A 57,671-nucleotide genomic window follows, 5' to 3' on the forward strand; every position below is an offset into this window, starting at 1 on the left:
AATACTCCATAAAACACACTGAATATTACATCATCATTTTCAATAAAACTTAGCTCATCAGTTTCAATTTCAAATATAGTAATATTTTCCCTTCTCATTTTTCCCCCATTTTTATAGTATTTGCGCTCAATCAACTATTGAGCATCATTTAATGGAACATTAATAGACTGTCCGATTACCAAATCTTCAGAAGAAAGATGATTTAAAGCCATTAAACGCTCTACATTATCTGATATATCACCGTTTTTAGGAGTAATAGTAGCAGCATAATTCCATAACGTATCTCCAGGACGAACTGTATATGTAACAACTCTTTCAGGTATTGCAGAAACAGCAGTCTTTGGCATAAATAATGTACAGAATATGATTGCTGTCATCAAAAGTACAGCTACACGAAAAACTCTAATTTTGCGTGCATGCTTATTAGAAACGCAGCGTTTACGAATCAAATAAGTATTTTCTTGCATACCTACTCTAACTTCCCTGCCACTTCTAATTAATGATGTACTCATAACTGTCCTTTCTCCTTCCTTAATCGACTGAACATTTGTTCTATCGAACAGGTGTATTAATAATGACACATTTGTTCGATAGTTGCAACGGCGTGTCGAACAGATGTTTGATTTTTTTAAGAAAGTGCGTTAAAATAGTAAAAGCGAAAGGAGCACCATGAATAACGATGGCACAAATAACGATAACAATGGCATTAATGCTAGCGATATTAGCGCAATGTCACTTACTGACCGCCAACGCAATATTATCAATGCCATCCAAAACAATATAAAAATTCATGGATTCCCTCCTTCTTTCCGCGAAATTGGAGAAGCGGTTGGACTTAGAAGCCCATCTTCTGTGAAACATCAATTGCGAACACTTGAGGATAAAGGGATTTTGCGAATTAATGCAAATAAAGGTCGCGCTATTGAAATTCTTGATAATTCAATTGTTGAAAGCAATTCAAATAACAAAATTAATGAAAATTCTTCGAGAGTTGCCAATATTAGCGCATACGAATCTGATTCTGTTATAAATTCTAGAGATGTTCCTCTAGTTGGAAGAATTGCAGCAGGAGCTCCAATAACAGCAGAACAGCATATTGAAGATGTGATGCGATTGCCAGAACGTCTTACAGGTACAGGAAATCTTTTTATGCTTGAAGTACACGGCGATTCTATGATTGACGCCGCTATTTGCGATGGCGATTATGTAGTAGTTAGAGAGCAGCATGAGGCTGTAAATGGAGACATTGTTGCAGCACTGCTAGATAACGAAGCGACTGTTAAAACTTTCAGAAATGACCACGGTCACGTATGGCTTATTCCACATAATCCGGCTTACTCTCCTATTGACGGATCACACGCAACTATTATGGGAAAAGTTGTTACAGTTTTGCGAAAAATATAAAACTTATCCACCAACCCCTCAAAAAAATATTCTCCCCACTTATTTCAAAATATGGACTAAGTGGGGAGAATAATATTTATAAAATCAACTTATGCAGATTATGAAAATCATGTAACTTACGCAACTTACGCAAGTTACACAACTTACTCAACTTACGCAAGTGGATGCGAATCCTTAATTGTCACTGAAATTTCACGTCCATTTGGAGCCGCATAGCTAACAGTATCACCAGTATGAGCACCCATAATAGCTGCTCCAATTGGAGATTCCGGGCTAATAACGTCATAATCTGTAGCTACAGCAATATCGCGAGAACCAAGAACATAAGTCATTTCTCGACCTGCAAGCTCAAGAGTAACCAAAGAACCATTGCCAACAGTGCCATCCTTTGGAGCTTCGAGAATCTTCGCATTACGAAGCTTTACAATAAGCTCATTAATGCGACCTTCATTCTTTCCTTGCTCCTCGCGAGCAGCCTGATAACCGCCATTTTCAGACAAATCGCCTTCAGCACGAGCTGCAGCAATACGCTCAGTGATTTCTTCTCGATACTCACCTTCACGATGCGCTAACTCTTCTTTTAGTTTGTCATACGCTTCCTGCGTAAGTAAAATAGTTTTTTCTTCAGCCATTGCTACCTCCTTATACAACAATCTCTAAAAATAAAAACTATGCGCGCGTAAATAAAATTCACGCTCTTCTATCAACGAGTTGAAATAATATCAACAACAAATACCAACGTGTCTCCGCCGCCAATACCGGCTTGCGGTATGCCACGAGAGCCATAACCATACTCTGGAGGAATAGAAATCAACAAACGAGATCCAACATTATGACCTGGAACAGTACGATCCCAGCCCTGAATCACTTGACCGACACCAATACCAAAACTAGCTGGAGTATGACGAGCAAAGCTTGAATCAAATGGCTTTTCGCTACCCCAAACCACACCATGATAATTCACAGTTACAGTGTCACCTGCACGAACTACAGGACCATTACCTTCAACTAATTCAACAACTTTAAGACCTGCTGGCGGTTCAGATTCAGGGAACGTCACCGTTGGCGTAGTGCCAAATTCTGCAATCACTTCTGGCATATCTTGTGCCATATTTCCTCCTTTACAAACTCCAAACAGTATAATCTGAACAGTATAACATCTACACAGACAGCTTTTAACCATCCTGCATTACTAAAGCAGCGCATTTTAAATAGTACATTTAAATAAATGCACATTTGAATAAATGCAGTTTAGACTAACACTTCCTAGATTAACCTGTCCTAGATTAGCACTGAAACGTTACGTATGTACATGAAATATACGCATTGTGTATAACTTAGCAAAAATTAATCTCAAAACATCAACAAATTAATGCCGCAATATTAGCAAATTAGCACTCAACAACGTTTACAGCTAGTCCTCCTTTTGAGGTTTCGCGATATTTAGACATCATGTCATGACCAGTTTCTTTCATAGTCTTAATCGCTTTGTCAAGGCTTACCATGTGCGAGCCATCTCCAAGCATTGCCATTCGAACAGCATTAATTGCAGTATTTGCAGCCATAGCATTGCGCTCAATACAAGGAATTTGTACCAAACCGCCTACAGGATCGCAAGTTAATCCCAAATGGTGTTCTATACCGATTTCTGCAGCATTTTCAACCTGCTCCGGGGTTCCTCCCAATACTTCGCACAATCCTGCAGCAGCCATCGAACAAGCAGAACCAACCTCTCCTTGGCAACCAACTTCAGCTCCAGAAATTGAAGCATTTCGCTTAAATAAGTAGCCAACAGCACCTGCAGCAAGCAAGAATCGCACAACCCCATCTTCATTAGCAGAATCAACAAATCGCCAATAATATTGCAATACTGCAGGAATAATTCCTGCAGAACCATTCGTTGGAGCAGTAACAATACGCCCACCACCAGCATTTTCTTCACTAACAGCGAGCGCAAAAAGATTAACCCACGCAGAGTCTGAACTTTCTAAAGCAGCATCCGAACGACGACGATTATTGCGAAGCATGTCTGAATTTGCAGCTAAGCGCTCATACATGTGAGGAGCTCTGCGAGGCACATCAAGACCTCCTGGCAAAATCGGTTGCTTTGAGTTGCATCCGTTTTCTACACATTTACTCATAACTTTCCAAACATGCAGCAAATAGTTACGCACGTAGTCAGCATCGCCTTCATGCAATGCAAGCTCGTTTTGCCACACAACATCGCTTATTGACATATGCTTTTCTCGGCAAATATTTATAAGCTCGTCGCATGAAGTAAAAGGATAAGGTACAGTGGAATCTTTTGTTTGATTTGAAGAGTTTGCAGTATTATCGCTACTATTTCCGTTATTACTTTCGTTATTACTTATACTTTCGTTATTACTTTCGCTATTATTCTCGCTTACACCATTCTTACTAGCATTATTTTCATCTTGCTCAGTAACACGCTCATGCAAGCCAACCATTGCATCATCTGCACACCCTTGACGAATAAATCCGCCGCCAATTGAATACCAAACTTGCTCATCGATTTTATTTCCGTCAGAATCAGTTGCAACAAAACGCATTCCATTAGGATGAACAACCATTCGCATCCATTTTTCAAAAATTACATCCTTATCGTAATCAAAAGCAATGGTATGCTCACCTGCGAGCGTTAAAGTGCCAGTTTTTTTGCATTCCTGACGAATAGTAAGCATATGATCAGTGTCTACATTATCTGGAAGATTTCCTTCAAGACCTGCAACGCAAGCGCGATCAGTACCATGACCAAGACCTGTTAAAGACAGTGATCCGTAAAGAGTCACACTTACATGCGCAACGTTCGCAAGAGTACCACTTTTTTTAAGCGATAAAACAAACGAACACGCAGCTCGCATAGGACCTACTGTATGTGAAGAACTAGGACCAACCCCAACTGAAAACATCTCTAAAATACTAAACACATATCTATTGTAAGCATCATTAAGCTCACGTCGACACACTAATTACATTAGAAATATGTTAGATTGTTCACTTCTTACTTTGTTTAGATAACAAGTTTGCTAAACTCACGCACACAAACCAGAGGATTGCAGCTAAAACAACAGCTATAAGCATTACAGTAAACGCGCTTCCTGCAGTTGGCACGTGAATTTCGAAGAACTTTGCAGTAAACGGTATAAAAGCTCCAGCAACTCCAGCTGCAGCAAATAGCGCAACCATAATTCCTCTCCACGAGCACAACGGCTTGGCAACGCTTGCAAGCACGAGTATGCCAAGAACAAATACGATTACGGAACAAATACTGCGAGTAGTTGCCAAAGCTTGCACGTTTGAAACAATAAAACGAGATGCTATCAAATTATTTGCAACAACATCGTCAAGATTTAATCCCAAAACTCGCGGAGCTATAACAGCAGTAGCGAGCACAGAAGCAGCTATAGCAAATCCGCTAGGAACAGCAAAACGAACAACTCGTTTCAAGAAACCTGGAATGTATCTACGAGTATTAGGCGCTAAAGCGAGCAAAAATGCTGGAATACCAATAGTTAAAGAACCAATATAAGTAATGTGACGAGGCAAATACGGGAAGCGCAACGCTAGAAGCACAACTCCTGCAGAAATAAGCGCAGAATAAACAGTTTTTACAAGGAACAATCCAGCCACACGTTCCATATTTGCCATCACTTGCCTACCGCGAGCTACAACATCCGGCAAATGCGAGAAGCGCGAATCGACAAGAACCACTTGAGCTACAGCTTTTGCAGCAGGAGCCGCATTGCCCATAGCAACGCCCAAATCTGCTTCTTTAAGAGCCAAAGTATCGTTCACGCCGTCACCAGTCATAGCAACCACATGACCTTGAGTGTGAAGTGCTTGAACAATCGCTTTCTTTTGATGAGGAAGCACGCGCCCAAGCACATCCACATTTTCAAGCACTTTAGCCAATTCGTTAATATCTTCTGGCAATTTTCTAGCGTCCATTGCAACAGGCTTGCGATCTCCTGTTAAGCCAACTTTTGCAGCAACAGCAGCAACAGTTGTAGGATTATCTCCCGAAATTACACGGCAGCGCACACCCTGCTCACGGAACCATTTGAGCGTTTTGCGAGCATCGTTACGAATACGCTCAGAGCAGCGAACTAAAGCAACAGGCTGAGCGTTTGCGCAAATAGCTGGAGAATCGCCAAAAGTTTTATCTGTTTCTGTTACGCTACTTACGCTGCTACTTTCGCTACTTACAGCACTACTTTCACTACTTACTTTTGCAAGCAGCAGCACGCGCTCGCCTTGCTCGGCATAAGAATTAACTTTCTCTAAAAGTTCATTAGTATTTGCATAATTAATCGCGCTTAGCAACACTTCCGGAGCACCCATATACCAAGTTGCACGCTCTCCACTGCTTTGTACATATTGCACAGCACTCCACTTTCTAGCAGAAGAGAATGGAAGACGGTTAGATACATGCGCGCTAGCTGCAACTCCTTGAGCACCAAGCCCTTCCATAATCGCAACACCTGTTGCGTTCGGATTTTCTTCATTAGATAAGTCAAATAAAGCTTGGTTGGTTTGCAAGTTTGTTTGCAAGTTTGTCTGCAAAGATATTTCGGCACTACTATTATCTAGATTTTCTACACCAACGAATGCAATACCACCGTCGGTTATAGTGCCAGTTTTGTCCAAGTTCAAGCAGTCTACACGCGCTAAAGTTTCTACAGATTCCAACTCCTGAACTAACGTTTGCTTACGCGCAAGTCGCATAGCAGCCACAGCAAAATTAAGCGAAGTAAGAAGAACCAAGCCCTCTGGAATCATGCCAACAACGCCTGCAACAGCAGAAACAACAGCTCCTCTCCAAGCACCAGTTTGCCAAGCTTCAACGAATCCGCCAACCTTGTGCATTTGCGACCACACAAGCAGCACGCACAAAGGCACTACAACCATCGTCATATACTTCAAAATCGTGTTAATTCCACGGCTTAAGTCGGAAATTGTTTTAGTATAAACCTTCGCTTGCGCTGCCAATTTTGCAGCATAACTGTGCTCTCCTACGGCAGTAACACGCGTTAAAGCCATTCCAGAAACTGCAGTAGATCCGGAATAAACGTCGTCACCTTTTGCTTTTCGAACTGTAGCAGACTCGCCCGTAAGCATGGACTCATCCATTTCCAAACCCCACGATTCCAGCACTTCTACGTCCGCTGGAACCTGCTCGCCAGCTCTAAGCCACAAAACATCCCCAAGAACAATATCTTTGTGCGCAATCTCAATATTTTCTCCACCTCTACGCACCATTGCGCGAGCAGCAACCAATATAGAAAGCCTATCCAAAGTGCGCTTTGCTTTTAATTCAGTCACAATGCCAATTCCAGTATTTACCAGAATTACTACACCAAAAACAGCATCCTTCCACGAACCAGTTGCAAGCACGACAACCATTGCTGTGAAAATAATCGCGTTAAACAATGTAAACACGTTCGCGCGCACAATATCCATTAAAGAACGAGAAGTCTGCTTAGAAGTAATATTCACGTCTCCGCGAGAAACTGCTGCTGTAACCTCTTCGTCACTCAAACCAAAAACTTCTACTTTAGGAAGCGCCGCAATAGCGTTATTTTTGCTGCTTTCTGTAGACGCTATCGCATTTTGTTTATTACTTGTCATTTATAATCACTTCCCTACCGTGTGGCGTATTGTCAATTATTGCGCGAACAATGCTTAGCAAAGATGAACGCTCAAATTTGGATTTCTTTTTTTTATTATTTAAAGATTCGCTATTTTTTGATAAATCAGATTCATGAATATTTTTGCCGATTCCACTTCCATCGCCATCAAAATACAAAGTAGCAGCGTATAAGGTTGCGTCTTTTGGTGCTTTTACAGGATTTATTAACGCAACTGGCACTCCAGCATAACGCGCGTATTGCAGCGCAGAAATCCATGCTTTGCTTTCGTTTTGTTTATTGCGAGCGCTGTTATTAAGCTTGTTATTCTCTTTTATATTTGATTGATTATTATCATTATGCGGATCGTCAACGCCTGTTACGTCGAGCGCGTCTATAAGTATTAATGAAACAGGCTGCTCGCTTGCAGCGCGAATAGCTTGCTGAGCAGCTTCGTTAGGATTAGCAACATTTGATATCGGCACATAAGAGGCACTCAATTTTGACGTTTTACAATGCTTCATAACTTCGTCATCAAGCGCAGCTAATTTTGAACCAATTACAAGTAGATGAATATCGTCAATATCCACACCATCGTGAATTATGTCTCCAACGCGACCAGTATTCCCCACAGCTTTACCCTGCGGCTCACAAGCACTAAACGCGCCCAGCGCTAAAGCAGTTACGATAGCAGCCGCAAAAATGGTAATAGCGCGTTTAGAAAACATAAGACTTTTATACCACACCTTCAACATAAGTGGCTGTTTTGAGTTATTTTATGCAATTTGACAAATTGTAATACAATAACCCATTGACACCATATATAACACCACTTATACTTTTATAAACACATCAAATACGCTATTTTACTGGGGAGCTAAATGTCACAATGGGACAAATTACTTAGGAAAATACTTAGCCTATCCAAAGATATGCGATTTGATGAATTGAGAAAAGTATTGGAATCCTACGGATATGAGATGTGCAATCCACGAAGCGGAAGTAGCCATTATACTTTTCGCAAAGAACACGCAAACCCAATAACAATTCCAAAACATGAACCAATAAAAAAGATATACGTAGAAATGGTGAAAGCTGTAGTAGAAGCAGCAGAAGAAGAAAAACAGTAAAAAGTAGGAAATTGGATATGGTAAAAACATTAACAAATAAAACACTCAGCTACTACATGTCACTACCGTATAAGTTGGAAATTGTAAAGGATCCAGACGAAGGCGGATTTGTGTCCTACTACCCTGATTTGCCAGGATGCATAAGTTCGGGAGACTCCGAACAGGAAGCAGCAGCAAATGCACAGGACGCTAAACACGCTTGGATTGAAGCAGCTCTTGAAAGCAAAATCAACATAAAAGAGCCGTCTTACCATGAGCTGAATGACTATTCTGGTCAATTCAAACTGCGTCTCCCTAAAGAATTACACAGGCAATTGGCTGAGCAATCTCAAGCCGAAGGCATAAGCATGAACCAGTATTGCGTGTATCTTCTTTCGCAAAATAACGCTATTGAACGCGTGCTTGAGCGAGCGTAGAGAATAAACAATCAAGAAACGAACTGCAAATACATAATTCATATACGAGCACATTCAATAGCACACACCACACAACTCCCCCACAACACGCACAAAATCAAAATTGGTAAGACTCGCATTCGTGTAATAGTATTGTGCATTGGATGTGCATTCGCGCCGCAGCGTGAATTAAACAAAGCAGTTGAAGCACATACAATAATTTCAACAGAATTTAGCGGAATTAAATTAAACTAAATTAAATTAATTTCAGCAGAATTCAACAGAAATAAACAAAATTAAAACTAGATTCAACGACGAAAAGAGATTACCGATGACGAAGATCATTCAGATTGGCGCAAATCACGCCGGCACTGCCTGCGCTAACACCATTTTGAGCTACCCAGGAAACGAGCTTACAATTTACGATCAGAATAGTAATATTTCCTTCCTTGGTTGCGGCATGGCTTTGTGGATTGGCAAGCAAATTCAAAGCAGCGACGGACTGTTCTATCAGAAGCCAGAAGATTTCGTTAAAAAAGGCGCTAAGGTAAATCTTGAAAGTAAAGTTTTAGACATTGATTACGCAAAGAAAGAAGTAACAGTCGAACTTAAAGACGGCACTGTTATTCACGATTCTTACGACAAGCTGGTTCTTGCTACCGGCAGCCTTCCAAACAAGCCTCGCATTAAGGGCATTGACTTGGAAAACGTACAAATGGTAAAGCTTTTCCAGAATGCTCAAACTGTTATCGCTAAGCTACAAGAGCGCGATTTCCGTAACGTCGTGGTTCTCGGCGGAGGCTACATTGGTGTGGAACTTGCGGAAGCTTTTAAGCGCCTTGGCAAGAACGTAACTCTTATTGACATGGAAGACCATATTCTTAACGGCTACTTTGACCCAGAGTTTTCCGATAATTTGAAGCAAATTATGGAAGATAAAGGCATTAAGTTTGAACTTGGTCAAACTGTTGAAGAAATTGTTGGCGAAACTGAAGTAAAAGCTGTTAAAACAAGCAAAGGCACTTACGATGCAGACATGGTGATTTGCGCTATCGGCTTCCATCCAAACGTTGCGCTTGGCAAAGATCACTTAAAGCAGTATGCTAACGGCGCTTTCCTCGTTGACAAGAAGCAGCAAACTTCCGACCCAGACGTGTACGCAATTGGCGACTGCGCTACAATCTACGACAACGCTCGAGACCGCGTGAACTACATTGCGCTCGCTACTAACGCCGTTCGAAGCGGCTTGATTGCAGGTCACAACGTTTGCGGAACTCCTGTAGAAACCGAGGGCGTGCAAGGTTCTAGCGCAATGATGATCTACGATTACAAGCTTGTTTGCACAGGCTTGAGCTTGACTGCCGCTCAAAAAGAAGGCATGGACGTTGATTACGTTGATTTTGAGGATACTCAAAAGCCTGCGTTTATGGAAGTTGAGAATCCAAAGGTGAAGATTCGCATCGTTTACAAGAAGGATACGAAGGTTATTGTTGGTTGCCAGTTGGCTTCTAACTACGATATGTCTGCCGCAATTCACCTGTTCTCGCTGGCTATTCAAAAGAAAGTAACGATTAAGGAACTTGCTTTGTGCGACATCTTCTTCATGCCTCACTTCAACCAGCCATACAACTACATTACGATGGCTGCTTACACGGCTTTGTTGAAGGGATGATTAGTATCTGTAATTTTTGATGATTAATCTGTGCAATTAGCTTCTGCTATTAGCTTAAATCGCATTTATTAAACCAAGCAATCTGTTCTATAATGGAGCAGTTGCTTGGTTTTTTAATCATCCACGCACAAAAGCGCGCACACGACGCGCATATTAGCGTAAGACATGCAGATTAAAACAAAGGAGTCTAGGATGAAGCAGCTTTCTATTAAACCAACTATTCATAAGTTCGAGCAAGCACGCGACTTTGCGCAAGAATTCAAGCTTGGTAAGGGTGATTTGGTTATTACAAACCAGTACATTTGGGAGCCTTATTTTGGCGATTTGAATCTTGATTGCGACGTGATTTTCCAAGAGAAATACGGCAAGGGCGAGCCGAGCGACGCAATGGTTGATGCAATCGTTAGTGACATTCACACCACTCCAAAGCGCGTGATTGGCATTGGTGGCGGCACTGTTTTGGATATTTCGAAGGTTTGTGCGTTGAAGCAAACAAGCCCGCTTGAAGACTTAGTTGACGGCAAGATTCCTGCACAAAAAGGCGCGGATCTTATTCTTGTTCCAACTACTTGCGGCACTGGCTCCGAAGTTACGAACGTTGCCGTGTTCTCGCTTACTAAGCGCAATACCAAGAAGGGTTTGGCGAACGATGCTTGCTACGCTACGGATGCAGTTCTTATTCCGGAATTGTTAAAGAGCCTACCGGATTACGTTTTTGCAACCAGCTCTATTGATGCTCTTACGCACTCGATTGAGTCCGCACTTTCTCCTATCGCAACCGAGCTTACAAAAATGTTTAGCTACAAGGCTTGCGGACTTATTTTGCAAAGTTATATGCGAGTTATGAAGGAAGGCAGCAGCGCAAAAAGCCAAGTTGTAAGCGATTTGGTTTCGGCAAGCCTTTACGCTGGCATTGCGTTTGGTAACGCTGGTTGCGGTTGCGTTCACGCGATGGCTTATCCGCTTGGTGGCACTTTCCACGTGGCTCACGGCGAAACGAATGCTGCGCTTCTTACAAGCGTTTTGCGATACTATGCTAAGCACGACGCAGCAAACAGCACCAGCGCCAAAAACACTGAACTTTCTAAGCTTTTCGACTTCATGACAAATATTCTTGAATGCCAAAAAGCGGACGTATTAGACAAGCTTGACGAAGTTCTTAACACGATTCTTCCTAAGCACAAGCTTCACGAGTATGGCATGACCGAGGATATGATTCAAAGCTGGGCTTCGAGCGTTGTTAAAGAGCAGCAGCGACTTTTGAAGAATTCATACATGCACATGGACGAATCTGCAATTGCCGAAGTCTACGCGTCTACTTTCTAAAGTCAGATAACGTATTTATAAAGTAACTAAATTAAACTAGATTCACTAAAAAATCCCCGCAACCAACAAAAGCTGCGGGGATTTTAATTATCGCGCCTACATGAACACTTATGCCTCAAGCGTTATCACAGGATGCAAATCAAACATCGTTACAGTACGCTTCATGCGGCAGGCAATGCTTGTTATAGCAATCGCAATAACGCCGAAAAGAACAAGCATTTCAATGCCGAAAACTATTTCACCACTGTTCTTTCCAGCCATTGCTTGACGCAACCCCATAATCGAGTACGTCATTGGCAAGTATGGGTGAACAGCTCTAAAGAATGCCGGCGTCATTTGTACTGGGAACGTTCCTGCAGAGCTTGTGATTTGCAACATAAGAAGCACAATTGCAACTATTCGCCCTGGTATGTGGAAAATCACCATAATCATTTGCATTATTGCCATAAACATTATGGATGCAATAATTCCAAGACCGTAGAACGCAAGAACGTTGTCAATTTGCAGCTTTAACACAACGTGCACTACGCCCATAAGAATTACAGCTTGCACAACGCCCATAAGCACAAACGGCGTCAAGCTAATAAGCGCGCTTTTAAGCGGATTCATGCCGTTTAGTATCGCTCGCCTATCCATAACTCTCAAAACAAAGGTTGCCATAAGAGCGCCGACCCAAAGGCCTATGGAAATAAAGTAAGGAGCGAAACCTGTTCCGTAATTTTCAACGTGAGAATACTCGTGTTCTTCCAAAGAAACAGGCGCACTCATCATCTTACTTTTTTGCACAATATTGTTGATTTTTCCAGACTTTTGAGAATTCTTAAGCCCGTCATGCAACTTTTTTGCGCCTTCAACCAGCTTTGGAGTATTATCCGATAGCTTCTTAGCTCCGGAATTAAGCTGATCAGAACCGTTCACTATTTTCGCTGAACCTTGAGACGCTGCATTCACACCATTATTTAGTTTCTCGCTACCGTTACTTACTTGAGCCAAACCTTCAGCAAGACTATTCGCTCCAGCAGCAAGCTTATTTGAACCAGTATTAACAGCTTCAATACCTTGAGATATTGCGTCAGCTCCGCCCTTTATTTGCAAACTTCCAGCAGAAAGCTTGTCTGCTCCAGCGCTTAAAGCAGAAAGATTTGTTTCTAGAAGATCAGAATTTTCACTTAATCCTCCAGCTAAACCTTGCAAGCTAGCAAGCACGTCTTCCTTAGTGACCCTAGGATCTTGCGCTTTCATAAGAAGACCAGTAATTTGTGCTTTTGTTTCAGCGTTTCCAGCTTTAACGTGTTCTTCTAATTCGCTGCTAGAGGCAGCAAGCTTTTGCGCACCATTGTAGAATTCGCTTGTTGCTGCAGATAGTTTTTGAGTTCCTTCGCTTAATTGTTGAGCTCCGTTTGCTAAATCTTGCGTTTTTTGTGCAAGATATTGCGCGCCTGCTTTACTTCTAGCGTTTGCTTTAGAAAGAGTATTTGCTCCTTTTTGGAGCTCACTTAATCCGCCTTGAAGTTTTCGCAAAGATTGTGAAAGTTGATTAGATCCATTTGCAAGCTTATTTATTCCAGTTTGCAAAGATTGTGAGCCTTCATGCAAAGCACCAGCACCATTTACTGCAGCACCAAGAGAATCAGAAGCAGAATTAACTTTCGCAAACATATTCTCCCAATACTCTTGAGCAATCGCCTCGCTAATTTCGCTACGCATAGTATGGAAAGCAGTTTTGCCAATTTGCGAAGCAAGCATATTACTTGCTTGATCGTATTTCACATGGAGTTTTGCTTTAGTAGGAGTATCGTATTGCGCAGAAGCAATGCATTTACTGAATGAAGCTGGAATGGTTGCTACCATAAAATAGTTGCCATTTTTAAGACCTTTGTTTGCTTCATCACTATTAACAAAATTCCATTGGAATCCTTCGCTGCCGTCTTTTTGATTCTTTAAGCGAGTTTTAATTTCGTTTCCAATGTTTCGCATTTTGCCGTTAATCATAGCGCCATTGTCTTCAACAACAACAGCTACAGGCACAGTATTTAAAGTCTTATAAGGATTAGTAAACGCCCACAAATAAAGCGATCCGTATAAAAGTGGAATCAAAGCTACGGTTCCAATAACAAGCTTTCGAGCTTTTCCTTTCAATGTATTGTTAAGCTCACGAAATGCAAGAGCAAGAGTATTAACGCGCATTGTTTTCACCACCATTTGTTTCACTTGTACCAAGCTGCGAATCAATATGAGAATTTTCTACTCCACCATGATTTGGGCTTAGTCTTAAGACTTGATCCGCTTGCTTTTCTAACTCACTTTGCAAAACTCCAACAAGGCAAGAGCAGTAATTTTTACTAACGTACGCGCGAATATCAGAAAGTAAGCATTCACTTTGTTCGCTAGTAAGCTCCGTTTCAATTCCATCAACAAATAGCAACCACGGCTTTTTTAACAAAGCAAGCGCAATTGCCAAACGCATGCGCTCACATGGAGTTAACTCTCCTATTGCTGTTTCGTGAGGAGAAAATACTTTCCATTGAGCTAGCACGTTGTAAGCGTACTGCTGTAACGCTTCGCGATTTTTTACATCATTTTTGTATTGCTTCAAAAATAGAGGCGAGCGCGATGCGAGTTTCAACTCGCTCATAAGAACTTCTTCTATTGTTTGCGTTTTGTAGAATTCGTTAATTCCGTTGAATAATCCCAATCCCACGTATTGCCGAGATTCGTGGAAATCGTTAGGAAGAGTTGCGTCCGCAATAGTAAGAGTTCCGTTCGTAAATTTCATATAACCAGACAGTGCAAGTAGCAAAGCTGATTTTCCAGAGCCGTGTTCGCCTGATATTGCAACGATTTGATGAGGTGCAACTTTTAGCGACACATCCCAAAATGGTGTTCTTCTAAATCTTTGTAAACCTAATTCTTTAGCTTCTAAAAGCATTTGTTCCTCTTGCATAATTTGTATGTTTGACGCTTATTGCTTAGACACAACGCAGTATCTAAATTCCGCTTAGAGCGCCAGGCATTCCTCCTTACTCTAAATAACTATTTTCAATTTTCAATTTTCAATTTTTTAGTTTTTTGTTGTTTTTGTTTGTTGTTTATTGTTTATTTTTGGATTTTCACAATTAGCAAAACAATTTTTAATTTTCACATTGCTTTATCGCCATTTTTAAGCGGTAAACTCACGTTGCAATGTTGCATAAAACGGTGCAAAACCGGACATTTGGTGATTATTATTAATTCTTCACCACTAATGTTTTAGAGTACTCTTTTGGGTAAACAATTGTTAAGTTAATCTAATTTTTTTATTTAATTGTTTATATTTTATATTTAATTAAGAAACATGTTGTAAACACTTCCATGCTATATTGTCCTTAATTACTAAATGTAAGAAATACATATGTAGGAATACATATGCAAAAATACAAGCATAAGCAATACGAAATAAAACGTATTGCTTCAAACAATATATTAAAATTCAAGCATTTAAAGGGGTGAACGGCATGCTAGGTTTGCAAATTTTAAATATTATATTTAATCCGGTTATTGTGTCGGTTGTAGTGCTATGCGCGCTTAGTCTTGCAAAACTTAATGTTTTGCTATCAATGATAGTAGCTTGCATTGCAGGCGGCATTGCCGGTCATCTTCCTCTTTTCGGTGACGGAAATCACACAATTATGGCTTTGCTTTGCGACGGTTTCTCCACCAACGCACAAACTGCACTCGCCTACATTTTGCTTGGTACTTTTGCGGAAGCAATTACTGCAACAGGCTTAGCTCAAATTATTTCTAAAAAAATTAGCTCAATCATTGGCATGAAAAAGTACGCTCTACTTGCGGTACTAACTATTATTGCATGCATGTCTCAAAATATTGTGCCGGTTCATATTGCTTACATTCCTATTCTTATTCCGCCGATTTTGCAAGTTATGAACAAACTTAAGATTGACCGCCGAGCAGCTGCCTGCTGCACTGCTTTTGGTCTTGAAGTTCCGTATATTGCTATTCCGTTTGGCTTTGGTCTTATTTTCCAAACTGTTATCGCTACGAATCTTTCTAAAAACGGCATGAAGGTTAGTGTTGCAGACGTTAGTGCTGTGAACTGGTATTTAGGTCTTGCAATGTTTGCATCACTACTTTTTGCAGTTTTTGTACTTTACAGAAAACCTCGCGAATACAAAACTACTGAAACTGACACTCGTGCCGCCGACGCCGTTGTCGGGCCTCTTAATTTACGCCATTATGTGACTATTCTCGCAATTATTGTTGTTGTAGTAGTGCAAGTTATTAGTAAGGATCTTTCGCTTTCGTCTATTGCAGGTCTTGCAACCATGATTATTTTGGGAGCAATAAAGTGGAATGACATTGACAATCAGCTTACTGGCGGCGTAAAACTCATGGGTCTTATTGCGTTTGTGATGCTCATTGCGGGCGGATATGCTAACGTGATCCAAGCGACAGGCGGAGTTGAGGAGCTTGTAAACTTTGGCGTAGCTTCTATGGGACAGAACAAACTTGTTGCCGCATTTGTTATTACGCTTATTGGCTTGCTTGTGACTATGGGAATTGGCACTTCGTTTGGCACGGTTCCTATTCTTGCGGTTTTGTTCGTGCCACTTTGCCAGAGCATTGGTTTCAGCACTCCTGCAACGATTCTTCTTATGTCTTCCGCTGCAGCTCTCGGAGACGCAGGCTCCCCTGCTTCCGATACTACGCTTGGACCTACTTCCGGCTTAAACGCAGACGGTCAGCACAGTCACATTTGGGATACTTGCGTTCCAACATTCCTTATTTTCAATATTCCGCTTATGGCTGCCGGCATTGTTATTTCGCAGTTTATTTAGCAAATTATTTCTGATATTAGCTACTAAATATCTCGTATTATTTAGCTAAATATTTAGTTGAATATTTAATAGAGATTAAGCATTTCGAGACATAAAAGTGTTTATTGATAAAATTATCGATAAACACTTTTATTCTTTATCAAAAACATTATAATGTAATATGCAAATTTCGAATTTATTATACATTTATTGTATATTTCGAAACAAAATAAAATAAATTTATTTAGGTATCTAGTTAGATAGTTGATTAGGTAGTTGATTAGAGAGTTGGGTGTTTTATGAATAAGGCAGCGAAAATTATTCTAACTTCGACAATGATGGGTATTGCCACGGCAGCTTGCGCAGTGTGCATGAGCCAAACCGCTTATGCTGCTGGCACTGATGCAAATAACATAAAAACAACTACCCCCCCCCCTGCAAATCTCACTAATCAAAATGATTTAGAGAATAACGCCAAAACTGGCAATAATAAAGCTAACGAAAATAAAACTAGCAACGATAAAACAGAAGATAATAAATCTCTCAGAAATAAAACCAGCAGTGCAGAATACCGCAGTGTAACTCCATCTACTACAACTACTAAGACTACGGAAACAGAAGCTACAACAGAAAAAGCAGACTCTCAGGAAGAAACTGTTTCATATCCACAAATGACAGAGGTAGAGCCAGGTGTAGCAGTTACCATTAAGCCAAAGTTCATACGCGGCGGTAAAGAAATCACATTAGAACAATCGACAAAGTACGGCAATTGTAAGGACTACATGGAAGCCATACACGTCGAGTATAAAAACGGCGATAAATATGAACTTGCGTATGATTCTTGGGTAACGCGCTCAGCAGATTATAGCTACACGTTCAAATGGCGCACGAGTGCAGCGCGCGAACATCCTAACGCTACTATTCGCGTTACGGGACTTCGTATGTATAGCAAGAATGGACAGCAACTCCAAGAAGAGATTGTTCCAACATTTAAGACCACAGGCGCGGAGAATCATAAGATTGAGCCAAAGACATTTACGTTTGATAGGAATGAACTATCTGCAGCACTAGCGACCGATGCAAGCGGTAATTATGTTCGCTGGCGAGCAATAAACAACTCCACCAACTCTAGTTCAGAACAAATGACGGCATATGCTGATTATCTTAACTACAATCCTGATACGAAAAAGCTAACTACAACTGTAAGCACGGAGCCGTTTAAGAATGAGAATTCACGTGTTGTTGCAAGGAAATATACCAATATCACACTCAAAACACTAAAGGCTGGCGAAACGGAATCTACGGTAGTAGAGGGTATTAAAGAAACCCCGTGGTTCTTCAAGTATCAGCAGTATGCGGATATCTGGGACGAAATTAATCAAACGACAATCGGTTCGTATAATTTTAACAACGTTGAACAAAGAATCGGCGGCAAGGGTCTAACTGGTCTGAAATACGACTTTGGAAAACAAGGCATCACTGGCACTCCTACCATCACAGATTGGAATGATGGCGAAACAACTCGTACACTTACTATCTATATGGCAACAATCCATAAGGGCAATGATGGCTCAGACACTATGAGCTTAAGTATGTTTAAATGGACAGTGAGTAAGCCACAACAAACTCCAGTTCTAGACCCTACGAAGAAGCAACCGCCGCAATTTACCGATAGCACTAAAAAATTGGCTGAAGGACTTGCAACTGATAAGGATGAAGAATATATACGCTGGCAAGTAACCAGTGCTGATATGTATAAAGCAGCAGCATATAGCAACTATCTCAAATATGATCCTATTAATAACGTGCTAATCGCAGAACCGTGTACTATCCCATTTAATGAGGAAAATACAGAGGTTGTTGCAAGGAAATATACCAGTATCACGCTCAAAACTATAAAGGCTAACGAAACAACACCTACGGTTGTAGATGGTATTAAAGAAACACCGTGGTTCTTCAAAGACAAACAATATCAAGAAATTTTTAATGCGGTTACCGCAACCACAATCGGCTCGAGAACGTATAACGATACACGTGGGAACCTTCATACGGTAACGATTGGTGGAGATGGTCTCAGCGGCTTAACGTTCGATTTTGTTACGAATAGTATTAGCGGCATTCCTAACATTACAGACTGGAAGGAAGGCGAAACAAGTCGCACAATTCCTGTTTATAGGATAGAGACTTGTCATGTACCCGGTACGTTTACGGAAACTATGGGAATAAGTAAGACGGAATTAACAGTGACGAGACCTAAACCACAGCCACAGCCACAACCACAACCGGAACCACAGCCACAGCCACAACCACAGCCACAACCACAACCGGAACCACAGCCACAGCCACAGCCAGCACCGAAACCCGAACCGCCTAAGCCGGAACCAAAGCCAGAACCGAAACCAACTCCTGTTCCAACTCCTGTTCCGACTCCAGAGCCGGAGCCTGAGCCTATTCCAGTGCCTATAATTCCTGCACCAGAGCCGGAAGAAGTGACAGAGCCGGAGCCAGAACAAGAACCAAAGCCAGTGCAAGAAGAGACTGCTGAAGAAGCACCAGCTCCGCAAACGCATGAACCGCTTGCTAGCACAGGCTCTGAAACATCAAACATTGCAGGTGCTGGATTAGCGTTCTTGCTGTCCGCTTTCGGCGCGCTTTCGCTTAAACGCACGCGCATTGGCAAACACAGCAAGTAAAAACGCAACTAGCGAATAACGCAAATAAAACTAATAAACGCATCTAACTAATAAACGCCAGTCGAGTTGAAATAAACTCACTGGCGTTTATTTTTAAATACCAATCAACAAATCACAAATCAACCAATCAACCCAAAGTGGCCAATCGCAAAGTAGCCAATCGATGCAAATCTGCACTTAATGGCCACTTGCGCCAAACAGAATTCGCACCAACGCAGAAACCATACTGCACCAGTGTCTTAAAACGAGCAAAATCAGACACGCGTGCAGAAACCATACTGCGTGAGTGCCCGAAAACAGCCAAAATCAGCACTGCCTTCGTCTTTACTGACTCAGGCAGACCTCGCTTGCGTTGAAAGTCCACTGGACTTTCAACCCTGAGCAAGCTCGGCGCTCCGAGTTGCCTTCGCGCGCTATATCACAGCGCTCAGGCAGGTCGTCGCGCACGTCTCCCAATGATTTAAAAAAGCCAGCAATCACTTCAAGTATTTTAATGCAAAATTCTATTCAAGCATTTTCAATAATGCATCCAAACTTAGTAACACACTGCTAAAATCAATGTCTTTAGCATAAGAATATTTACGCTGATATGACAACCACAATAAAGAAAGTCTTTCATCACAAGCAATACTTTCATAAATAGATTTAAGATTATCTATAATATTTTCAGTTTTACGATTTTCACAAGTTGCATGAAAAGCACGCTTAAGAATTTCTCTATCAATTCCTCTTTTATGTGAAACAAGCAGCACGTGAACATCATAAAAATCTCTCATACGCGTATTAAGAATTCCGCGCGATAAAATGGTTTGTAGCTTTTCCGCAAGCACTGTTTCAATATTGTAAGAAAGAATAGAAATAGAACGGTCTTCCAACATCAGCTTATAGTCATATTCAATTGCACGTGGTGTAATAGTCGCTCCAGTAGAAACATCAATCTTTATTGGCGTTATCATTCTTCCAATACGTGAATCAAGCGCAAAACGAATACCTGGATATTCCATATCATCCATAATCTTCATAGCGCTTTTAATAGTAAAATCAACTCCATCGTCTATGTCTATACGAGATATATCCTTAATCATTTTTTTCGTATTCTCAAGAGACAAATCATAATTTTGAATAGTCGTATCTATATCCATAGTGGATCGCATAGAAATACCAAGCAAAGATGTTACTAGAACACCGCCTTTTACAATAAAATTGTTACGATATTTTGAAACTGACACACGCTCTAAGTAGCGTTCCATCATGTAAAGACGCATCAGCACACGAGGATCTGCGCTATTTTGTTCGGCGAGGTTTTTGATTCTACCTCTTATTTGTGCATCCGTTAAACCCACTTATAGTAACACCTCAAAATACTTGCGAACAACATTGTTTACTCTAAAAAGTTTCGCATATTCCATCAACAAATTGAGATCTTTGTCTGGTCTAGCAATATAAGATTTTAAGATTGTATTAAATTCCTGAATCTCAATTAAATTTCTGCTTCTAAACGCGTCACAGACAGTTCTTTCAAGATTATACATTGGCACTTTATTACCGAGATTATCCGTAACTAAAATCTTTCCAACTTCAAGCAATTCCTTTTTTACACTATAAACTTTCACATTGCACGACGCTTTCAGCCGATGAGCATTAAAACCACTGTAAACAGTAATAGTGTGAGTAATTGGCTCCATATCAACCAATCCATGATAAAAGAAAGCTTCGTCGTGAGAAAAAACAGCAGATGGTGAACGCTTATGAATAAGAAGCAACTCATCTACCCAGGAGTCTTTAGACGCGTATATTCCACCGCTTAACTGTTCTAGTTCATTATCTTTAACAAATTTATAAAACTTATATTTTGACAGTCCGCAAGATTTTGCTTCTTTTAAAGTAAGCATATTGCTGCTATTAGCATTTAATAATGTAGCGATAATAGCCACCGTCCTTTCGTGCATATATTGTAACTTATATTAGCACGATTGGATGAATTATATTAAATTTCACTACCCTACTACTATCACGATTACTATCACGATTTACGCTAATAGAATTCTGTGATTACCGCACAGCAATACTTTATGACATGTTTACGCTGATTCCATATGTAACATCAGCATAAACGTATCAGATGCGCAACACCGCTTCAATACAAAGCTCAAGCGCATACGCTTTAGAGTCTCCGCCCCAATTACGCTCATCATAATTTTCAACATCGTGCAAAGTATCTGCAGTGTAAAGAATTTCACCCCAAACAATCTCACGCATTTGCGCACAAGCCGCTAAAGCAGAACATTCCATTTCAACAACCGCACACCCCTCCTGCTTACGGCTAGCAACTTTCGTCTTAGTTTCACGGAAAAACCCATCCGTAGTCCACGTCTTAACCTCATAATAAGGCAGATTGTGCGCTTGCAAAGTTTGTAAAATAGCACGCCTCGAGCGCTCTGAAACATCAACATAACGACTTGGAGGCAAATAATGATAAGAAGTTCCCTCATCCCTTAAAGCTTTATACGGAACCAGAAAAACATTTTCTGCATAATCAACTAACGATCCGCAAGAACCAGCACTAACAACTTCCCTAACGCCGTAAGAAATCAACCAATCTAAGATCTGAACAGCAGCAGGAGCGCCAACTGGAGCCTGCACTAAGCAGATTTTTTGCGTTTCTTCTTCTACTTCGCTGTTTGTATTTTCTCTTACTTTTTTCTTTACTTTTTCTTCCAAAACATATATCGGGTATACTTTAGTTGCAGATTCAAAATTTGCTACAATCGTAGCTTTTCTACTTAAAGCATACTGATCGATTTCATCGCCTAAGAAAGCAAAAACCGCTTTAGATGGCAGCTGAACAGAAATATTATCGTGATTTGGCATAATAACCGCGCTTTTATCGGAATCATACTCTAAAATCGGCAAATCATATTCTGTCATATAATCAACTCCTTCATACGATCAGCTCCATCCTACAAGCAACTCAATCCTATATACAAATACACGCATTAGTACGCAAAAACACAAAGTAGCCAATCGCAAAGTAGCCAATCGCTGCAAATTTACAACGATTGGCCACTTGAGATATGCTATCTAGCTAAACATTTTCACTAACCCAATATGTTATCGATATTCTTCTTATTGCTTAAATCGTCCTCACTAATAAAATCCATCTGCTTTATTCCGCTTAGGCTTGCAATAAGCGAGACTGGGAAGGTAACGATATTTTGATTAAGAGTACTGATATTACTATTAACAATTCTTTTTGCCGCCGCCAGCTGCTCATTTTCGTCATTTATTTCTTCCTGCAAGTTCAAAAATTGTTCAGAAGACTTTAATTCCGGATAAGCTTCCGCCAAAGCATAAATCTTCCCTATTGCATGATTCTGGTTTTTTATTGCCGAACTAGAATCCGCTGAACCCAATCCCTCTCTTAAACTAACCAAATCCACTAATGTCGTTTTTTCATACTTTGCAAACGACTGCGCAACTTTAAGCATTTGGCAAATCGTGTCGTATCTTTTGGCAATCGCAATGTCAACGTTTTTCTGCGACTCTTCTATAATCACCCTATATTTTCTTAATCTATTTAAATTGCCAATAAACCAACCAATAATCATCACAAGCACTATTGCAATAACTATTAAAATGGTGTCCCTATCCATAATGCCATCCATAATGTCACTCATAATGTCTCCTTTAGTTCTAGTCTTTCTCTAGTCTTAGTTTTCTCTAGTCTTAGTTTTTCTACTTTTGCAATTCGCTAGTATTGCAATTTGCTAGCTTCTAATTTTGCAATTTTTCTCTAATTAAGCTGATTACCTCGTAATACTCAGCCAAAACATCTCTAAATTTTGCATATTCTCTTATTAAAGATAAGTTTTCTACTCCAGATTTTCCTGGAGTACCAAATAAATACCGACCAGAATCAAAGGCTGCAACAATACTCTCGCTATCCAGGTATAAGCAAACTCGCATTCTTTTTTGCAAATTATTCATTAGTTCTATAAAACTTGGATCTAATACCAGTTTTGTATAAAAATCGTCTGTAGAGAAGATTGAATACGAGTTGTTAAATTCAATGGATTCTGTTTGGACTTCGCTCTCTTCTTTTGTTTTTTTACCATAGTATCCATTTAGTTTTTGCCCCATAAAGTTCTTTCCAGTAACGGGGACGATTCTAATGTGACCATTTATGTTGGTTTTTGAGTTTATTAATAAGACTTGCCCAATAAAATCCGTTTTTTTAACAGTTTTTCCACTTTCGCTTCTAGAAAAGTGGATTGCTTGCATATTTGAAAATTCAGTTTTAAATTCATCGCCAAAAATTATGTGACTATTCGAATAATACCTACTAGATATTGGCAGAAGATTATTAAAAATGCTGCTGTCAATTCCTTCGGAATTGTTTAATACTGTTCCAGGCAGAATCGCATTCAAAATCGGCGTTAAAACATTATCGTCGTATAGCGCGTCTACATCAACCTTATTATTTACAAAAAACTTACCTGCAAAGCAAACAACAAAAACACCTACTATTAGCAAATAATATTTGTAACGAGAGTAATCAATATTTGGGAAATAGTTATACAAAGTGCCTAAAACCATTACTACCGGTATTAATGGAATTAAACGAACTGGATCAAAAGAGTTATTTTTTACGCCTTCTTTTAAAGCACTTAATTTTCCTTGTATTTGGGGAGATTGTTCTATTTGCGCGAGTTTGTTTAAAACTTCTGGATTTGTAAATACGCTACCATATTTTACATTCATGTCATCTCCCTTTTATAAAATCACTCGGAATACTTTGACATATTTTGCGAATCGCTATGCACAACGTTGTAGGCATTTGAATTTACAGTATCATTGTTTGGGATTGGCTGATTCTGATCATTATATTCATAGTCATCTCGATTATTCGAGTCATGCTGATTAAACTGTTCCATATATGCCTTTTCTCTAACTCTATACAATCTAAATTACACAAAATCATTAAATAAAAACAGATTTTTACTAAGATTTATTTTGCAAAATTTTAAAGCAAAGAAAGCACTGCAAGTAACAGCGTAATTCCTTAAAATGTAGCGCAAAAGCAGGTCGTATCACTGCAAAGTAGCCAATCACTGCAATTTTGCAACGATTGGCTACTAAAATCATGAAAATCAAAACTATAAAGGCAATAATCTAAAGAAATAATCATATAATATCTTTAGATTGCATTAAACTAGTTTGATAATTTATTTGTGTACATAAAGTAAAACTAGATCAACCAATTCAAAAAATAATAAAAAAAAAACAGAATAACAAAATAACAATCATCTCAAAGGACTCACACGATGCCAACTATTAAATCAAGCACAGATTTACGCAATAACTACAACGAGATATCAACATTCTGCCACGAAACAAAAGAGCCAGTTTTCATTACAAAAAATGGTCGCGGAGACTTAGCAGTAATGAGCATCGACTTATTCAACAAGTTCATGAGCAAATATGAACTATACAGGTCACTATCTCAAAGTGAGTCTGATTTTAACAACAATCGCACATTATCTTTTGAAGAATCAATGCGAAGCTTAAGAGAAGAACTCAACAATGGCGAAAAATAACCAAAAATACGCAATAATCGTTTCGCAAAGTTACCACAAAGATTTGCAAGACATAGTTCATTACATTGCGCACAATCTAGACTCCCCAATTACAGCATCCGAATTCCTCGATAACGTAGAAGCCACTGTTTCAAGCCTATCCACAATGCCATATCGATACCGATTGGTGAACGATGATTACCTAAGTAGCAAAAACTTTAGAAGATGTTTCGTTAAAAAATATGTAATCTTCTATAAAATTTGCGAAGAGAATAAAACAGTTATGGTGCATAGAATACTTCATGCTAAACAAAACTGGGTTGACATATTGTAAGTTAAAGTTATTGAGATACGCACATGTCAGTGAGATATACAAAATCGGTAGTAAATAAAAAACGGCCTTAACTATCAACTAGTCAAGGCCGCCTTGCGTTTACTTTATAAGACTTTACGAAGTCTTATAAAAGCGCGTAAACTTCAACTTTCACAAGTAAACGCTAGTTATCTTCCGGATTTTGCTTCAAACATTCTCCTCATTCTCACAACCACAAAACCAGCAATCGCAAAGACTAAAGCCGAAATAAATGCAACAACCGAAGCTGACTCACCAGACTTAGGCATATCTGGAACATGCTTTTCAGCCTTATGCTCAACAACAGGCGATTTCACAGATTCATGTTCTATCTTATTCACAGATTCAGGAGTTTGAGATTCAGGAACTGTAACCGGACTCTCCGAGCCTGATTCAGACTCAAAAGATGCTGACGGAATTGGATTTGAAGTAGGATGTTGCGTTGGCTCAGACACAGGATTCTTCGTAAAAATGGCATATACAGTCGTATCACTATTTACTGTGGTTTTACCAGTAAACGCAGTACCTTTACCATCCGCCTTAGTATTCCACTCTTTAAACGTGTAGCCATCTTTAGTTGGATTCTTAGGCATTGACTGATCAGTTAACGCATCAGAATCAATAGCCTTACCAGTTTCCACCTTTACCGTTTGAGTCTTATCGCCATCCTTGAATGTAACAATGCTTCGAATCTGCTTCCACTGAGCAGTAAACGCAGTATTAGCATTCAACGCATACATATCATCAGGCTTGTAGGCTTTACCAGCAGCATCCACCCAGTTTAAGAACTGATAATCTTCGCGCGTAGGAGCATTTAATAGTTTAACCTTCAAACCTTGCCGTCTTAAAGCACTTATTTTTTGTTTTCCATTGCGAAACGCTCCGCCGTTTGCATCAAACGAAACTTTTGCATTCCACTGTGCGCGAAGTAAAAATTGATAGTCACCCAAAGGATCTAAGGTCTTATCATTCCACTGCGGCAAGTCACAGCTGGTATCCGAAAATAGGGACTTATTGGTCCAATAGCGACGCGTGCCTACCATGTTATGATCCCGATAATACTCAATATCAGGAAACTCGGTATACCATCCACCAAACACTAGATTCTCTTTTGTTGGGTTAGCTGGGAAATCAACCGTATTATCTGTTTTTACTGTATTTGTGATTGCATCTGTTTTACCGCCAATATTTCCGCCCTGAAGATCGAATTTCACGTTCAATTTGCCAAACGAAATCCGCAGAGGTATAGGCTTACCATTGTCGAGTTCATATTTAACGGTGAATTTAAAGTAGCCATTTTCTGGAGAAATATAGCCGTTTTCCGAATGAATATATGTACGATCCCTATCATAAGAAATATGATAGCCCTTGGGAATTTTACCAGTATCAATAGTGATTGTTAGTTTTTGCCCTTCTGCAAAATTGCCAACAAAACGCTGAAAGTTAGATTCTAGCTTGTTGGGTACTGTGGTTTTATTTCCCTTTTCATCCTCGACGGTTATCGGAAGATTTTTCCACATGCTTTCAATATTTGATTCGAGTTGCCCTGTAGCACCTGGATGAATGTGACCAAACCTAGGATCTTGGGCAATGTCCATATCAAGTAAAAACGGATATTTCTTTACGCCTGCAGTTACTGTATCAGCAGCCTGTGCGGTCGCTGCCCCCGCAAAAAGTCCAATCGTAGCTACAAAAGCGACTACTAGACTAATAACTTTTTTTATTCTTTTATTATTCATTTTCATTTCAAACCAAACTAACAATTATCGCAATAATAATTTTTATTAATTTCGAAAATTTATATAGAGTAAATCACGCTAAAATGCATATAAATATGCAGAACCACTCACCTATTTCAATGCAAAATAAATAAGGCATAAAGTAGTGAAAATTATAAAAAATTATGTCACAAAAAAGATAGCATCACGCTGTCTGTCTGTCTGTCTGTCTGTCTGTCTGTCTGTCTGTCTGTCTGTCTGTCTGTCTGTCTGTCTGTCTGTCGAGGATTATATTTTTCATAATCTCAGTTTGTCAACCTCCGTTACCGAATTAACATGCGGAATTATAACAAACAAACTTGGCAAATTCCAGTGCTATGTACTGCATCAATAAACTCAAAACACACTACCAAATCCTAAAGTACCCAATCGCCGCAAATTCGCGCTTAATGACTACTTACGCCAAACAGAGACACTCGCACATAACACCAACTGCACCAGTGTCCCAAAACAAGCAAAATCAGACACTCGCACATAACACCAACTGCACCAGTGTCCCAAAACAAGCAAAATCAGACACTCGCGCATAACACCAACTGCACCAGTGTCCAGAAAAAGGTATACATATCACAGAAAAGGAATACATATCAAGAACTAGCAAACACAGACTAGGTTTGACAAACACAAATCCATTCGCTATAGTCTTCACTTATCACCATTTCGACGAGTAAAGGAGTGCACATGTATCATACAAATATGATGACAAATTGTTGTTGTTATAACGTATGTTGTTGCGCATTTCTTAATCGAAATGATGTTTGCAAGCATTAAATATGCATAACATCTAGCCTGTGTTAAAAGCATTTACGTTAAAACACAGCAAATTACGATTCAAGAAACAGCGCGCTGTTTCTTTTTTTTATGCCAAAATTCGAATATAAAATCTTAAAAAGATAACAATTTAATACGGATTAGATATTAAACGAATAAATGACATCTTTAGAAACAACTAATAAGCAGAAGTCGCTTTATTAATAAAATTATTTTTTAAAAATTAAAAATAAACAAAATTAAACAAATTAAACAAAACAAAAAACAAACAAGTAAGACAACAAACAAGTAAGGGGAAATATTATGTCTAACATCTACAAGTCCGTGCAAGAACTCGTAGGCCACACTCCACTTCTGGAACTTACTCACATTGAAAAAGAGTACAATCTAACAGCAAAAATCCTAGTAAAACTCGAATACTTCAACCCAGCAGGTTCCGTAAAAGACCGCATCGCAAAGCAGATGATTGAAGAAGCAGAAACCGCAGGAACTCTCAAGCCAGGCTCAGTAATTGTTGAGCCAACTTCCGGAAACACTGGCATTGGCCTTGCAATGATTGCACAAACAAAAGGATACAAAAGCATTATTGTGATGCCAGAAAGCATGTCTATTGAACGCCGAAAACTTATGAAAGCATACGGAGCAGAACTCGTACTCACTCCTGCTGCAGAAGGAATGAAAGGCGCTATTGCAAAAGCGAAAGAAATCGTTGAAAACACGCCAAACGCGTGGACTCCGGGACAGTTTACCAATCAAGCAAACGTGCACGCACACTACAACACAACCGGTCCAGAAATTTGGCAAGACACTGACGGAAACGTGGATATTCTGATTGCAGGCGTTGGAACTGGCGGCACAATCACCGGTACTGGCACATATTTAAAGGAACAAAATCCGCATCTTGAAGTAATTGCAGTTGAGCCAGCCGACTCTCCTGTGCTTGCAGGCGGCAAACCAGGAGCACACAAGATTCAAGGAATCGGCGCAGGATTCGTGCCAGATGTTCTCAACCAAAACATTTACGATCGCATTGCTCATGTAACAAATGAAGACGCAATTGAAAGCGGCAAGCTTATAAGCAAAAAAGAAGGCGTGCTAGTAGGCATTTCTTCTGGAGCTGCGGTTTGGACAGCAATTCAAGAAGCAAAAAGAGAAGAAAATGCGGGCAAAACCATTGTTGCAATACTTCCAGATTCAGGCGACCGATACTTGTCAACGCCTTTGTTTGCAGAATAATGCTATGCAATAATGATAATAATAAATGATGTTTTGAAAGTGCGCGTTTAGTAGATTTATAAGCGCACTTTCTAACACTCTAATAAAACAAGCAAGAGAATAATAGGAGAAATGTATGAATGATCGCCTTGACCTTATAAACAAACTCAACTCAATTCATGATTCTGATATAAGGCAAGCTACATTCATACCTAATTACCGAAATATTATTGCGCTCATACATGCGACTCAGGTATTACTTTTGCCTGAGTTGCATGCGCACAATGTAAGCAACGATACTACGCAACTCAATGCTACTTTAAATACTGTTACCTCAAATGCGTTAGACACTATAGAACGCATTATATTCCACGAACTTCAATGCTACACAAACGACACAGTTAAAATTCGAGAAACTTGCAATCAATTTATAAGCACGCTTCCTGCAATTAAAAAGTTACTTTTAACAGATATTCAAGCAATATACGAAGGCGATCCTGCTTGCAAAAGCAAAGTAGAAGTTACGCTCGCATATCCCGGGTTTTATGCAATGCTTATTCACCGCACAGCTCACGCACTCTACGAGCTTAACGTGCCGCTAATTCCTAGACTTATGAGCGAATATGCTCACAGAAAAACCGGAATTGACATTCATCCAGGAGCAAAAATTGGTGCATATTTTTGCATTGATCACGGAACTGGCATTGTAATCGGCGAAACAACTGTAATCGGTGAACACGTTAAGCTTTACCAAGGAGTAACGCTTGGTGCAAAAAGCTTTGCGCTAGACGAGGACGGAAATCCTATAAAAGGCGGAAAGCGGCACCCAAATATTGGCGACAACGTAGTAATTTACGCAAATGCTACTATTCTTGGCGGCGAAACAACAATCGGAAGCGGAAGTATAATCGCAGCAAATGCGTGGATCAACCGCAGCATTCCTGCAAACACAACCTACCACTTCCCTAAAGCCTAATGCACGCTAAAAATACTGATTTCACTTCTACTATTTTATTTGCACGTCTGTTAGATTCATTTACAATAAGCATCCAAATATAATAAGCATCCAAATATAATAAAAGTGCGCGCTCATAAAAACGTAAGAACGTCAGAACGCGCACTAACAAGAATACTTAGCAAAAACTAGCAAAAGCTAGCAACACTAGCAACAGCTACTTTTTAAGCTGCACTGGCTCATGATCCTTGCCCATCGTAAACTTAAGACCTGCACGCTGCCACATGCGATATTCGCCAACCGCAGTAAAGAGAACATCCGTGGAAGAGTTAAGTGCAGTTTCGCAAGAATCCTGAATAACGCCAATAATAAGACCAATAGCAACTACTTGCATAGCGATATCGTTTGAAATACCAAACGACGAGCATGCAAGAGGTATAAGCAAAAGCGAACCACCAGCTACACCGGATGCGCCTGCAGCAGAAACTGCAGAAAGCACAGAAAGAATCACAGCAGTTGGAATATCAACGCTAATACCAAGCGTGTGAGCAGCACACAAAGACATGATAGAAATAGTTATAGCAGCTCCACTCATATTAATAGTTGAACCAAGCGGTATTGAAACAGAATAATTGTCTTTGTTAAATCCAAGCTTTTCGCACAAATTCATATTCACAGGAATATTCGCAGCAGAAGAACGCATGAAGAACGCTGTAACACCCGAATCACGCAAAGTTCTAAAAACAAGAGGATACGGATTCTTGCCAGTAAGCACGAAAACCAAAATAGGATTAAGAATCAAAGCAACAACAGCCATAGTGCCTACTAACAAAGCAATAACGAAACCATACTCGCTAAAAATACGAAGACCGTTACTTGCAACTGTTGTATAAACAAGACCCATAATGCCAAAAGGGGCTGCGTTAATAATCCAGTGGACAATTTTTCCAATAGCAGATGAAACGTTATCGAAAAATGCTTTGGTAGAAGGCTCAGCTAAACGTAACGCAACACCGAAAGCAATTGCCCAGAAGAGGATACCAATAAAGTTACCTTTAACGAGAGCGTCTACAGGATTAACAACAATATTTAGCACAAGTGAATTAAGCACCTCACCAATTCCTTGAGGAGACGGAGAAGACGCTGCTGCAACATGAGCAAAAGTAAAATCAACAGGGAAAATCATAGCCGCACATACAGCTACAAGGCTTGCAGTAAACGTAGATAGCGCATACAGCCCTATTACCAATTTCATGTTACCAACACTTTTTGCTTGCGCAAGCGCACCAATAACTAGGCAAAATACCAAAATTGGCGCAACAGATTTAAGCGCACTGACGAAAAGTTTTCCCATAAGATCTAGCACATAGACTTGAGCTGGCACAAAAATACCAAGCGCAGCACCGAGAAAAAGACCAATTACAATGCGTAAAATAAGGTCAATGTTATTCCATTTTTGAATAATCTTGTGCATGAGAGTCTCCTGTATAGTAATTTGTGCAGAATGTTTTATACTCTTTTACGTGTATTAGCACTTGCAAGATTTTTATTTTTTAAAGATTATACATAAGGATGCATATATATGCAAATCGTTAAGTTTTAGCATTTTAGCAATGCTTTTTGCTTAAAAATAGTCCTTATTAATCGTCATTAATCGTCTAATCTGCATAGCTAGTGTTTGGCAACTATTTTGTAAAATAAGGTCAGAACGTACGTGGTAACAATACCAACAACAATTAACGAGGAGAACGTTAAAGACACACCTCTAGAAGTGTCTGTTTTACCTGCGCTCGCATGCTGTAATGCAATCATGTTGCTTACCTCTCGCGCTTTACGCGTTCTTCTTCAAGCATTTGAACGCCAAGCTCAACAGCTTTCTGTGAAGCTTCCTGTAATTGCGCATCCGTCATACCTGGCTTCCAAGGCTTTTCAAAAACAAACAGCAACACACTAGTAATCGCTGCACCAATAATAATGCTTAGCAGTGTAGTATTTGAAACAAGCAATAAAGCAATACCAGAAGTCACCAGCAGCCTGAGCACAAAATCGATGATTCCAATAAGCAAATCACCAGACCCGTCATCCGGTCTACGATGCCTATCCCACTGCAGATACGCTGTACTTAGCAGCGAAAACACCACAACACTCAACGCGAGTATGACCACAGTTTCCCAACCTTGTACGCGGTGCCCTATGAACTGTTGTACGAGCAGCGCAATAATCAGCGTGCAAATGCTAGCAACAGTTTCTGTAATCACATGACCCCAAAAAGCATGCTTGAAAAGCACTGGCCTTACATTCGTCTCACTCATCATCTCTCCTCTATATATTAATCCAATACCTTCTTGTTGTAACGTTTCCTCTTGATAAGCTATTTTTCACTTTGTTTTCTAAAATTCCACCATTATTTTCTATAACTTTTATTGATCCGATATTGTCATCATCGCATGTAATCAAAATTTTATGTAGACTCAAAGTCTCTTTACAATATGTAAGTGCCATAGAAAGCATTTTTGTTCCATAGCCCTTCATACATTCAGATTGCCTAACTTCGTACCCTATGTGACCACCATAGTTAATTAAAAAAGAATTTAATTCATGCCTAATATTAATTTCACCAATAAATTTTTCATTATCTATCAGCCAAAATGTAGTAGCTTTAACATAATTTTCAGGCAAATTTATGCCATGTTCATAGTTATAAGAACTCTCTACAATTGTCTCAGGGTTTATAAAACGTCTTTCAGCATTCGGCCTAAAAATTTCATCTTCTTCATTTGCTTCTATATAACCTTGGATATATTTACTATCTGGTCTAATTAGTCGCATACGTGCTCCTTATTTTTAATATGCAATTCTAATAAGAATGCAATTCTATTAAAATTAGAATCCATAATAGTCTGTTTAGCTTTAATAGTATTACTATTAAAAAAAAACCATACATACAAGCTTTCTTAAAGAAAAATTTTTTAATTTTTTCAATTAGTATAGGGTTTTCGCATCCATAAAATTTTTCTTTTCCATAAATCACAGCTTTTACTAGAAAAATAGGGTTATTCCCCAATAATCAAATAATGTAGGGAACTTTTTTATTATTTTTACACCGTTTTGTTCCCCAAAATATAAGCAACTAAATCGCACAACTACTCGACAGCAAAATAGCAAAATTGCATCTAAAAAACGCGAGAAGCGAACCTAAAGCAGCTTACTTCACTACAGCTTTTCCATTCAAGCAGTGCACAGCATAGTGAGCATATCCATCTGTTTTGCGCCCAAGATTATTACAACCAAGATTAGCTTTATTCTTATCAGAAACCTCGCTAATACCATCCTCACAAACTACTTCAAGACATGCATCCTTAGGTACTTCTCCTTCTAAAACACTCGTACCATTTAACGTATCCACCATGCAAGAAGCAACAGCCTTAACATTATTCGCCACAAAATCGACGCTGAAAGTCACTTATTTCTTTCCTAGCCTCCACGCTTTGAGCACTACTTCTATTACTCCGTAAGTCAATGCAGCCAACGGCCAAACAATCCAACTTTTTCCCCAATCGGACGTGATGAAACTGTAGGCTAAATAAATGCAGACAATTATAAGCCAGTAAGCTTGGAGGAATAAGCTAATCTTTGCAGGATAGACAATCTTTTTCTTCGGTTGCAGCAAACGGCAATAGGACGAGCGGACAATATTCGCCTGTACGAATAAATAAACAGCTGCTGCAACTAAGGCAATAGCAATAACTACAAAAAAGCCGGATGAAAGTTGATAAAATTTCGGTGCTATATCCGAAATTATAAGAAAAATAAAGGCAACCATACATAAAACGACACCGCTGACCGTCCGTAGCACATACGACGGCATGAAACGTTCCAAGCGTTCTTTGAGCACACTGTCAACGCCGTAAGCCGTTTCAAAGTCCTCTTTTTCCAAATATTGATAACGCTTTCCATGGAAACTCTGAATAATAAAAATAGCTACAGCTACGGTAATAATCGCAACACTGAATGCTAAGCCCATAGTTTTACCGACTTGCGCATTTACTGTGTGAGAAAGCAAAAGATCACTGCCAACCAACGGGATTGCCGCCAGAATACAAAGAAGAACGCCTAGAGCAACATAGGCGGCAAATGATATTCTGTGGGCAATATAAGCGGAAGCTTCTTCCAAATCAATTATCCGCATGCGAACGCCGGCTTCTTCCTGGCAGGCATTTTCATCTGCGTTGACGTTCTTCCCCATAACATCAATTTCATCTTTTACAAGAAGATCTGTACTAACACCAAACAAACGGCTCAATGCAATTATCCGTTCCATATCTGGGATACTTTGTGCGCCTTCCCATTTGGAAACAGCTTGGCGACTGACGCCCAATTTGTCCGCCAATTCTTCCTGCGACCAACCGTTTTGTTTACGCAGTTCCAATATTTTATCTGCTAAAATCATAAAAACATCTCCATTTCAAACTCGAATTCATCATGATCATGGTGAAATTATAGCTGAAACAGCAGTTGCGTAGTAGCAAGTGCAGTTGGCAATTGCCTTTAAAAGCGCAATTTCTGCCGACAAATGAGCGCAACCGACCACCAATTCGTTTTCTCTCATGTTTGCACCGCGCTTTCTAATCATCTTCACTGATGCCGCCAATCGTCGGAACGAAAGTTCGCCAATCGTCGGAACGAAAGTTCGCCATCGGCTTTCTATTCGAGACACTTTGCGTCAGAGATTTGCGCATTTTTGCAAATTCTCTAGGCGGCGAAGTTTGCCACCCAAAAGGGCTAATTCCAAAAAGGAGCTCTAATGAACACATACCGCAAACTGTTTGCCTATATCCCACAGTTTTAAGGGTTTGGCTAGCGAAAAACAACGCTGTTACGGCTTATAAATGGTTTAATTCCGCTCTTCTATCAAGGAAATGTAAAAGGCAATATATTAATTAAACGGTCGTTCATGCATGTTGCACAAGATTGATTCATATGTAAGTCTGCGGTATCGTTAGAGAGACCTTAAGCCCACCATGTTTGCTTTTACTTATATCAACCGTTCCGTTATGAGAGTTAATAATCTGCTGAACAATTAGCAGACCCAAACCATGCCGCTGTTCTGCAGTACTTGTATCGCAAATCATATAGTGCGGTGCATGATTAAGCTTTTCGATTTTTTCATCTGAAGCACCTATACCATTATCCTCAACGCAAATAATACAATTGTTATTATTTGCAGCAACGGATACATAAATCGTACACCCATTTTCATTATGAGATATGCTGTTCTGAATAAGATTAGATATTGCTCGTTTTAATAAATCTTTGTCTACACTAATATTGCAAACAGTCAATTTAGCATCTGTTTCCCACTTAATCGAAAACTCATCTTGCATACCCATATTCATAAAATCCACAACAACTTGCCTAACAACAGCAACAATATTTTCTTCTTTTTTCATAATTGGTTGCATATTATATTCAAGTTTTGAAGCCAAATTAAGGTCATTAATCAAATTCTTCATTCTTGCACTTTGCTTAATAATCATCGTCGCTTTTTTACGATCTTCTTGCGAAATATGGAGAGAATTTTCTAACTGTCCTGCATACCCCATAACCATAGATAACGGCGTACGAATATCATGTGAAACTCCAGCTATCCAATTCGCTCTTGCAGTCTCCTTTTTTCTCAATTGTTCTTTTTGTATTTGCAAAATATCGGAAGCAGAATTTATGTTAGATGAAATTTCTGAAAGTGCTCCTGTTTCTGGAATATGCACGCTTTCTCCACTAGATAAACGTTGTATCCCTTTTGTAATCGGATTAATTGATTTTAGTAGTTTTATATTAGCTATTAAATAAATTCCAAGAATAAGCAAAATGTTGATGAAGAATACGCTTAAAACAATCTGCGGAAAATTTGAGATTAAACTGTAGTTCCAACTCGGTCGCGTATGTTTCCAAAAGCTGTTATGTGGAAATCCGACTACAACAACTCCATTCTTATTTTTGCCAGTGTAAGTTGGATAACCATCAATATAACCGACGCTCAAATTAGCTATATCAGACAAAGTATAATCGTTTGGAATAGTTGCAGGAACGTCTTTTGTTTTCCATACGACTCTTAACGTATTATTATCAATCAAAATTGCCCATGCGTCAGAATTTGTCAATTTGGAAGACATATTTTTTGATAATACATAATCCCCACTTGCGGATAATTGTAATGCTTCACCTGTCTCTTTTGCTATGCTATAAGGAGATATCTCTTTATCGGGTGCGTAATTCCCTATAAGTACAACAAACGCAATAATATTCATTAATACTATGAGCACAGAGCTTAGTAGAAAAATACTTATAAAACGTTGTATTAGTTTTGGTATGCTTTTCATTCTGCTTTACTCCACAATCAGCTTGTATCCTAAGCCTTTTACTGTTACCAATGAAACAGGCTGCGATGGATTGAGTTCTATTTTTTCTCTGATACGACGTATATGTGCCATTAAAGAATTTTCATATCCAAAAGGATTAGCTCCCCATGCAGCTTCACATAACGCGTCAATTGTTACGATACGTCCCGCATTTCTATATAAAGCGGAAAGCAAATCGTGTTCTTTGGCTGTAAGTGGAATATGTTCGTTATTTTTTATTACTTGGGCAGAAGAAAAATCAATCTGACTATTTTTCAGTTTAACAATGGGACTTTCACTCTTATAGCTTCGTCTTAAAATTGCCATAATGCGAAAAGTTAGCTCTTTTGGAAGAAAAGGCTTTACAATATAATCGTCTGCACCTAAGTCAAATCCCTTAAACTTATCTTCATCCTCACCGCAAGCAGTAAGAAACAAAACAGGACAATCACTATATTGTTTTATCTTCTCCATTAACTCAAATCCATTACCGTCAGGGAGCATAACATCAAGTATTGCTAATTCTGGACGTAATGTTTGTGTTGCTTCTACAGCATCTTTTATGCTTTTTGCAGTAGTTATATTATGAAAACCATATTCGCTTAACATGGATACAACCATATCTAAAAGTTCCTGCTCATCATCAACAAGCAGAATATGCTTGTTCAACAAATAATCATCCTGATTCATGGAGCGCCCCCTAACATATATTATGCCATGTGAATATTCATTTTTTGACATCGTATAAAAATGTAAGGTAGATGTAAGGTGAAGAGAATGTTGTAGAAAGGTTGACGCAATATCATAAATCCTGAAAGGAGATATTGCCATGAACAATATTGTTACAACAGAACATTTAACAAAAAAATATAAATCATTTATTGCTGTTAACGATGTCTCACTCCATATTCGCAAAGGTAGCATTTATGGCTTTCTTGGACCGAATGGAGCTGGAAAATCTACAACAATGAAAATGCTCCTAGGACTTACAGCTCCAACAAAAGGCGTATTTACAATCGACGGAAAGCGGTTTCCTGCTGACCGCATACCTATTTTGAAAGAAATAGGCTCGTTTATTGAATCACCATCTTTCTATGCAAATCTAACTGGTAGAGAAAATCTTGACATTATACGTCGCATTTTAGGACTACCTAAGAGTGCAGTTGATGACGCATTAGAATTAGTAGGTCTTTCCGAGTTTGGAGACCGTCTTGCAAAAAAATATTCGCTTGGCATGAAACAAAGGCTTGGTCTTGCTGGAGCATTGCTTGGCAGACCACCTATTTTGATTTTAGATGAGCCAACAAATGGACTCGATCCATCTGGTATACACGAAATCCGAAATCTGATTAAGTCGCTGCCAGATCTTTACGATTGCACGATTCTTATTTCTTCTCATATGCTATCCGAAATTGAGCTTATTGCAGATGATATTGGAATACTTAATCACGGACACTTGTTATTTGAAGGTAGTTTAGATGAACTACGACATCATGCATTACAATCTGGTTTTGCTTCCGACAATTTGGAAGATATGTTCCTATCCATGATTGATGAAGACAATAAGATCAGGAAGCAGAGTGCAAGACTATGAAAACGCTTGTAATCGAACTCAAAAAATGCAAGAGGACTGGCTTTATAGCTCTTATGATTGCTATTGGTGTTATGGGAGCAGCGTACGCTTTTGTAAATTTCATTGTGCGAAAAAATACATTATTAAACCTGCCTTTAGCTCCTATGGATATTCTTCTTACACAGCTTTACGGCATGATTATGGTGTTAAACATGTTCGGCATAATAGTCGCCGCATGCATTATCTACAACATGGAATTTAAGGGAAATGCAGTAAAAAAGATGCATATGCTTCCTATGAGTGTTCCAACTATGTACCTATGCAAATTTATGTTGCTGACCGTTCTGTTACTAATCGCTATTTGCATACAAAATTTAGCACTTGCAAAAATCGGTGTAACAGATTTGCCACAAGGCACGTTTAATGTAAGTACTCTTATATCTTTTGCCGCATATTCATTTATTACGTCAATGCCTGTATTGTCCTTTATGATTTTTGTATCATCACGATTTGAAAACATGTGGGTAACGCTTGGAATTGGTGTAGCAGGATTTTTAAGCGGCATGGCATTGGCTTCTTCAGACATTGTGCTTTTTATGGCATCACCTTTTATAGTTATGCTAAAACCAGCAGTTGCCATGAGCGCGCAACCTAATACTACGGTCGTAATCGTATCCATAGTTGAAACAATTCTGTTTTTATGTTCTGGATTGTGGGCAGCTAAGAACCTGCACTACGAATAAGGAGATTATGAAAATGAGATTTTTTGAACTTCTTAGAATCGAATTTAAGAAAGTAAAGCGTAGTAAAATTATTCCTTTGATTTTTATTTCACCGCTACTTGTGGTTGGCTCTGGTGTAGCAAGTCTTCATAGCTACTTCACTCCAGAATATACACACCCATGGGCTGCTATGTTTATTCAAAGCGCATTAGTCTACTCATATTATCTGCTTCCGCTTAGTATGATTGTTATTTGCGTGATGATTGCAGGACGAGAAACAAGCAATAACGGCATATTAAAAATGTTGGCTCTGCCTGTTAGCAGATACGCGATTTCTGCTGCAAAATTTTGTGTACTGTTATTTTATTTGCTTATGGAAATGGTTGTATTTTTTGCCGTATTCATTATAGCAGGATTGTTTGCAACTAGTAGCACAGGAGTTACAGAAACGCTACCAATTATGTATCTACTAAAATGGTGTTTAACTCTGTTTTTGACTATGATTCCAAGCGTAATAGTCATGTGGGCGATTACTGTGCTTTTTGAAAAGTCAATGTTATCCGTTGGATTAAATATACTTCTTGTAATTCCTGGCGTATTAATAGCAAATACTCCACTTTGGATAGTTTATCCTTATTGTTACAGCGGATATATGGTTTCTCGCTCTCTACATGCCGTTACTTCAACAGGACTAGGGAACAGATTTAATCTTATGCCATTTTTGCCATGTGCAATTGCAATATCTGTGTTCGTATTTTTGATTGCAATAACACAATTTGGTAAAAAAGAGATGAGATAACAATGGATACTAAATAACAATGCAGCGAAATAACAAATGCAGATGTGATTAGCAAAAGCGCACCCAGCTAATCTGCGCTTGACATCATTTACAGTGCTCTCAATGTAGATTGAGAGCACTCGTAGTATTTATACACTTTTTTGAGTGCACACTATGGATAGTGGGTGCACTTTTTAACGTTAGGAAAAGCTATCGTTAAAAGGTTTAAGATTGGCTTGATAGCGCGTTACATTACAATTCTTCCAGTTGTTTAGTCTGGTCTCTTCTCACGTAGATAACCGCGAGTATTTGAACTTCTTTTCTACTATCATCAACACAAAAATAAACGTAATAATTTTTGACGCGTATTCTTCTAAAACCAAGTTCACACCACGGCTGCTCACTAATTAACTTCACACGATAAGGCATCGTCTGCAAAGACATCATTTCCGACTTCAACAGCTCGAGCATTCTTTTAGCCACTATCGGTGCTTGTAACTCCGTGGCGATATATTCTCGAATAAGTTCAAGATGCTCTTTCGCCTGACGAGTGACTTTTATCTTATACTCATCCATTAAAGACCTCGTTCAAGCTCTTCAAAAACATCATCTATCGGATAACTATCACCACGAACCGCCTGATCATAACCTTTAGCCATCAACGCGTTAAACGTTTTCTCATCCATATCATCTTGTGCTGGAAGCGACTTCGGAATAGTAAGCGAAAACGGAATACCCTTATTAAGAATGATTTGACGATAAAACATGTCAATAGCAGTAGCCCTAGAAATTCCAATAGTTTCCAAAATCTGCTCCGCCTGCTGCTTAATATTTTCTTGTATTCTCACATTCACATTCGCTGTTTTAGTAACTGCCATATCAACCAACCTCCATACACACATCATAAAATACTGTGTCGCATATTGCAATACAATTGCACGAATGGGATTTTTTGACTGATATATACACTTATAGAAAATATGGCGAAGAAAAGAAATGGTATGGAGCCTCTGTTGACTGCGCTTAGAATAAGAAAATCCACTTTATACAATGGATTCTTGTAAGACCAGTAGTCTCATATGTGTGAACATAAAAACATTAAGGTCTTAGAGCAGCAATAGGTATTACGCAAACACCATCATTTCTTTTGTAAGCAAAAGGCGCTTTGGCACATAAAACTGCCATAAATGAAGGTTTAGGCATGTTTTCAGTGTCTATTTTAGATGCTAAATCCTTTAAAGTTTTTGCACCTTCCTCAATCAACTTATCTCCACCGAGCTTAATCTCAACTAGACCATAAGACCCATTTCTTAAATGAATTACCGCATCACATTCTAAACCATTCCTATCTCTATAATGATAAACTGTTCCATCTAAATAATCCGTATAAATTCTTAAGTCACGAACACATAAATTTTCAAATAAAAATCCCATAGTTTTTAAATCATCTAATAAATCTTTTGGCCCAATTCCTAAAGCAGCAGTTGCAATGGATGGGTCTGAAAAATATCTAGTATCCGTTGTGCGTATGGACGCTTTAGATCTTAAATTTGGATTCCATGCAGGCGAGTCTTCTATCACGAACATTTTTCTTAGTGCATCAAGATAAGAATAAAGAGTCACTTGATCAAATGTATCCTCTTGATTGACCAACATATCTTGCCTTATCGTTTCTAGCGAGCTTTGCGAGCCCACATGCCTTGCGTAAGATTTAAGTAGTCTTTTTGCTTTTTCTTTATCTCTTTTTATCGAATCGACTCTACTAATATCTGTAGAAACAACGGATTCATAATAATCTATCGCTTGAAATAAAGACGGTTTTTCGTCTGAACCAATTGCTTTCGGCCATCCGCCTCTACATATTAAAAAGGCTATTTTTTCAAGACTGGTTTCATTAATAGCCGAAATATTTTTATCTTCAAATAAATCTCTAAGAGAAACTTCACCGCTTGAGTCTTTTGATTCATACAAACTCATAGGTCGCATCAAAAGCCTAGAGATTCTACCTATGCCTGTATGCATAGAGTCATCAAATTCATTAGGCACCGCAGAACCCGTTAATATAAATTGGCCAAACTCATCCCTGTTGTCAACCTCATATCGCACTGCATTCCATATATTAGGCGCTATTTGCCATTCATCTATCAGCCTTGGAGCTTCTCCTTCAAGTAGAGTACTAGGAGAAAGTTCTGCCATTTGTTGATATTGTTTCGTCATATCAGGAAGATCCATAGATATAAAACTCTTAGCCTTTTGTTTTGCCGTTGTAGTCTTTCCGCACCATTTAGGCCCTTCAATTAAAACTGCTCCCTTTGCGTCTAATCGTTCTTCTAACAATTTATCTGCAATTCTGGGTAAATACTCCTTCATAATCTCCTCCGATGCCTATTCGTTAGGTAAACTTTATCAGCCATTCAAGTATTTGTCCAATTTTCATTCAAGTATTTGGCGAACTTTCATTCAAGTATTTGGCGAACTTTCATTCAAGTATTTGGCGAACTTTCATTCAAGTATTTGGCGAACTTTCATTCATACATTTGGACAATCACTATTCTATAGTTTGCATATTCGGTATAATCCCAAACAAGCAGCTTCTTAAACTCAGGAACCTTATTTTCTGGAATAACCAACAAGCCCCTACCATGAGAAATCAAATGATGTAGGGAAACTTTTTTATGATTATTGTGACGGTTTGTTCCCCAAAACATAAGCAACTAGAGCACACATAGGCTATACGTCATTTATAAAATAACTCTAAAATACTTAGGATTTATTTATCCTAAAATATATGCTATAATTCTCACAAAAATGGAGGTTCTTGATATGAATGTAAATACAGACACGCTTGTTTCTATTTCCGAAGCAAATCAAAACTTTTCTAAAGTTGCGCGACTTGTTGACACATACGGATCAGCTGTTATTTTGAAAAACAACGCTCCTCGCTACGTAATTTTAGAATTCCCAAAAGCCAAAACTGAAAAAGTTACTGTTCCAGCAGACGATGAAGTTATGGCTTTATCCAACATGTTCATCAAAAAGAACAAAAAAGTCTATGAGGAACTTGCCAAATGAAGAACTGATCGATATTGTTCTCAAAGTTGCATCAGGCAAAGCAAATGAAAATAACCTTTACACTTGGATTAAAAACCACCAAGCCTAATACTCCAACATTCCGAAGAATTTTTAGAATATGCCAAACACTATTTCGTGCGATTGATCAAAGTAGCGGACATAAAACACCACAACAGTATTACTTAACTACAGCTTTTCCATTCAAACAATGCACAACGTAGTGAGCACATCCATCTGTTTTGCGCCCAAGATTATCACAACCAAGATTGACCTTATTCTTATCAGAAACCTCAATACTACCATTCTCACAAACCACTTCAAGACATGCGTCCTTAGTAATTTCTCCTTCTAAAACACTCGTACCATTTAACGTATCCACCATGCAAGAAGCAACAACCTTAACATTATTCGCCACAGCAGAACCATTAAGACACTTTAGAAAAACATCATTCGCCTGAACATTCCTTGCTTCCACCCTGCCGTTATGAACCTCCGCATAAATCTTGTCAGCTTTAATATCCGTTACTAATACTCGATTAGACTCAGCTTCAATCTCACAAAAATCAACACTCTCCGGCAACGAAATAATTACCTCAGGACTGCCTTTAGCAAGCCAATGCAACCAGTAAAAAGCCGACACTTTTTCTGTTTGAACAAGTTTTATACCATCTTGATTTTCATCAATCCCAAACACGTCTTTTTCACAATTAACACAACTAATACTAAAAGAATCAGCCCTTCTAACCGTTAAGCTAACATCTTTCGTTTTTGCTACAAACTTCCTACTATTCACCACTTGAACAACTCCCTTGTTAGCGAATTATCTATCTTAATTATACTTACGAATAAAAGTTTTAACAGTCAACAAGCGCGTTTAATACACCATCTTTTATTTCATTATTTTGCTTGTAACGCTCCCTGAGTTCTTTTATTGCTCCGATATAGTTTCACTGCAAATGCCGTGTAGAGAAACGCTCTATATTTAGAATATAATCGCAGGTGATATTAAGAAATTCCACATCATGCGAAACAATAAAAATAATGCGTTTTTGGTTTTTAAGCGATTGAATGCAGTGCGATATGGCAAGCATGTTTTTATAATCCATGCCACTGGTTGGTTCATCAAAATACATGAGCGCCGCTCCATCAACCATGCTAGTAGCAATAGCAACACGCTGTTTTTGACCCCCAGATAAACTCATGGGATGCACATCTTTGAATTCACGGATGTTAAGTTGCTCTAATATAGAGTCTAGGGAAACTTCCGATATGTTTTTTTGTGTAAGTGTGAGCTCATGTTCAACTGATTCGCTAAAAAGCTGGCTGTTTACATCTTGCATTACTAGTGATGATAGCGAAATCCTCTTTCGTTTATTACACTGTTTATCCTGGTAAAACACTGTTTCTTTTGATTGTTTCATAACACCAATAAGGCTTTTAATAAAGCTTGATTTACCACAACCATTTTTTCCAACAATGCCATAAATATAGTTCGTTTGAAAGGCAAGATTGCCTACATGAAGATTGCATTGGTTGGCAAAGCTTAATTTGAGATTGTCTATACGTAGTGTTGGACAATTTTCTATTGTGTATGGTGGCAATTCAGGCAACGAGAGTGCCTCGTCAATATTGCTTCGCAGCCCAAGCGCATGCAACTCATCTGTACTTAAGCGAATAAATTCACGTTGTGTATAACAGTGTTTTATTTCTCCCTTTTCAATATGAATAAGCCTATCAAGTATTTCGCGTAGGTAATACAAGCGATGCTCAGCAATAAGCAACGTAATACCCTGTTCTTTTAAACGCCGAAGCATATTAGCAAGTATTTCAATATAAGTATGGTCTAAATTTGATGTAGGCTCATCAAGCAGTATAAGCTTGCAACCTGCAATATAGGAGCTTGCCAGGCATAAAATTTGTTTTTCGCCACCTGAAAGTTCAAAAATATTTCTATTTAATAAATGTGCAATCGGAAAAAGAGAAAGTAACTCTTGTAACCGCTTCTGCATATCCTTTTTAGACACTCCAGTGTTTTCCAGGAAAAACAGCAGCTCTTGCGTTGTATCGACGTTGAAAAAATGCGTTTTAGGATTTTGAAATACTGATGATACAAGCATTGCAATTTCGTAGATTTGCTTTTGAGTAAGCTCGTCGCCATCAAGGGTGATGGTGCCTTCGATGCGCGCATTATCGTAGCGCATGCCTAATCCGTTTATGGCATTTATGATGCTCGATTTGCCGCTTCCGCTTTCGCCCGTCAAAACAACGCATTCACCTGGCGATACGTTAAGGTTGATAGAATGAATCACCTGGTTTTCATCGTAAAACACGCTTAGATCGCGCAGTGTAAGCATGCAATTCCTCCTGCAATTAGTGCCGCAACAATGCCCATATACAAAAAATCAACAACGCGAAAGCGAATGGTGGTGTAGCGCGTTTTGGTGCCGGGGTTGGATATGGCTTTGCACTCTGCGGCTTTGGTAATGTCGTCGGCAAGGTTGCACGACACAATCATCAGCGGCACGAATACGTACTCTAAATAGCGTGCTGGGTGGCGTTTAGAAATGTTGCGAATGCGCATAGCGGTGGTAATGGCGGCGCTTTCTTCTTTGAACGCTGGGAAAAAGCGAAACATCACCGCAAGGGGAATTGAGACGCATTGCGGTACTTTCAGCAGGTAAAGCGAGGACAGAATAGCGCTTACGCTTGAACCTTTCACCAGGAGCTTTCCTGCTAAATACGGCAGCATGAACAGTTTTATCACCAAGCCGAAACACAAGAACATCTTCAGCACATCAGGCAGACTCGAAAGCGCGTCAAAATTCGGCACAAAACTAAGCAGCGTGTAAACAATCAACGCTTTTAGCACGGTTGCGCGGTAGCCGTTCAGATACAGAAATACCAGCAGCGTAATAAACAGCGGAATTTCGGTAGGGAGGTGCTTAAAGACGCACAGCCCTGCCAGCACCAGCACCACGCATTTGCTGATGGGGTTTGGATTGAACGGGTGCGCGTGCGAGTCACAAAATGAATTGACGATTTCTGCCGCTGCTTGCGCGTTCTTCTGCGCGTTCGCTTCGCACGACGTGGCGCTGGTACTTTCGTTCTTGGTTGATATATGCATGTGAACAGCCATTGTTACGCAACAATTCCGGCTTTTACAAAGTGCTTCTTTAAGAGCTTTTTACCGATAAGCGCCCCGATAATCGCTCCCACGATTGTCCCGATAGTTACTAAAATCATGCTTTGCCATGTAAGAATTTGAACAAGCTGCGCTATATAAGCATCTCCCATCGGCTTACACAGTTCAAGAAAACGCTCGCGCACGAAAATCATCTGGCTTAATACGCCAGGTATCCATAGCGAATACACTGCATATGCCAGCGTGTTCCAGGTGAAGCTGGAGTAGTTGCCAATTTTGCGCAGCACTTCGGCAAGAAGGGTCGTGATAATGACAATCACCAAAACAACGTACGTGTTGCCCAGCAAGAACGTGAGAGCGGGCGGTATAATGCCAAAAATTGCAAACGCAAACATCTTTTGTTCTTTCGCCATAAATAGCAGCACCAATGGCCCAGCAATAATGGCGGCAATGGTAGGGTAGATCAAATACATTATCGGCACAATCCCCATACAGTCGCATGCCATGATAATGACAAGGTAAATCACAGCGAAAATGCCAATAAGAACTAAATCTTTCAGCATAAGCGATTTACGCTGTTGTTTTGTTGTACTATTGTTCTGTTGTTTCATAACAATCTCCTTACTATACGAATCGCACGAACCCATCTGCCGCGCGTGGCGCTGTGGTGCGCGCCGCCTCAATATACGAACTCATCTGCTGCCTGTGTTTTCTCGAGCAGCTTTTGGTAGCTTGAACTGGAACGAAGCAGCTCGCTATGCGTGCCGCACGCTTCAACGTGGCCCTCTTTCAGCACCACAATGCGCGCTGCGTTCTGAATCGACTTCATGCGGTGCGAAATGATGATGACGGTCTTGTTCTTCATGAGCTCATTGAGGGATTCTTGAATTTTTCGCTCGTTGTCAACATCTAAGCTCGACGCAATTTCGTCCAAAATCAGAATTGGTGCATTTTTCAAAAACGCGCGTGCAATGGAGATGCGCTGGCGTTCACCACCCGAAAGCTGCTGGCCATTTTCCCCGATGAGCGTATCAAAACCATCGGGCAACTTGTCAATAAAGTCGCACTGCGCAAGCTGCGCGGCACGCTTTACTTCCTCATCGCTTGCACCTTCACGCCCAATGCGAATGTTTTCAAGAACGCTTGTGTTGAACAGCACGACATCTTGAAACACAATCGATATATTGCGATACAAACTTTCAGCCGACGCGTCTTTAATGTTTACGCCGCCAATGGAAATGCTGCCCGAATCGAAGTCGTACAGGCGCGCTATCAGGTGCAACAGCGTCGTTTTGCCGCAGCCCGACTCACCCACCAACGCGCACACGCTGCCTTGCGGCACCGTAAAGCTAACGTCTTTGAGCACCGGTTTGTTGGTATCGTAGGAAAAATTCAGGTGCTCGATACTCATGTCGAAGGACGAAAAGCTTACATCGCGCCCACCGAGCGCCTTTGCGTTGCGGATTTCGTTGATGCGTTCTACTGCCGAATTGATGTAGAAAATTTCCATGAAAAACATCATGTTCGCATCGACCGCTTCTTTGATTTTCATGGCAGCAAGCATGTAGCCTATCAGGTACAATATCGAAATTTCTCCCGTTTGCATAAGGAAAATGCCGCCCACAATCGTAAATGCAAGCGAGAAGTGGCCAAAAATTCCCGAGCCCATTATCAGGAACGCCGCATTGCGTTCGGTTTTCCAATGCACTCGCTGCGTATCTTCAAGTCGCGCGTATAAACTGCTTTTGACGTGCTCTGTTAAGTTGAACGCGGTAATTTCTTTCGACATCTCGATGCGCTCTTGAAACACTTGCGAATTTTCGCGCAGGCGCACGTAATGTTTATTGAACTGCGCGCGTGCGTAGTTTTTCCCCAGCACAATCAGCCCAAACGACACCAAGGTTGGCACAATAGCAAGCAGCGCCATTTTCCAGTTGCCGATAAGCATCAGTATCGTAATAAGGGGCAAGAACAGGCAAAACCCAAGTGCTGTGGGAATGGCGTGACTGCCTGCGTGCTCGATTGCCGCTACATCGGCCATAATGCTTTGCGCAAGATCGGCAAGGTCGTGCTTCGAGAAATACGACATCTCAAGCTGCGAGAGCTTCTGCGCAATTTCGATGCGCAAGTTCGCCGCTTCCTTGTAGGTTTCGTTGTATTGCGCTTCATATTCAAAGCTTAGCAACACTGCCATTACAATAAGCGTGATCAGCGAAAACAGCACGTAAATAAGCGTGTCGTGCACGTGGTGCAACAGCAGTTGATCAACCAACAGCAACAATAACATTGCCGGGCACATCGTTATAACAAATACCAAAAAGCTGAACATGCCTGCCTTCAGAACGCCGTGAACTCCCTGATCAGTTAGGGCGAAGCTGCGTTTCAGAAACTTATTCATTGCATACTCTCCATTCGTTCGCCTGAGTATAAAGCGTGTAAAGCCGTTTATACTTTCCGTTTTGCGCAATAAGCTGTGCGTGCGAGCCGCGTTCGACGATTTTCCCCTGTTCAGCAAGCAAAATTTCGTCAACGCCCGTGATGGACGACAACCGATGCGCAATCATGATTACCGTTTTGCCGCGCATCAGCTTCTTGAACGCTTTTTGCAGTTCGTATTCGTTATCGGCGTCAACAGAAGCCGACGCTTCATCCATAATGACGATGGGCGCGTTTTTCAAGATGGCGCGCGCAATAGCAACGCGCTGCGTTTCGCCACCCGACAGGTACACGCCTTTCGTTCCAATAAGCGTATTTTCGCGTTTCTCCAGCTTGTCGATGACGCTATCAAGCCCCGCTGCCGACAGCGCCGCCATTACTTCTTCATGCGATGCATCGCGCTTAGCGCAGTGAACGTTGTTGAACAGCGTGTCATTGAACAGTTTGGCGTCCTGAAACACGAACGCAATTTCGCGAATGATCGCCTCTTGCGTGTAGGAGGAAAGCGGTTTTCCGCCAATGAGCACCGCGCCCGAATCAAGCGGGTAGTACGCGCAAATAAGCTTCGCAATGGTCGACTTGCCCGAGCCCGACTCACCCACCAGCGCATATATCTTGTTTTCCTCAAGCGTGAACGACAAATTTTGAAGAACGTGTTTGTCTCCGTAGGAAAATGACACGTCCTTAAACTCGATGGAGTGATTCGCAAAATGCGTTTCGTTTCCAAAATGCATAGATTCATCAGCCATTTGTTTGTACAGCGCTTCAAGCGAATCAACCGCATAGTTGCCTTGGAACGCAAACATGCCAATGTACATAACGCCCATGAATGTGGAAAACATCACGCCCGACAAGAACAGCACCATTATTAAATCGAGCGCAAGGATAGAAGGGCTGCCCAGTTCAGGCAAGCAAAAGACAATCGGAATAACAAGAATTGCCGCCACGCCAAAGAACAGCAACTGATATAAAACGTAACTTTTTTTACAATGCCTCGAGTATTGGTACGCGTAGTCGGAGTAGGTGTGAATAAGCGTGAACAGCTTTTTCATCGAACTGATGGATACGCCGAAAATTTTAATGACGGCAATTCCGCGAATGTATTCGACCGTTTCCGCTGATAGATTATCAAGCGCATCCTGATACACTTTCATAAATTGGTTGCCGCCCATCATGCTTGCCAGAATTGCTCCCGTAACAAGAGTAAGGATGGTAACGCATAATCCAACGCGTATGCTCACCAAGAAACTTATAACAATGATAAAAATGGGCATCAGGAATGCCCTGGTGGCATCGGGAATGATGTGCGCTACAATCGTGTGCGTCAGCGCTGCGTTATCATCGATGGTTTTACGAATAGTGCCTGATGAATGGGTATCAAAAAACCTGAAGCTTGCCGTGTTCAGCCCTTCAACGCCGCGTTTGCGCAGCGCGGTTTCTAAGCTGAAGCCCACGTGATGCGCTATGAGCGCCGAAATTCCTAGAAATATGCTTCCTGCCAGCAACAACAGCACAATCACGAACGCAAAACTTTGCGCGCGCTGCAGGTTGCTGTCAACGATAAGCGCGTGCAAAAAACGATAGATGGTATAGTATCCGCCCGTAATAAGGATGGACGATGCGCCCGATATAATAACTGCCAGTATGGCTAAGCCTTTAAGCTGGGGAATGTAGGCGAACAGTTTTCGGTAGGTGTTCATAAGCGTTCCTTTGTTGATGGGGAAGGCGTTGTGCGGCGGTGCGTGTTTGCGTGCGGGCGCGGCTTGCGCTGTTTCTGCGCGTGCGCACGTTCGGCTTGTGACGTGATGTTTTCAGAATCACTTTGCTCCAGAATACGTAAAATGATGTCTTTTATAAGGTCTTGATTGTCTTGTACAAGCTCGTGTGCTTTCAATACGTTTGCAGAAAGAATAATTGCATTTATAAAAAATGCCATAAACGCAACTCGATTTGGAGCGATATTGAGCGTTTCTGTTTCGATGTTTTGGGTCTTAAACATTTCCAATGTTGTGCGCTCAAGTTGCTTATATACTTCTTCAAGCCGGGAGTTTCTCTTTTTAGCCAGTAGCAATTCAACGTAAACGGGCATCAGTTCGTTCGCGTCAACAGCCTTTTTTGCCATTTCTTCGGCAAGAAATTCCATGCTCCACTGCCTGCCGTCTGCTATCGATTGCGCAATAACGTTGTTGCGGTATGCAATGCCGTCAAGCATGATGTCATACAGTATGCCGGTTGTATTTTTGTAGTAGTGATACAGGCCGCCTTTTGAAAGACCCGTTTCTTTAATCAGATCTTCCATTGTGGTATTTCCAAAGCCCTTTTCCACAAAAATACGTGCTGCTACACGCTTGATTTGCTGTTTGCGCTCATCAAAGCTCAGGCGCTTATTACGAACCATAGGACACCTCCCCGCTGTTGGCGCGTACATCGTCAGAACGGCACGCTATCGCATCACGTACATACGTACCAACACGTACGTTAGTTTGTCAGCGCTACATAACCCACATATTAAGCTGTCTTTCTCCCATGCCGGCACATTTTTGCCGTTACTGCGCATTACGCGCCACCGCACGGTTATATCGACGGTTGCGTCGATATAAATAGTATAAACTAGGAATGCCATACTTTCAAGTACTTCTTGGTGCGGGATAAGAGATGCGCGGGTGCGCCTGCAGCAATGCGTTGCGGCGCAGCAAATGAAAACGGAATTTACACCACTTTTAGGACTTGACCGGTGCAAGGTGGGTGCAAAGTGTGTGCACTTTTTAACGTTAACATCCTGTGCACTCGACACCAGAGCGTAGACATGTTCCCTCATACAGACAAACTGCGCTCAAAAACCGCGAAAACCCAGCTTAAAGCCGCTTCGCATTAAACCTTTTAACGATAGCCCTCGCTAAGCCCTGTTACACAAGGGCAAAAACGCACCCACCTAATCAGCCTCCTGCATCTTATAGCACGGTGAAGCGCCGTGACGGTGGGAAGCACCACTTATTTTTCTCGTTTGAGTTTGAACATAAAAATAGCAGATAAAGGGAAGGAAATGAATTTACACCAAAGTTAGGACTTGACCTATGAAATAATTAATCGTTCTATTTTCAATCAATATATAGAGACCGAGTCCAATAAACACGACAGGTACAATTACTTTTTCGTACTTTTCCACAGTCTCTCCGATAGCAGAAATTGAGGCGAGATTTTGAGATAATTTGCATAGAATCAAAATCCCTAAGGCAAATATTACTAAACTTATACCAATCTCAATCAAACTCTTTCCTGTAAAATAGGGGATATAAATTCCTAAATTATCTCCACCCATTGCCACTGTTAAACTTGTAAATGCTAAGATTTTTGATCCATTTCCGGTAATTTTCCCCTCGATATCTTCTTCATCAATATCTTCATCCACAAAAATTGCTCTTATACCAAGACCTAGCGGAATTAGACCAAGGAGTCCGATAATCCAATCTTGTGGAATAAAATTTAAAAAGTAAGCGGCAATAAGACTAGCCAGTACAAGCAGTCCTGTACCTAAATACTGCCCTACATAAATTGATTTCAAACCTTTCTTTCCTTGACTAGCGAATAAAATAGTCAAAACAACTAAGTAGTCAATGGATGTAGAAACAAAAACTAATAAAGCGGATACTATTGTTTCCATTATTTCTCCTTTCAAAATGTTAAATTTTTTAGACAGACGCACCCTCTTCTCTCCATTGATACTCAACCCGTAACTCTTTTAACAGCAAAAAACACGTCAGCGACTTGCTGATATACCTTTATTTTACCTTACACTTTTCCTGTAAGCTTAACACTTTAGTTCCGTTTTGCTCCCATCAAGGAAAGTAAACTCAACCTTTCCATCGTGATGCACAGTTAGATGGTCAACCATGCTAAGCCAGACGTTTTCATCGAACACTGTTAACAAGTCCTGTTTTTTCAAGTCCTCGATAAAATATTCAACCTCATCATGCCTCGCTTGCTTTTCAACAATGATAGCTTTGACTTTTTTAAGCCTTGATTCTACGGTATTAAACCTGTTTACTAGACTCGCATATTTTTTCTCATACTCATCTTGGTTCTGCAATTTCCGTGCATTTTCATTGATACAGTTGTTAATCTTTTAACGATTACCCTAACTAATCACCGGCTAAACAGGACGGACATTGAGCCTGACTTTAAGATTCATAAAAAGAAGTGACTATTACTGACAGAGATCAGTAATAGTCACCCAACGTGAGATATTCAACTATTGACTTGAACCAAACAAAATTCAATCAGTCTTTCGAAGGACAGTCTTAAGCGAGATCACTGTGACACCAATAACAAAAGAGGTAAAACCAATTCTAATAGCAAGTGTGCCATCCCATATTAAGGCAACCAGCATCGCGATTAAGGCAACCGTCAAGCCGAATGTCGCTACTTCACGGCAAAAACGAACGAGCTTGTCCATTATCCTTAAACACCTCCTCGTGCACATACTAATAATCAGGTTTCACTTTACCTTTTGAACTATATTTTACCACTTCACAGCCTGGGTGCAAAGTGTGTGCACCTTTTAACGATAGCCCTCGCAAACCCCTGCTACACAAGGACGAAAACGCCACAACAGGCTGCAAGCACAGTAGAAATCATCAAAACGATATCTTGATTCAGTGCGATTTGTAAAGGAACGCCACTGATTCTGTATGATGAGTGTTGGGATATATGTCGAACGCGCGCAAAGACTGAACGCTGTAGCCAAGCTCCTTAAACGTACCAACATCGCGAGCAAGACTAGTCGGATCGCAAGCAACATACACAACGCTTCTTACTCCAGACTTCGCAATCTGCTTACAAACTTGAGCTTTAGCACCAGCGCGCGGAGGATCCAACACAACAACATCTGGATGCGCAAATCGGCGAACAATCTTAGACGACTTACTCGCCTTAAACACCTGCGATTCAAGCGTTTGCACAACATCGCCTTCAAGCGCTTCAACAACATCCCTGCTAAGACCTGCGCGCCCAATGTTTCGCCTTGCATTCTTTACAGCAATCGGCGCACCCTCAATGCTAAGCACGCGAGCTGGCTCTGCAGAACCAAAAACGCCAGCAGCACCCGCAGCACCATAAGAATCTCCGCCAACATTAGCCAAAGTCGCAAGCGGAATCGTAAACAAACCCGAACCAGAATACAAATCCCACAAAACCGTATTCTTAGTGCGCCCACCAAGCGCAGAACGAACTAATCCCAAAACATAGTTCACCAAATGCTCTGGAGCTGCGCGATGAATCTGCCAAAAACCGCGCGCGTCAACATCATAATCAAAAGTACGCGCACGAGATGAATCACCATCAACCGCAACTCGCACGCGCTCTCGCAGCAAAGCCGAGCCTGCAACCAACTCATCATTTACTATAAGCGCATAATTTTCGCCAATCGCACTAAGGAGCGCAGACTTATCATTAAAATCCAAACCCTCAACCCTAGGCTCTGGAACAGCAAGGCGAATTTGCGCATTTGGCTCAAATTCTCGATTCCACAAATCTAAAGAATCAGCAACAGCCAAAACCGCGCGCGACGCAAGTGGCATAGTATCAATCGCAATGCGATCATGCGACTCGCGCTTTCGCATAGACAATCGCCCTTCATCATCCGCAACCAACTCCATGCGCGTGCGCCAATTAAATCCGTTAAGCTCCTCATCCCCCGGAATGCGCTCAACGCTAACATCGCTTTCCGAAACATCCATGTGCGCTAAACGCTGGAATTGATTGGCAATCACGGACGCCTTCCAACGAATCTGCCCAGGCAAAGAAACGTGAATTAAATCTGCTCCGCCAACTCCGCCACCCTGAGCCAAAGGGCCAGCGAGCTTCCATTGCGGCTCCACGCGATCCGCACTAGGCTCCAAAACTTCCACAACTTCACCGGTGAAAAAGTGCGCTTTTGCACGCATCGGCTCATCCATGCGCACAACAACCAGCTCACCAGGCAGCGCAAACCGCACGAATACAACGCGCCCGTCAAGATGACCTACGCATCTGCCCTGATCCGCATATCGCTCGATTCGCATCGTCACTTGCATAAACTACCTCTTAATTTTGCGCTTTGTTAAGCTGATTTTCTAATGCCAATTTTAGTTAAGCTGATTTTAGTTAAGCTGATTTTCTTCGCTAGAATTTACTTCACTTTGCTTTTCTACGCTCTGCTTCTCTTCATGATTTTTATGATGAAGTCGCATAAACGGCGTTGCAATAATCAAATAAGAAAACCAAATTGCGAGCGCCCAGAATGGCAATCCCATAATCAAGCGAACGGTACCTAGCCACACAACGTGATTCGTCAAATATAGTGGCACTTGCAAAACGAGTCTCAGCGCAAAAACACCAATCCACAATCCTGTCACATACATATACGCTCGCTTAAGCGGCTTATAATCGAGCCATTCGTGAAGCCACGCACCAAAGTTTTCCGTAGGCATTTTACGAATTGACTCAATTACAAGCCCTAAAGCAGGCACACGCACAATCAGCGAAATCGCAAGAAGCACACCATAAACAGCGTTTGTAATAAAGCCCATCATATAGTAGTCGCGCGCTTGGTGACTCGTCCACACCCAAACAAGGCAGATTCCAATGGAAAAAAGTCCACTAATTGCTCCCATAAGCGATTGCCTCTGAATAAGACGAATCACAACTTGCAAAACAGCAATCACAGCTGCCACAATAACCGTTGTTTGCACGTTACGCGTTACAACGAAGCAAATAACAAACAGCAAGCCTGGAAGCATGGATTCGATTACGCCTCGAACTCCACCCATTGAATCAATTACAGAAAATGTAGATCCTTCTGCTCCGATTGAAGCCAATGTCGCTAATCCTGAGCGTTTTTTGGTTTGCGCAAAATTGTTGGTTTGCGCAGAATCGTTGAGTTTTACTTCATTTGAAAACTCTTGCGAAGAAAACTCTTCTTCGGATTTCTGTAAAGATTCTTGTGAATCCATTCAATTAACTTTCTACTACTTGCATTATCTAATTTCAGCAAACATTGGACCGCGTGTAAGCGTAGTTTTTACTTCTACTTGTTGGTCGTAACCTAATGGTTTATCGTCTTTTTTTAGGGCATTATTAGCATCTTCATCAGACGTATTATTTTCCCCATCTTTACCGCTATTTTCTGCATTTAAAGCAGCTTCTTTTTCTTCTCTAGTTATTGGATCATGCATAGGAATAAAATCGCGAGGCGCAAGCGGCTCTTCACCACGATTTACAACAATCCCCTTAAACCATTCATCTAATTGTTTTGTTTCGTTATTATTATCTGCAAGCTCTGTTGCTGCAGGTCCAGAGAATACGCCACGAAGCATCCACCTAGGACCATCAACACCAACAATACGTGTTGTAATAGTTTTTTCTCCAACTTTTACAGGCAACAGTAGCTCAGTACCAAATTCACCTTGTACTGTACATGCTTGACTATTTCCGTCAAGCAAATCTTTGCATACTTCTAGCCAGATACCAGATGTTTTAGGCGCAGCAAAAGCTTCAACTTCTACGCTTGAAGAACCATAAGTTACTGTCATACCAAGAACTTGCGATGTTTCACGCTGTTTTTTTACTCGCAATTCAATGCCTTGAAAATATGGAATATAGATTGAGCCAAAATCTAGATAATCGCTAAAATCAGGAGCATCTTCATCATTGAAATCCCATGGACCAGTTTTTTCTTCTACGATTTCGTCTTCAACTTTTGAAGATTTTTCTTCTTCATGTCGGCCAAATAACCAACCCATTATTCCTCATTTCTTAAAACAACAAATCTACAACAATGCATTTTTACTTATTGTAAACTGCTCAACTTCACTAGAATATCACAAGCAAAGCACTGAAAAATTTACACATACGCTACATGCAGATACGCGTGAGATTGCCTAGCTATTTCATATTGCGCATATTAATATCCACGATTCACACATATCGCTTCACACATCATACTTTATACTTAACGGTGCGTGATCAGACCATCGCGCATCATAGCTTTCAGCACGATCGATTACAAATCCGCGAGCGCTTTCCGCAATCTCAGGAGTTGCGAACTGGTAGTCTAATCTCCAGCCAACGTTATTGTCGAAGGCCTTACCGCGCTGACTCCACCAAGTGTATGGTCCTTGAATATCTCCTGCAAGCATGCGCATAACGTCAACAAACTCATACTCGTTAATCCAGCGATCAATATACGCACGTTCCTCTGGCAAGAATCCTGCACTTTTTTCATTAGCCTTAGCGTTTTTAATATCTAACGGCGTATGCGCAATATTAAAATCGCCGCACAAAATCGCCTGATTTCCGCCATTTGCCGCAATATTTCGAAGCTCCCCCAAGCGAGTAAGCATTGTGTCTAAAAAGCGGAATTTTTGTTGCATTTTCTGCGGATCGTCCACATTTCCAGCATGAACATACACAGAAGCAATAGTAATTTCATACCCTTCAGGGGTACGCACGTCAGTTTCAATCCACCGCCCAGAATCAACATCCTCGCTTAAGCCAGGCAAACCGTAACGTTTTTCAACTACAGGAAGAGACGTAACTAGAGCTACTCCAGCTCGACCCTTTACACGGCAAACTTCGTTAGTATAAGTAAAATTATCGTTTTCTATAGGATTTGCGATATTTTCAGACGCACGATACCCCATTTCAATTTTTGTCATAATTGGGTCGATTGCATCCTGCGGAGCGCGCACTTCTTGCATGCACCACACGTCTGGAGTATGCGCGTCAGACCAGTTAAGCATACCTTTGCGCTCAGCTGCACGAATACCGTTTAAATTCGAAGTCGTAATTGTAATCATGTAATCAACTCTAATATGCACACAACACAAACAGCACAGTCACTCAACAACCAACACAGATCACACAACCAACACAGATCACACAACCAACACAGATCACGATCTATGGATTGCTCACAAATAAATACTGAATTAATAGAAAAATAAAAAAGGTGCAGATTCTATAAAACCTGCACCTTTTTATCAGCTTGTACTATTTAATCTAAGCCAAGCTTCAAATTTCCACCTGGAATTGCATCGAGCAAGTCACGAGTGTATTCCATTTGTGGATGATCGAACACTTCGTCTGTTGTAGCGTGCTCAACAAGCTTTCCATGCTGCATAACAACAACTTCGTCTGCAATCTGGCGAACCACAGCCAAATCGTGAGTAATGAACAAATAGCTCAAACCACGTTCGGCTTGCAAGTCGTTAAGCAAACGAAGAACCTGATCCTGAACAAGCACATCCAAAGCAGATACAGCTTCATCGCAAACGATTACGTCAGGATTCAATGCCATAGCTCGCGCAATTGCAATGCGCTGACGCTGACCGCCTGAAAGCTCATTCGGGAAGCGAGTCATAACAGAAGCAGGCATTTGAACCATATCCAAAAGTTCGCGCACTCGATTCTGCCTGCTCTTCTTATCGCCAATCTTATGAATGCGCAACGGCTCCTCAATAGAGCGATAAATAGAATACATTGGGTCAAGAGATCCATAAGGATTCTGGAATACTGGCTGTACATGACGGCGGAAGTCAAGCAAATCCGCACCCTTCAAATCAGCAATATTCTTACCTTCGTAAGTCACTGTTCCACTTGTTGGATCAAGCAAACGCAAAACCATATTTGCAACAGTAGACTTACCAGAACCAGATTCACCCACGATTGCCAAAGTAGTTCCGCGCTTAATTGAGAACGAAACGTCGTCAACGGCTTTAAATAGTTCCTTCTTACGAGGAAGCTTAAACTCACGAGTTAAGTGATCCACAGTAATAATGTGCTCG

Annotated in this window: 55 protein-coding genes and 2 pseudogenes (1 of these 57 running past the window's edge); 15 read left to right on the top strand and 42 right to left on the bottom strand. The window is 40.5% G+C overall.

The genetic code is table 11. The annotated features are described in order from the left end of the window. Nucleotides 1–134: 134 nt before the first annotated feature. The gene (locus AC1EKT_RS03795; RefSeq protein ID WP_481616017.1) at nt 135–512 is read right to left on the bottom strand and encodes a LysM peptidoglycan-binding domain-containing protein; all 378 of its coding nucleotides are present in this window, start codon (nt 510–512) and stop codon (nt 135–137) included. Between the two features lie 217 nt (nt 513–729). On the opposite strand from AC1EKT_RS03795, the gene lexA reads away from it, so the two are divergent. After that, nucleotides 730–1,404 carry a transcriptional repressor LexA gene (gene lexA, locus AC1EKT_RS03800; RefSeq protein ID WP_415687808.1) on the top strand — a complete coding sequence of 225 codons (675 nt, stop codon included), beginning with the start codon at nt 730–732 and terminating at the stop codon, nt 1,402–1,404. Nucleotides 1,405–1,556: 152 nt separating this feature from the next. Here lexA and AC1EKT_RS03805 read toward each other — a convergent pair whose 3' ends face one another. The 5 genes from AC1EKT_RS03805 to AC1EKT_RS03825 form a co-directional block, all read right to left on the bottom strand. After that, the gene (locus AC1EKT_RS03805) at nt 1,557–2,036 is read right to left on the bottom strand and encodes a GreA/GreB family elongation factor (protein WP_004107146.1); all 480 of its coding nucleotides are present in this window, start codon (nt 2,034–2,036) and stop codon (nt 1,557–1,559) included. Between the two features lie 71 nt (nt 2,037–2,107). Next, complete coding sequence (locus tag AC1EKT_RS03810) at nt 2,108–2,515, bottom strand: FKBP-type peptidyl-prolyl cis-trans isomerase (RefSeq protein WP_116971448.1); 408 nt, start codon at nt 2,513–2,515, stop codon at nt 2,108–2,110. A gap of 280 nt (nt 2,516–2,795) precedes the next feature. Beyond that, a complete protein-coding gene (locus tag AC1EKT_RS03815; protein ID WP_481616018.1) occupies nt 2,796–4,334 on the bottom strand; it encodes an L-serine ammonia-lyase in 1,539 nt (512 codons plus the stop codon). Between the two features lie 85 nt (nt 4,335–4,419). Beyond that, nucleotides 4,420–7,053, bottom strand: coding sequence for an HAD-IC family P-type ATPase (locus AC1EKT_RS03820; RefSeq protein WP_481616019.1), 2,634 nt, complete (start codon nt 7,051–7,053; stop codon nt 4,420–4,422). Further along, nucleotides 7,043–7,780 (bottom strand): hypothetical protein, encoded by a 738-nt coding sequence (locus AC1EKT_RS03825; protein WP_481616020.1) that lies wholly within the window; start codon nt 7,778–7,780, stop codon nt 7,043–7,045. The genes AC1EKT_RS03820 and AC1EKT_RS03825 overlap by 11 nt, the downstream gene beginning before the upstream one ends. A gap of 153 nt (nt 7,781–7,933) precedes the next feature. Here AC1EKT_RS03825 and AC1EKT_RS03830 point away from each other — a divergent pair, with 153 nt between their 5' ends. The 4 genes from AC1EKT_RS03830 to AC1EKT_RS03845 all read left to right on the top strand — a co-directional run bounded on the left by AC1EKT_RS03830 (nt 7,934) and on the right by AC1EKT_RS03845 (nt 11,575). Further along, a complete protein-coding gene (locus tag AC1EKT_RS03830; RefSeq protein ID WP_415683481.1) occupies nt 7,934–8,182 on the top strand; it encodes a type II toxin-antitoxin system HicA family toxin in 249 nt (82 codons plus the stop codon). Between the two features lie 17 nt (nt 8,183–8,199). Then, nucleotides 8,200–8,598 (top strand): toxin-antitoxin system HicB family antitoxin, encoded by a 399-nt coding sequence (locus tag AC1EKT_RS03835; protein WP_415686947.1) that lies wholly within the window; start codon nt 8,200–8,202, stop codon nt 8,596–8,598. A gap of 310 nt (nt 8,599–8,908) precedes the next feature. Next, on the top strand, nt 8,909–10,249 hold the full coding sequence (nox, locus tag AC1EKT_RS03840) for a H2O-forming NADH oxidase (RefSeq protein WP_415686949.1): 1,341 nt from the start codon (nt 8,909–8,911) through the stop codon (nt 10,247–10,249). A 192-nt stretch (nt 10,250–10,441) separates the two neighbouring features. Further along, complete coding sequence (locus AC1EKT_RS03845; protein ID WP_481616021.1) at nt 10,442–11,575, top strand: 4-hydroxybutyrate dehydrogenase; 1,134 nt, start codon at nt 10,442–10,444, stop codon at nt 11,573–11,575. A 108-nt stretch (nt 11,576–11,683) separates the two neighbouring features. On the opposite strand, the gene AC1EKT_RS03850 is transcribed toward AC1EKT_RS03845, so the two are convergent. Both AC1EKT_RS03850 and AC1EKT_RS03855 read right to left on the bottom strand, forming a co-directional pair. Continuing rightward, nucleotides 11,684–13,762 (bottom strand): YhgE/Pip domain-containing protein, encoded by a 2,079-nt coding sequence (locus AC1EKT_RS03850; RefSeq protein ID WP_481616085.1) that lies wholly within the window; start codon nt 13,760–13,762, stop codon nt 11,684–11,686. Continuing rightward, nucleotides 13,752–14,519, bottom strand: a complete 768-nt coding sequence (locus AC1EKT_RS03855; protein ID WP_481616022.1) for an ATP-binding cassette domain-containing protein — start codon at nt 14,517–14,519, stop codon at nt 13,752–13,754. The genes AC1EKT_RS03850 and AC1EKT_RS03855 overlap by 11 nt, the downstream gene beginning before the upstream one ends. A 550-nt stretch (nt 14,520–15,069) precedes the next feature. On the opposite strand from AC1EKT_RS03855, the gene AC1EKT_RS03860 reads away from it, so the two are divergent. Then, nucleotides 15,070–16,410: a Na+/H+ antiporter family protein gene (locus tag AC1EKT_RS03860; protein WP_481616023.1), complete on the top strand. Its 1,341-nt coding sequence runs from the start codon at nt 15,070–15,072 to the stop codon at nt 16,408–16,410. 278 nt (nt 16,411–16,688) lie between these two features. Beyond that, the gene (locus AC1EKT_RS03865; protein ID WP_481616024.1) at nt 16,689–19,082 is read left to right on the top strand and encodes a hypothetical protein; all 2,394 of its coding nucleotides are present in this window, start codon (nt 16,689–16,691) and stop codon (nt 19,080–19,082) included. 127 nt (nt 19,083–19,209) lie between these two features. On the opposite strand, the gene AC1EKT_RS03870 is transcribed toward AC1EKT_RS03865, so the two are convergent. From AC1EKT_RS03870 to AC1EKT_RS03900, 7 genes are all read right to left on the bottom strand, one after another. Beyond that, nucleotides 19,210–19,446, bottom strand: coding sequence for a hypothetical protein (locus AC1EKT_RS03870; RefSeq protein WP_481616025.1), 237 nt, complete (start codon nt 19,444–19,446; stop codon nt 19,210–19,212). 139 nt (nt 19,447–19,585) lie between these two features. Next, nucleotides 19,586–20,425, bottom strand: coding sequence for a nucleotidyl transferase AbiEii/AbiGii toxin family protein (locus tag AC1EKT_RS03875; protein WP_481616026.1), 840 nt, complete (start codon nt 20,423–20,425; stop codon nt 19,586–19,588). Then, nucleotides 20,426–21,016 (bottom strand): type IV toxin-antitoxin system AbiEi family antitoxin domain-containing protein, encoded by a 591-nt coding sequence (locus AC1EKT_RS03880; protein ID WP_481616027.1) that lies wholly within the window; start codon nt 21,014–21,016, stop codon nt 20,426–20,428. A 184-nt stretch (nt 21,017–21,200) separates the two neighbouring features. After that, nucleotides 21,201–22,010, bottom strand: a complete 810-nt coding sequence (locus AC1EKT_RS03885) for a nucleoside phosphorylase (RefSeq protein WP_481616028.1) — start codon at nt 22,008–22,010, stop codon at nt 21,201–21,203. Nucleotides 22,011–22,180: 170 nt separating this feature from the next. Continuing rightward, on the bottom strand, nt 22,181–22,759 hold the full coding sequence (locus AC1EKT_RS03890) for a LemA family protein (RefSeq protein ID WP_415687775.1): 579 nt from the start codon (nt 22,757–22,759) through the stop codon (nt 22,181–22,183). A gap of 97 nt (nt 22,760–22,856) precedes the next feature. Continuing rightward, nucleotides 22,857–23,843, bottom strand: a complete 987-nt coding sequence (locus AC1EKT_RS03895; RefSeq protein WP_481616029.1) for a DUF3137 domain-containing protein — start codon at nt 23,841–23,843, stop codon at nt 22,857–22,859. Between the two features lie 20 nt (nt 23,844–23,863). Further along, nucleotides 23,864–24,016 carry a hypothetical protein gene (locus AC1EKT_RS03900; RefSeq protein WP_481616030.1) on the bottom strand — a complete coding sequence of 51 codons (153 nt, stop codon included), beginning with the start codon at nt 24,014–24,016 and terminating at the stop codon, nt 23,864–23,866. A gap of 390 nt (nt 24,017–24,406) precedes the next feature. Here AC1EKT_RS03900 and AC1EKT_RS03905 point away from each other — a divergent pair, with 390 nt between their 5' ends. Together AC1EKT_RS03905 and AC1EKT_RS03910 are read left to right on the top strand one after the other, a co-directional pair. Continuing rightward, on the top strand, nt 24,407–24,679 hold the full coding sequence (locus AC1EKT_RS03905) for a type II toxin-antitoxin system Phd/YefM family antitoxin (RefSeq protein ID WP_415687773.1): 273 nt from the start codon (nt 24,407–24,409) through the stop codon (nt 24,677–24,679). Next, nucleotides 24,666–24,992 carry a type II toxin-antitoxin system RelE/ParE family toxin gene (locus tag AC1EKT_RS03910; RefSeq protein WP_481616031.1) on the top strand — a complete coding sequence of 109 codons (327 nt, stop codon included), beginning with the start codon at nt 24,666–24,668 and terminating at the stop codon, nt 24,990–24,992. Before AC1EKT_RS03905 ends, AC1EKT_RS03910 begins: the two co-directional genes overlap by 14 nt. A gap of 167 nt (nt 24,993–25,159) precedes the next feature. Here AC1EKT_RS03910 and AC1EKT_RS03915 read toward each other — a convergent pair whose 3' ends face one another. Continuing rightward, nucleotides 25,160–26,755: an InlB B-repeat-containing protein gene (locus AC1EKT_RS03915; protein ID WP_415687771.1), complete on the bottom strand. Its 1,596-nt coding sequence runs from the start codon at nt 26,753–26,755 to the stop codon at nt 25,160–25,162. A gap of 1,107 nt (nt 26,756–27,862) precedes the next feature. Between AC1EKT_RS03915 and cysK the strand changes: the two genes are divergently transcribed. Then, nucleotides 27,863–28,795 carry a cysteine synthase A gene (gene cysK / locus AC1EKT_RS03920; RefSeq protein WP_415686957.1) on the top strand — a complete coding sequence of 311 codons (933 nt, stop codon included), beginning with the start codon at nt 27,863–27,865 and terminating at the stop codon, nt 28,793–28,795. Nucleotides 28,796–28,910: 115 nt separating this feature from the next. Continuing rightward, nucleotides 28,911–29,750, top strand: coding sequence for a serine O-acetyltransferase EpsC (gene epsC, locus AC1EKT_RS03925; RefSeq protein WP_415683459.1), 840 nt, complete (start codon nt 28,911–28,913; stop codon nt 29,748–29,750). A gap of 196 nt (nt 29,751–29,946) precedes the next feature. On the opposite strand, the gene sstT is transcribed toward epsC, so the two are convergent. From sstT to AC1EKT_RS03960, 7 genes and pseudogenes are all read right to left on the bottom strand, one after another. Beyond that, nucleotides 29,947–31,203, bottom strand: coding sequence for a serine/threonine transporter SstT (gene sstT / locus AC1EKT_RS03930; protein ID WP_415683458.1), 1,257 nt, complete (start codon nt 31,201–31,203; stop codon nt 29,947–29,949). A 224-nt stretch (nt 31,204–31,427) separates the two neighbouring features. Next, nucleotides 31,428–32,041: pseudogene (locus tag AC1EKT_RS03935) on the bottom strand (hypothetical protein); the annotation flags it as partial. Nucleotides 32,042–32,051: 10 nt separating this feature from the next. Further along, nucleotides 32,052–32,558, bottom strand: coding sequence for a GNAT family N-acetyltransferase (locus AC1EKT_RS03940; RefSeq protein WP_415683457.1), 507 nt, complete (start codon nt 32,556–32,558; stop codon nt 32,052–32,054). 376 nt (nt 32,559–32,934) lie between these two features. Next, nucleotides 32,935–33,171 (bottom strand): annotated as a pseudogene (locus AC1EKT_RS03945) (DUF4097 family beta strand repeat-containing protein); the annotation flags it as partial. Between the two features lie 21 nt (nt 33,172–33,192). Next, nucleotides 33,193–34,179: a helix-turn-helix domain-containing protein gene (locus AC1EKT_RS03950; RefSeq protein ID WP_481616032.1), complete on the bottom strand. Its 987-nt coding sequence runs from the start codon at nt 34,177–34,179 to the stop codon at nt 33,193–33,195. Nucleotides 34,180–34,705: 526 nt separating this feature from the next. Then, nucleotides 34,706–36,109 (bottom strand): sensor histidine kinase, encoded by a 1,404-nt coding sequence (locus AC1EKT_RS03955; protein WP_481616033.1) that lies wholly within the window; start codon nt 36,107–36,109, stop codon nt 34,706–34,708. Nucleotides 36,110–36,115: 6 nt separating this feature from the next. Continuing rightward, nucleotides 36,116–36,817, bottom strand: a complete 702-nt coding sequence (locus tag AC1EKT_RS03960) for a response regulator transcription factor (protein WP_415683454.1) — start codon at nt 36,815–36,817, stop codon at nt 36,116–36,118. Between the two features lie 139 nt (nt 36,818–36,956). Here AC1EKT_RS03960 and AC1EKT_RS03965 point away from each other — a divergent pair, with 139 nt between their 5' ends. From AC1EKT_RS03965 to AC1EKT_RS03975, 3 genes are read left to right on the top strand one after another with little or no spacing between them, the layout of a single operon-like run. Beyond that, nucleotides 36,957–37,721 (top strand): ABC transporter ATP-binding protein, encoded by a 765-nt coding sequence (locus AC1EKT_RS03965; RefSeq protein ID WP_019260905.1) that lies wholly within the window; start codon nt 36,957–36,959, stop codon nt 37,719–37,721. Further along, nucleotides 37,718–38,443, top strand: coding sequence for an ABC transporter permease (locus tag AC1EKT_RS03970; RefSeq protein ID WP_019261838.1), 726 nt, complete (start codon nt 37,718–37,720; stop codon nt 38,441–38,443). Before AC1EKT_RS03965 ends, AC1EKT_RS03970 begins: the two co-directional genes overlap by 4 nt. Before the next feature lie 13 nt (nt 38,444–38,456). Continuing rightward, nucleotides 38,457–39,221 (top strand): ABC transporter permease, encoded by a 765-nt coding sequence (locus tag AC1EKT_RS03975; RefSeq protein WP_415683579.1) that lies wholly within the window; start codon nt 38,457–38,459, stop codon nt 39,219–39,221. 231 nt (nt 39,222–39,452) lie between these two features. On the opposite strand, the gene AC1EKT_RS03980 is transcribed toward AC1EKT_RS03975, so the two are convergent. From AC1EKT_RS03980 to AC1EKT_RS03995, 4 genes are all read right to left on the bottom strand, one after another. Next, nucleotides 39,453–39,776, bottom strand: a complete 324-nt coding sequence (locus AC1EKT_RS03980; protein WP_415683441.1) for a type II toxin-antitoxin system RelE/ParE family toxin — start codon at nt 39,774–39,776, stop codon at nt 39,453–39,455. Further along, entirely contained in the window at nt 39,776–40,078 is a 303-nt protein-coding gene (locus AC1EKT_RS03985; protein ID WP_415683452.1) for a type II toxin-antitoxin system RelB/DinJ family antitoxin, read from the bottom strand. Before AC1EKT_RS03985 ends, AC1EKT_RS03980 begins: the two co-directional genes overlap by 1 nt. Nucleotides 40,079–40,298: 220 nt before the next feature. Beyond that, nucleotides 40,299–41,570, bottom strand: coding sequence for an ATP-binding protein (locus AC1EKT_RS03990; protein WP_421784427.1), 1,272 nt, complete (start codon nt 41,568–41,570; stop codon nt 40,299–40,301). Nucleotides 41,571–41,725: 155 nt separating this feature from the next. After that, the gene (locus AC1EKT_RS03995; protein ID WP_415683450.1) at nt 41,726–41,908 is read right to left on the bottom strand and encodes a hypothetical protein; all 183 of its coding nucleotides are present in this window, start codon (nt 41,906–41,908) and stop codon (nt 41,726–41,728) included. 115 nt (nt 41,909–42,023) lie between these two features. Here AC1EKT_RS03995 and AC1EKT_RS04000 point away from each other — a divergent pair, with 115 nt between their 5' ends. Beyond that, nucleotides 42,024–42,272, top strand: coding sequence for a prevent-host-death protein (locus AC1EKT_RS04000; protein ID WP_004128496.1), 249 nt, complete (start codon nt 42,024–42,026; stop codon nt 42,270–42,272). Between the two features lie 178 nt (nt 42,273–42,450). On the opposite strand, the gene AC1EKT_RS04005 is transcribed toward AC1EKT_RS04000, so the two are convergent. The 15 genes from AC1EKT_RS04005 to AC1EKT_RS04075 all read right to left on the bottom strand — a co-directional run. Further along, a complete protein-coding gene (locus AC1EKT_RS04005) occupies nt 42,451–43,068 on the bottom strand; it encodes a DUF4097 family beta strand repeat-containing protein (protein ID WP_481616034.1) in 618 nt (205 codons plus the stop codon). A 151-nt stretch (nt 43,069–43,219) separates the two neighbouring features. Next, nucleotides 43,220–44,626: an ABC transporter ATP-binding protein gene (locus AC1EKT_RS04010; RefSeq protein ID WP_481616035.1), complete on the bottom strand. Its 1,407-nt coding sequence runs from the start codon at nt 44,624–44,626 to the stop codon at nt 43,220–43,222. Beyond that, nucleotides 44,605–45,408, bottom strand: a complete 804-nt coding sequence (locus tag AC1EKT_RS04015) for an energy-coupling factor transporter transmembrane component T (RefSeq protein ID WP_415689344.1) — start codon at nt 45,406–45,408, stop codon at nt 44,605–44,607. Before AC1EKT_RS04015 ends, AC1EKT_RS04010 begins: the two co-directional genes overlap by 22 nt. 2 nt (nt 45,409–45,410) lie before the next feature. Next, nucleotides 45,411–46,025 carry an MptD family putative ECF transporter S component gene (locus AC1EKT_RS04020; protein ID WP_415683445.1) on the bottom strand — a complete coding sequence of 205 codons (615 nt, stop codon included), beginning with the start codon at nt 46,023–46,025 and terminating at the stop codon, nt 45,411–45,413. A 68-nt stretch (nt 46,026–46,093) separates the two neighbouring features. Further along, nucleotides 46,094–47,812, bottom strand: coding sequence for an ABC transporter ATP-binding protein (locus AC1EKT_RS04025; RefSeq protein WP_415689342.1), 1,719 nt, complete (start codon nt 47,810–47,812; stop codon nt 46,094–46,096). Beyond that, a complete protein-coding gene (locus AC1EKT_RS04030) occupies nt 47,805–49,550 on the bottom strand; it encodes an ABC transporter ATP-binding protein (protein ID WP_421784434.1) in 1,746 nt (581 codons plus the stop codon). The genes AC1EKT_RS04025 and AC1EKT_RS04030 overlap by 8 nt, the downstream gene beginning before the upstream one ends. Then, complete coding sequence (locus tag AC1EKT_RS04035; RefSeq protein WP_415683442.1) at nt 49,547–50,248, bottom strand: TetR/AcrR family transcriptional regulator; 702 nt, start codon at nt 50,246–50,248, stop codon at nt 49,547–49,549. Before AC1EKT_RS04035 ends, AC1EKT_RS04030 begins: the two co-directional genes overlap by 4 nt. 651 nt (nt 50,249–50,899) lie before the next feature. Continuing rightward, entirely contained in the window at nt 50,900–51,511 is a 612-nt protein-coding gene (locus AC1EKT_RS04040; protein ID WP_421784436.1) for a CadD family cadmium resistance transporter, read from the bottom strand. 147 nt (nt 51,512–51,658) lie between these two features. Continuing rightward, nucleotides 51,659–51,937: a hypothetical protein gene (locus AC1EKT_RS04045; protein ID WP_481616036.1), complete on the bottom strand. Its 279-nt coding sequence runs from the start codon at nt 51,935–51,937 to the stop codon at nt 51,659–51,661. A gap of 186 nt (nt 51,938–52,123) precedes the next feature. After that, nucleotides 52,124–52,303 (bottom strand): hypothetical protein, encoded by a 180-nt coding sequence (locus AC1EKT_RS04050; RefSeq protein ID WP_009994761.1) that lies wholly within the window; start codon nt 52,301–52,303, stop codon nt 52,124–52,126. Between the two features lie 199 nt (nt 52,304–52,502). Beyond that, complete coding sequence (locus AC1EKT_RS04055; RefSeq protein WP_481616037.1) at nt 52,503–53,921, bottom strand: class I SAM-dependent RNA methyltransferase; 1,419 nt, start codon at nt 53,919–53,921, stop codon at nt 52,503–52,505. A 66-nt stretch (nt 53,922–53,987) separates the two neighbouring features. Beyond that, entirely contained in the window at nt 53,988–54,839 is an 852-nt protein-coding gene (locus AC1EKT_RS04060) for a DUF3159 domain-containing protein (RefSeq protein WP_481616038.1), read from the bottom strand. Nucleotides 54,840–54,863: 24 nt separating this feature from the next. Continuing rightward, nucleotides 54,864–55,628 carry a DUF3710 domain-containing protein gene (locus AC1EKT_RS04065; protein WP_415686971.1) on the bottom strand — a complete coding sequence of 255 codons (765 nt, stop codon included), beginning with the start codon at nt 55,626–55,628 and terminating at the stop codon, nt 54,864–54,866. 189 nt (nt 55,629–55,817) lie between these two features. Beyond that, nucleotides 55,818–56,684 (bottom strand): exodeoxyribonuclease III, encoded by an 867-nt coding sequence (locus tag AC1EKT_RS04070; protein WP_415686972.1) that lies wholly within the window; start codon nt 56,682–56,684, stop codon nt 55,818–55,820. Nucleotides 56,685–56,881: 197 nt separating this feature from the next. Then, on the bottom strand, nt 56,882–57,671 hold the end of the coding sequence (locus AC1EKT_RS04075; RefSeq protein WP_419399007.1) for a dipeptide ABC transporter ATP-binding protein. The gene runs 1,235 nt beyond the window's last position; 790 of the gene's 2,025 nt are visible here — the last part of the coding sequence; the start codon falls outside the window, past its right edge — the gene reads right to left on this strand; it ends in the stop codon at nt 56,882–56,884.

It is taken from the genome of Bifidobacterium sp. C0047B3 (assembly GCF_056590535.1).

Bases quoted from the DNA above. Each gene is read 5' to 3' on its own strand.
- AC1EKT_RS04030 (WP_421784434.1), bottom strand. From the start codon at position 49,550: ATGAACACCTACCGAAAACTGTTCGCCTACATTCCCCAGCTTAAAGGC.
- epsC (WP_415683459.1), top strand. From the start codon at position 28,911: ATGAATGATCGCCTTGACCTTATAAACAAACTCAACTCAATTCATGAT.
- AC1EKT_RS03885 (WP_481616028.1), bottom strand. From the start codon at position 22,010: ATGACAGAATATGATTTGCCGATTTTAGAGTATGATTCCGATAAAAGC.
- AC1EKT_RS03890 (WP_415687775.1), bottom strand. From the start codon at position 22,759: ATGAGTGACATTATGGATGGCATTATGGATAGGGACACCATTTTAATA.
- AC1EKT_RS03970 (WP_019261838.1), top strand. From the start codon at position 37,718: ATGAAAACGCTTGTAATCGAACTCAAAAAATGCAAGAGGACTGGCTTT.
- AC1EKT_RS03850 (WP_481616085.1), bottom strand. From the start codon at position 13,762: ATGCGCGTTAATACTCTTGCTCTTGCATTTCGTGAGCTTAACAATACA.
- AC1EKT_RS04060 (WP_481616038.1), bottom strand. From the start codon at position 54,839: ATGGATTCACAAGAATCTTTACAGAAATCCGAAGAAGAGTTTTCTTCG.
- AC1EKT_RS03895 (WP_481616029.1), bottom strand. From the start codon at position 23,843: ATGAATGTAAAATATGGTAGCGTATTTACAAATCCAGAAGTTTTAAAC.
- AC1EKT_RS04055 (WP_481616037.1), bottom strand. From the start codon at position 53,921: ATGCAAGTGACGATGCGAATCGAGCGATATGCGGATCAGGGCAGATGC.
- AC1EKT_RS03995 (WP_415683450.1), bottom strand. From the start codon at position 41,908: ATGTTTTGGGGAACAAACCGTCACAATAATCATAAAAAAGTTTCCCTA.
- nox (WP_415686949.1), top strand. From the start codon at position 8,909: ATGACGAAGATCATTCAGATTGGCGCAAATCACGCCGGCACTGCCTGC.
- AC1EKT_RS03955 (WP_481616033.1), bottom strand. From the start codon at position 36,109: ATGAAAAGCATACCAAAACTAATACAACGTTTTATAAGTATTTTTCTA.
- cysK (WP_415686957.1), top strand. From the start codon at position 27,863: ATGTCTAACATCTACAAGTCCGTGCAAGAACTCGTAGGCCACACTCCA.
- AC1EKT_RS03860 (WP_481616023.1), top strand. From the start codon at position 15,070: ATGCTAGGTTTGCAAATTTTAAATATTATATTTAATCCGGTTATTGTG.
- lexA (WP_415687808.1), top strand. From the start codon at position 730: ATGTCACTTACTGACCGCCAACGCAATATTATCAATGCCATCCAAAAC.
- AC1EKT_RS03940 (WP_415683457.1), bottom strand. From the start codon at position 32,558: ATGCGACTAATTAGACCAGATAGTAAATATATCCAAGGTTATATAGAA.
- AC1EKT_RS03830 (WP_415683481.1), top strand. From the start codon at position 7,934: ATGTCACAATGGGACAAATTACTTAGGAAAATACTTAGCCTATCCAAA.
- AC1EKT_RS03855 (WP_481616022.1), bottom strand. From the start codon at position 14,519: ATGCAAGAGGAACAAATGCTTTTAGAAGCTAAAGAATTAGGTTTACAA.
- AC1EKT_RS04065 (WP_415686971.1), bottom strand. From the start codon at position 55,628: ATGGGTTGGTTATTTGGCCGACATGAAGAAGAAAAATCTTCAAAAGTT.
- AC1EKT_RS03905 (WP_415687773.1), top strand. From the start codon at position 24,407: ATGCCAACTATTAAATCAAGCACAGATTTACGCAATAACTACAACGAG.
- AC1EKT_RS03900 (WP_481616030.1), bottom strand. From the start codon at position 24,016: ATGGAACAGTTTAATCAGCATGACTCGAATAATCGAGATGACTATGAA.
- AC1EKT_RS03915 (WP_415687771.1), bottom strand. From the start codon at position 26,755: ATGAAAATGAATAATAAAAGAATAAAAAAAGTTATTAGTCTAGTAGTC.
- AC1EKT_RS03990 (WP_421784427.1), bottom strand. From the start codon at position 41,570: ATGAAGGAGTATTTACCCAGAATTGCAGATAAATTGTTAGAAGAACGA.
- AC1EKT_RS03865 (WP_481616024.1), top strand. From the start codon at position 16,689: ATGAATAAGGCAGCGAAAATTATTCTAACTTCGACAATGATGGGTATT.
- AC1EKT_RS04015 (WP_415689344.1), bottom strand. From the start codon at position 45,408: ATGGCTGTTCACATGCATATATCAACCAAGAACGAAAGTACCAGCGCC.
- AC1EKT_RS03910 (WP_481616031.1), top strand. From the start codon at position 24,666: ATGGCGAAAAATAACCAAAAATACGCAATAATCGTTTCGCAAAGTTAC.
- AC1EKT_RS03820 (WP_481616019.1), bottom strand. From the start codon at position 7,053: ATGACAAGTAATAAACAAAATGCGATAGCGTCTACAGAAAGCAGCAAA.
- AC1EKT_RS04000 (WP_004128496.1), top strand. From the start codon at position 42,024: ATGAATGTAAATACAGACACGCTTGTTTCTATTTCCGAAGCAAATCAA.
- AC1EKT_RS03965 (WP_019260905.1), top strand. From the start codon at position 36,957: ATGAACAATATTGTTACAACAGAACATTTAACAAAAAAATATAAATCA.
- sstT (WP_415683458.1), bottom strand. From the start codon at position 31,203: ATGCACAAGATTATTCAAAAATGGAATAACATTGACCTTATTTTACGC.
- AC1EKT_RS03960 (WP_415683454.1), bottom strand. From the start codon at position 36,817: ATGAATCAGGATGATTATTTGTTGAACAAGCATATTCTGCTTGTTGAT.
- AC1EKT_RS04050 (WP_009994761.1), bottom strand. From the start codon at position 52,303: ATGGACAAGCTCGTTCGTTTTTGCCGTGAAGTAGCGACATTCGGCTTG.
- AC1EKT_RS04035 (WP_415683442.1), bottom strand. From the start codon at position 50,248: ATGGTTCGTAATAAGCGCCTGAGCTTTGATGAGCGCAAACAGCAAATC.
- AC1EKT_RS03845 (WP_481616021.1), top strand. From the start codon at position 10,442: ATGAAGCAGCTTTCTATTAAACCAACTATTCATAAGTTCGAGCAAGCA.
- AC1EKT_RS03985 (WP_415683452.1), bottom strand. From the start codon at position 40,078: ATGGCAGTTACTAAAACAGCGAATGTGAATGTGAGAATACAAGAAAAT.
- AC1EKT_RS04020 (WP_415683445.1), bottom strand. From the start codon at position 46,025: ATGAAACAACAGAACAATAGTACAACAAAACAACAGCGTAAATCGCTT.
- AC1EKT_RS04070 (WP_415686972.1), bottom strand. From the start codon at position 56,684: ATGATTACAATTACGACTTCGAATTTAAACGGTATTCGTGCAGCTGAG.
- AC1EKT_RS03795 (WP_481616017.1), bottom strand. From the start codon at position 512: ATGAGTACATCATTAATTAGAAGTGGCAGGGAAGTTAGAGTAGGTATG.
- AC1EKT_RS04040 (WP_421784436.1), bottom strand. From the start codon at position 51,511: ATGGAAACAATAGTATCCGCTTTATTAGTTTTTGTTTCTACATCCATT.
- AC1EKT_RS04025 (WP_415689342.1), bottom strand. From the start codon at position 47,812: ATGAATAAGTTTCTGAAACGCAGCTTCGCCCTAACTGATCAGGGAGTT.
- AC1EKT_RS04010 (WP_481616035.1), bottom strand. From the start codon at position 44,626: ATGCTTACACTGCGCGATCTAAGCGTGTTTTACGATGAAAACCAGGTG.
- AC1EKT_RS03980 (WP_415683441.1), bottom strand. From the start codon at position 39,776: ATGGATGAGTATAAGATAAAAGTCACTCGTCAGGCGAAAGAGCATCTT.
- AC1EKT_RS03825 (WP_481616020.1), bottom strand. From the start codon at position 7,780: ATGTTTTCTAAACGCGCTATTACCATTTTTGCGGCTGCTATCGTAACT.
- AC1EKT_RS03975 (WP_415683579.1), top strand. From the start codon at position 38,457: ATGAGATTTTTTGAACTTCTTAGAATCGAATTTAAGAAAGTAAAGCGT.
- AC1EKT_RS03805 (WP_004107146.1), bottom strand. From the start codon at position 2,036: ATGGCTGAAGAAAAAACTATTTTACTTACGCAGGAAGCGTATGACAAA.
- AC1EKT_RS03835 (WP_415686947.1), top strand. From the start codon at position 8,200: ATGGTAAAAACATTAACAAATAAAACACTCAGCTACTACATGTCACTA.
- AC1EKT_RS03810 (WP_116971448.1), bottom strand. From the start codon at position 2,515: ATGGCACAAGATATGCCAGAAGTGATTGCAGAATTTGGCACTACGCCA.
- AC1EKT_RS03815 (WP_481616018.1), bottom strand. From the start codon at position 4,334: ATGTTTTCAGTTGGGGTTGGTCCTAGTTCTTCACATACAGTAGGTCCT.
- AC1EKT_RS03950 (WP_481616032.1), bottom strand. From the start codon at position 34,179: ATGATTTTAGCAGATAAAATATTGGAACTGCGTAAACAAAACGGTTGG.